Annotated in this window: 42 protein-coding genes and 1 tRNA gene; 17 read left to right on the top strand and 26 right to left on the bottom strand. The window is 65.9% G+C overall.

The genetic code is table 11. The annotated features are described in order from the left end of the window. A partial coding sequence (locus ACTJJK_RS04645) for a hypothetical protein (RefSeq protein ID WP_440729611.1) occupies positions 1-208 on the top strand: 208 nt, incomplete at its 5' end. Positions 209-633: 425 nt separating this feature from the next. Here ACTJJK_RS04645 and hisIE read toward each other — a convergent pair. From hisIE to ACTJJK_RS04600, 9 genes are all read right to left on the bottom strand, one after another. After that, complete coding sequence (hisIE, locus tag ACTJJK_RS04640; protein WP_440729619.1) at positions 634-1,272, bottom strand: bifunctional phosphoribosyl-AMP cyclohydrolase/phosphoribosyl-ATP diphosphatase HisIE; 639 nt, start codon at positions 1,270-1,272, stop codon at positions 634-636. A 25-nt stretch (positions 1,273-1,297) separates the two neighbouring features. After that, positions 1,298-2,083 carry an imidazole glycerol phosphate synthase subunit HisF gene (gene hisF / locus ACTJJK_RS04635; protein WP_031370484.1) on the bottom strand — a complete coding sequence of 262 codons (786 nt, stop codon included), beginning with the start codon at positions 2,081-2,083 and terminating at the stop codon, positions 1,298-1,300. Continuing rightward, the gene (hisA, locus tag ACTJJK_RS04630) at positions 2,077-2,826 is read right to left on the bottom strand and encodes a 1-(5-phosphoribosyl)-5-[(5-phosphoribosylamino)methylideneamino]imidazole-4-carboxamide isomerase (RefSeq protein WP_031370485.1); all 750 of its coding nucleotides are present in this window, start codon (positions 2,824-2,826) and stop codon (positions 2,077-2,079) included. Before hisA ends, hisF begins: the two co-directional genes overlap by 7 nt. Before the next feature lie 2 nt (positions 2,827-2,828). Continuing rightward, positions 2,829-3,440, bottom strand: coding sequence for an imidazole glycerol phosphate synthase subunit HisH (hisH, locus tag ACTJJK_RS04625; protein ID WP_031370486.1), 612 nt, complete (start codon positions 3,438-3,440; stop codon positions 2,829-2,831). Further along, a complete protein-coding gene (hisB, locus tag ACTJJK_RS04620) occupies positions 3,440-4,663 on the bottom strand; it encodes a histidinol-phosphatase (RefSeq protein WP_440729610.1) in 1,224 nt (407 codons plus the stop codon). Before hisB ends, hisH begins: the two co-directional genes overlap by 1 nt. Continuing rightward, complete coding sequence (gene hisC, locus ACTJJK_RS04615) at positions 4,660-5,766, bottom strand: histidinol-phosphate transaminase (RefSeq protein WP_440729618.1); 1,107 nt, start codon at positions 5,764-5,766, stop codon at positions 4,660-4,662. The genes hisB and hisC overlap by 4 nt, the downstream gene beginning before the upstream one ends. Before the next feature lie 23 nt (positions 5,767-5,789). Beyond that, positions 5,790-7,091, bottom strand: a complete 1,302-nt coding sequence (hisD, locus tag ACTJJK_RS04610; protein WP_440729617.1) for a histidinol dehydrogenase — start codon at positions 7,089-7,091, stop codon at positions 5,790-5,792. An 8-nt stretch (positions 7,092-7,099) separates the two neighbouring features. After that, on the bottom strand, positions 7,100-8,014 hold the full coding sequence (gene hisG / locus ACTJJK_RS04605; protein ID WP_031370490.1) for an ATP phosphoribosyltransferase: 915 nt from the start codon (positions 8,012-8,014) through the stop codon (positions 7,100-7,102). Between the two features lie 101 nt (positions 8,015-8,115). Further along, on the bottom strand, positions 8,116-8,427 hold the full coding sequence (locus ACTJJK_RS04600; protein WP_031370491.1) for a YerC/YecD family TrpR-related protein: 312 nt from the start codon (positions 8,425-8,427) through the stop codon (positions 8,116-8,118). 318 nt (positions 8,428-8,745) lie between these two features. Between ACTJJK_RS04600 and ACTJJK_RS04595 the strand changes: the two genes are divergently transcribed. Beyond that, on the top strand, positions 8,746-10,620 hold the full coding sequence (locus ACTJJK_RS04595) for a sensor domain-containing diguanylate cyclase (RefSeq protein ID WP_440729609.1): 1,875 nt from the start codon (positions 8,746-8,748) through the stop codon (positions 10,618-10,620). Positions 10,621-10,648: 28 nt separating this feature from the next. On the opposite strand, the gene ACTJJK_RS04590 is transcribed toward ACTJJK_RS04595, so the two are convergent. The 3 genes from ACTJJK_RS04590 to hisS all read right to left on the bottom strand — a co-directional run bounded on the left by ACTJJK_RS04590 (position 10,649) and on the right by hisS (position 14,901). Then, the gene (locus ACTJJK_RS04590) at positions 10,649-11,194 is read right to left on the bottom strand and encodes a prolyl hydroxylase family protein (RefSeq protein WP_440729608.1); all 546 of its coding nucleotides are present in this window, start codon (positions 11,192-11,194) and stop codon (positions 10,649-10,651) included. A 116-nt stretch (positions 11,195-11,310) separates the two neighbouring features. Continuing rightward, positions 11,311-13,209, bottom strand: coding sequence for an HAL/PAL/TAL family ammonia-lyase (locus tag ACTJJK_RS04585; protein ID WP_440729607.1), 1,899 nt, complete (start codon positions 13,207-13,209; stop codon positions 11,311-11,313). A gap of 306 nt (positions 13,210-13,515) precedes the next feature. Beyond that, positions 13,516-14,901 carry a histidine--tRNA ligase gene (hisS, locus tag ACTJJK_RS04580; RefSeq protein ID WP_440729606.1) on the bottom strand — a complete coding sequence of 462 codons (1,386 nt, stop codon included), beginning with the start codon at positions 14,899-14,901 and terminating at the stop codon, positions 13,516-13,518. Between the two features lie 151 nt (positions 14,902-15,052). On the opposite strand from hisS, the gene ACTJJK_RS04575 reads away from it, so the two are divergent. Further along, positions 15,053-15,129, top strand: a tRNA-Pro gene (locus ACTJJK_RS04575). A gap of 339 nt (positions 15,130-15,468) precedes the next feature. Here the strand turns inward: ACTJJK_RS04575 and ACTJJK_RS04570 are convergent. Together ACTJJK_RS04570 and ACTJJK_RS04565 are read right to left on the bottom strand one after the other, a co-directional pair. Beyond that, a complete protein-coding gene (locus ACTJJK_RS04570; protein ID WP_440729605.1) occupies positions 15,469-15,831 on the bottom strand; it encodes a VOC family protein in 363 nt (120 codons plus the stop codon). Positions 15,832-15,917: 86 nt separating this feature from the next. Further along, positions 15,918-16,412, bottom strand: coding sequence for a hypothetical protein (locus ACTJJK_RS04565; RefSeq protein WP_440729604.1), 495 nt, complete (start codon positions 16,410-16,412; stop codon positions 15,918-15,920). A gap of 241 nt (positions 16,413-16,653) precedes the next feature. Between ACTJJK_RS04565 and ACTJJK_RS04560 the strand changes: the two genes are divergently transcribed. Both ACTJJK_RS04560 and ACTJJK_RS04555 read left to right on the top strand, forming a co-directional pair. Further along, a complete protein-coding gene (locus ACTJJK_RS04560; protein WP_440729603.1) occupies positions 16,654-17,067 on the top strand; it encodes a hypothetical protein in 414 nt (137 codons plus the stop codon). A gap of 220 nt (positions 17,068-17,287) precedes the next feature. Continuing rightward, positions 17,288-17,686, top strand: coding sequence for a hypothetical protein (locus tag ACTJJK_RS04555; protein WP_440729602.1), 399 nt, complete (start codon positions 17,288-17,290; stop codon positions 17,684-17,686). A 61-nt stretch (positions 17,687-17,747) separates the two neighbouring features. On the opposite strand, the gene ACTJJK_RS04550 is transcribed toward ACTJJK_RS04555, so the two are convergent. Then, positions 17,748-18,437, bottom strand: coding sequence for a polysaccharide deacetylase family protein (locus tag ACTJJK_RS04550; protein ID WP_440729601.1), 690 nt, complete (start codon positions 18,435-18,437; stop codon positions 17,748-17,750). 14 nt (positions 18,438-18,451) lie between these two features. Then, entirely contained in the window at positions 18,452-19,642 is a 1,191-nt protein-coding gene (locus tag ACTJJK_RS04545) for a glycosyltransferase family 2 protein (protein WP_440729600.1), read from the bottom strand. Positions 19,643-20,075: 433 nt separating this feature from the next. On the opposite strand from ACTJJK_RS04545, the gene ACTJJK_RS04540 reads away from it, so the two are divergent. After that, on the top strand, positions 20,076-20,750 hold the full coding sequence (locus ACTJJK_RS04540) for a hypothetical protein (protein WP_440729599.1): 675 nt from the start codon (positions 20,076-20,078) through the stop codon (positions 20,748-20,750). Between the two features lie 34 nt (positions 20,751-20,784). Continuing rightward, entirely contained in the window at positions 20,785-22,113 is a 1,329-nt protein-coding gene (locus tag ACTJJK_RS04535; protein ID WP_440729598.1) for an MFS transporter, read from the top strand. A 21-nt stretch (positions 22,114-22,134) separates the two neighbouring features. On the opposite strand, the gene ACTJJK_RS04530 is transcribed toward ACTJJK_RS04535, so the two are convergent. Beyond that, on the bottom strand, positions 22,135-24,465 hold the full coding sequence (locus tag ACTJJK_RS04530; protein WP_440729597.1) for a hypothetical protein: 2,331 nt from the start codon (positions 24,463-24,465) through the stop codon (positions 22,135-22,137). A 436-nt stretch (positions 24,466-24,901) separates the two neighbouring features. Next, positions 24,902-28,378 carry a GH92 family glycosyl hydrolase gene (locus ACTJJK_RS04525; protein WP_440729596.1) on the bottom strand — a complete coding sequence of 1,159 codons (3,477 nt, stop codon included), beginning with the start codon at positions 28,376-28,378 and terminating at the stop codon, positions 24,902-24,904. Between the two features lie 415 nt (positions 28,379-28,793). On the opposite strand from ACTJJK_RS04525, the gene pgaA reads away from it, so the two are divergent. The 4 genes from pgaA to pgaD all read left to right on the top strand — a co-directional run bounded on the left by pgaA (position 28,794) and on the right by pgaD (position 35,177). Further along, the gene (gene pgaA, locus ACTJJK_RS04520; RefSeq protein WP_440729595.1) at positions 28,794-30,758 is read left to right on the top strand and encodes a poly-beta-1,6 N-acetyl-D-glucosamine export porin PgaA; all 1,965 of its coding nucleotides are present in this window, start codon (positions 28,794-28,796) and stop codon (positions 30,756-30,758) included. A 2-nt stretch (positions 30,759-30,760) separates the two neighbouring features. Then, positions 30,761-32,662, top strand: coding sequence for a poly-beta-1,6-N-acetyl-D-glucosamine N-deacetylase PgaB (gene pgaB, locus ACTJJK_RS04515; protein WP_440729594.1), 1,902 nt, complete (start codon positions 30,761-30,763; stop codon positions 32,660-32,662). Positions 32,663-32,733: 71 nt separating this feature from the next. Continuing rightward, positions 32,734-33,993: a poly-beta-1,6-N-acetyl-D-glucosamine synthase gene (pgaC, locus tag ACTJJK_RS04510; protein ID WP_440729593.1), complete on the top strand. Its 1,260-nt coding sequence runs from the start codon at positions 32,734-32,736 to the stop codon at positions 33,991-33,993. Next, a complete protein-coding gene (gene pgaD, locus ACTJJK_RS04505) occupies positions 33,990-35,177 on the top strand; it encodes a poly-beta-1,6-N-acetyl-D-glucosamine biosynthesis protein PgaD (RefSeq protein WP_440729592.1) in 1,188 nt (395 codons plus the stop codon). The genes pgaC and pgaD overlap by 4 nt, the downstream gene beginning before the upstream one ends. Positions 35,178-35,402: 225 nt before the next feature. Here the strand turns inward: pgaD and ACTJJK_RS04500 are convergent, their stop codons facing one another. Both ACTJJK_RS04500 and ACTJJK_RS04495 read right to left on the bottom strand, forming a co-directional pair. Then, entirely contained in the window at positions 35,403-35,687 is a 285-nt protein-coding gene (locus tag ACTJJK_RS04500) for a hypothetical protein (protein WP_440729591.1), read from the bottom strand. A 518-nt stretch (positions 35,688-36,205) separates the two neighbouring features. After that, on the bottom strand, positions 36,206-39,166 hold the full coding sequence (locus ACTJJK_RS04495) for a KAP family NTPase (protein WP_440729590.1): 2,961 nt from the start codon (positions 39,164-39,166) through the stop codon (positions 36,206-36,208). Between the two features lie 802 nt (positions 39,167-39,968). On the opposite strand from ACTJJK_RS04495, the gene ACTJJK_RS04490 reads away from it, so the two are divergent. From ACTJJK_RS04490 to ACTJJK_RS04475, 4 genes are all read left to right on the top strand, one after another. Next, positions 39,969-40,580, top strand: coding sequence for a hypothetical protein (locus ACTJJK_RS04490; RefSeq protein WP_440729589.1), 612 nt, complete (start codon positions 39,969-39,971; stop codon positions 40,578-40,580). A 132-nt stretch (positions 40,581-40,712) separates the two neighbouring features. Further along, a complete protein-coding gene (locus tag ACTJJK_RS04485) occupies positions 40,713-41,348 on the top strand; it encodes a hypothetical protein (protein WP_440729588.1) in 636 nt (211 codons plus the stop codon). Positions 41,349-41,489: 141 nt separating this feature from the next. Next, a complete protein-coding gene (locus ACTJJK_RS04480; protein ID WP_440729587.1) occupies positions 41,490-42,125 on the top strand; it encodes a hypothetical protein in 636 nt (211 codons plus the stop codon). Between the two features lie 6 nt (positions 42,126-42,131). After that, positions 42,132-43,511: an XVIPCD domain-containing protein gene (locus tag ACTJJK_RS04475; RefSeq protein ID WP_440729586.1), complete on the top strand. Its 1,380-nt coding sequence runs from the start codon at positions 42,132-42,134 to the stop codon at positions 43,509-43,511. A gap of 141 nt (positions 43,512-43,652) precedes the next feature. On the opposite strand, the gene ACTJJK_RS04470 is transcribed toward ACTJJK_RS04475, so the two are convergent. From ACTJJK_RS04470 to ACTJJK_RS04460, 3 genes are all read right to left on the bottom strand, one after another. Next, the gene (locus ACTJJK_RS04470; protein WP_440729585.1) at positions 43,653-44,450 is read right to left on the bottom strand and encodes an alpha/beta fold hydrolase; all 798 of its coding nucleotides are present in this window, start codon (positions 44,448-44,450) and stop codon (positions 43,653-43,655) included. Positions 44,451-44,698: 248 nt separating this feature from the next. Then, positions 44,699-45,481, bottom strand: a complete 783-nt coding sequence (locus tag ACTJJK_RS04465) for an SDR family oxidoreductase (RefSeq protein ID WP_440729584.1) — start codon at positions 45,479-45,481, stop codon at positions 44,699-44,701. After that, a complete protein-coding gene (locus ACTJJK_RS04460) occupies positions 45,478-45,807 on the bottom strand; it encodes a nuclear transport factor 2 family protein (protein WP_031370518.1) in 330 nt (109 codons plus the stop codon). Before ACTJJK_RS04460 ends, ACTJJK_RS04465 begins: the two co-directional genes overlap by 4 nt. A gap of 100 nt (positions 45,808-45,907) precedes the next feature. Between ACTJJK_RS04460 and ACTJJK_RS04455 the strand changes: the two genes are divergently transcribed. Then, positions 45,908-46,843, top strand: a complete 936-nt coding sequence (locus ACTJJK_RS04455) for a LysR family transcriptional regulator (protein ID WP_440729583.1) — start codon at positions 45,908-45,910, stop codon at positions 46,841-46,843. Positions 46,844-46,899: 56 nt separating this feature from the next. Here ACTJJK_RS04455 and ACTJJK_RS04450 read toward each other — a convergent pair whose 3' ends face one another. After that, complete coding sequence (locus ACTJJK_RS04450) at positions 46,900-47,901, bottom strand: NADP-dependent oxidoreductase (RefSeq protein WP_440729582.1); 1,002 nt, start codon at positions 47,899-47,901, stop codon at positions 46,900-46,902. Positions 47,902-48,030: 129 nt separating this feature from the next. Continuing rightward, entirely contained in the window at positions 48,031-48,819 is a 789-nt protein-coding gene (locus tag ACTJJK_RS04445; RefSeq protein ID WP_440729616.1) for an SDR family NAD(P)-dependent oxidoreductase, read from the bottom strand. A gap of 213 nt (positions 48,820-49,032) precedes the next feature. On the opposite strand from ACTJJK_RS04445, the gene ACTJJK_RS04440 reads away from it, so the two are divergent. Beyond that, on the top strand, positions 49,033-49,614 hold the full coding sequence (locus tag ACTJJK_RS04440; protein ID WP_031370522.1) for a TetR/AcrR family transcriptional regulator: 582 nt from the start codon (positions 49,033-49,035) through the stop codon (positions 49,612-49,614). 260 nt (positions 49,615-49,874) lie between these two features. Here ACTJJK_RS04440 and ACTJJK_RS04435 read toward each other — a convergent pair whose 3' ends face one another. Further along, a complete protein-coding gene (locus ACTJJK_RS04435) occupies positions 49,875-52,148 on the bottom strand; it encodes a CocE/NonD family hydrolase (protein WP_440729581.1) in 2,274 nt (757 codons plus the stop codon). Positions 52,149-52,290 lie beyond the last annotated feature (142 nt).

Genomic DNA, 52,290 nt, shown 5'->3' with positions numbered 1-52,290 from the left:
TAAAGCTTCCGCCACTAAAGCGGCGGGTAACTTTCTTTTGTCTAAAGCAACAAAAGAAAGTCACCAAAGAAAAGTGCTTTGTTTTGAATCACAGGCCCGCATGAGCGGTGCCTCCGCGGGGATTTTTCATACGGGACATCCCTGTCCCGATGAAAAACGGCCCGCATCCCTGCGGGCCGCCCTTCGGGTCTTCTGTGGCCTTCGCTAGTGCGAAGCGACGCACAGCAAAAACAGAACAACTGACAGCAACAGCCACAGTTGCTGTTGTTGCTGTTGTTGCCGTTGCCGTTGCCCCAGAGCTTGGCGTAGTACCGAACTCGCGAGAACACCTGGAGACCCGGAGGGCGGCGCACAGGACGTGCGCCGTTTTTCGATAAGACAGGGACGTCTTATCGAAAAATCCCGGCGTCGGCACCGCACTCGTGGCCTGTGCCCTTGCAAGGAGAGCCCTCCCTTTGGTTACCTTTCTTTTGGGCTTAGCAAAAGAAAGTAACCCGGCCGCGTCAGCGGACGGAAGCTTTAGATGTTGCTTCACCGCACTGCGGTAAGAAACGCAGTGACCGCCAGTTGCGTGGTCGCGGCTCGCGCCGCTCCTACCCCAGGAGCAGACCGCCCGAGGCCGAGACCAACCCCCTAATCGCCCTGCGAACCCCGATGCGGCTTGCCATGCCGCTCGCGCAACACCGCCACCGCGTCGCCCAGCGACAGCCCGCGCGCGCGCAGCAGCACCTGCAGGTGGAACAACAGATCGGCGGCTTCACCACAGAGCGCGGTGTCGTCCTGGGCGACCGCGGCCAGCGCGGTCTCGACGCCTTCTTCGCCGACTTTCTGCGCGATCGAGCGCACGCCCTTCTCGAACAGCTTGGTGGTGTAGCTGCCGGCGGGACGCTCGCGTTCGCGTTCGGCGATCAGTCCATCGAGCTCGCCAAGAAACGCCAGCTCGTCTCCCGGCGCGCTCGGGAAGCAGCTGTCGCGGCCGAGGTGGCAGGTCGGCCCATGCGGACGCGCGCGCACCAGCAAGGTGTCGCGGTCGCAATCGGTCTCGATCGAGACCAGGTCGAGGTAATGCCCCGAGCTTTCGCCCTTGGTCCACAAGCGCTGCTTGCTGCGGCTGAAGAAGGTGACATGGCCGCTGTCGAGGGTGAGCTGCAGGGCGGCACGGTCCATGTAGCCGAGCATCAGCACGCGCAGGTTGACCGCGTCCTGGATCACTGCCGGCAGCAGGCCGTCCTGCTTGTCCCAGGCCAGGGCGTCGATCTGCTCCGCGCTCAGCGTCGCGGACGCTGCGGTGGAGGAATTAGTGGAGCTGTCGGACTGGGACACCCTGCTCTCGCAATGCTGCTTTCAAGGCCGGAATGCGGATGCTGCCGGAATGGAACACGCTCGCGGCCAGGGCCGCGTCGACGTCGGCCTGCAGGAACACCGCACCGAAATGCTCGATCGCGCCGGCGCCGCCGGAGGCCACTAACGGCACCTCGCAGATCGCGCGTACCGCGGCCAGCTGTTCGAGATCGTAGCCGCTGCGCACGCCGTCGCTGCCCATGCAGTTCAGCACGATCTCGCCGGCGCCGCGCTGCTGCGCCTCGACCACCCAGTCCAGCGTACGCCGGGCCAGGGCCTGGGTGCGCGAAGGGTCGCCGGTGTACTGGCGCACGCGCCATTCGCCGTCGGGGTCGCGCAGGCTGTCGATGCCGACCACCACGCATTGCACGCCGAACTCCTCGGCGATCTCGCCGATCAGCTCGGGACGCTCCAGCGCCGGGGTGTTGATCGAGATCTTGTCGGCGCCGGCGTTGAGCACGCCGCGCGCGTCGGCGACCGAGCGGATGCCGCCGGCGACGCAGAACGGGATGTCGATGGCGCGCGAGACGCGTTCGACCCAGTCGCGGTCGACGCTGCGCCCCTGCGGGCTGGCGGTGATGTCGTAGAACACCAGTTCGTCGGCGCCCTCGTCGCGATAGCGCAGGGCCAGCTCGACGATGTCGCCCATGTCGACGTGGTCGCGGAAACGCACGCCCTTGACCACGCGCCCGTCGCGCACGTCCAGGCAGGGCACGATGCGCCGGCTCAGCCCGTTCAGCATCGGCGCACCTGGCGCAACGCGTCCGTCAGTTCGAAACGGCCTTCGATCAGGGCCTTGCCGAGCACCGCGCCGGCGCAACCGACGCCGTCGGCGGCGACGATGTCGGCGATGTCGCGGATGCCGCCCGAGGCCTGCAGCTGAACGTGCGGGGCGACCTCGTGGATGTGCCGGTACAGGTCCAGATTCGGCCCGGCCAGGGTGCCGTCGCGCGATACGTCGGTGCACAGCAGGTGGCGCAGGCCGGCCTGGGCGTAGCGTTCGAGCAAGGGTTCCAGGCGCATGCCGCTGTCCTCGGTCCAACCGGCCACCGGCAGCTCCCAGTCGCCTTCGCTGTTCTGGCGCACGTCCAGGGCGATGGTGATGCGGTCGGCGCCGAAGCGCTTGAGCCAGCCGATGACCAGATCGGGTTCCTTGATCGCCAGCGACCCGACCACGACGCGGTCGGCGCCGGCGTCGAGGATGGCCTCGACATCGGCCTCGCTGCGCACCCCGCCGCCGGTCTGCACGCGCATCCAGCTGGAGGTGGTGATCGCGCGCAGCAACGGCGCCAGGGTGTAGCCGCCGTAGCGCGCGGCGTCGAGGTCGATCAGGTGCAGCCATTTGGCGCCGGCCTCGGCGTAACGCGTGGCCAGGGCCAGGGGCTCGGTTTCGTAGCGGGTTTCCTGGGCGTAGTCGCCCTGGTGCAGGCGGACGACCCGACCGTCGCGAACGTCGATCGCGGGATAAAGCGTGCTGTTGCCCATGTTCACGCCTCCAGCGCCAGGAAGTTGGCGAGCAGGCGCGAGCCGACGGCCGCCGAGCGTTCCGGATGGAACTGGGCACCGTAGCAGCGCCCGCGCCCGGCGACCGCGGTGAAACTGCGGCCGTAACTGGTGCTGGCCAAGGTGTCCGAGGTCAGCGGCGCGGCGTAGCTGTGAACGAAATAGGCTTGGTCGCGCTCGCCGATGCCGGTCAACAATCCCGGGGCGCCGGTGGGCGTTTCGCATTTGTCGAGGAAATTCCAGCCCATATGAGGCACACGTACTCCTGGTCCTGGTTGCAGCCTGGTGATCCGGCCCGGAAGGAGTCCGAGGCACTCGACCTCGCCCTCCTCCGAGGACTCGTACAGCAGCTGCATGCCCAGGCAGATCCCGAGCAACGGCTGCTGCAAGCGGCGGATCGGATCGACCAGGCCCCGTTCCCGCAACCGCGCCATCGCGGGGGCTGCTGCGCCCACGCCCGGCAGGATCACGCGATCGGCGGAGGCGATCGTTGCGGGGTCGGCGCTCAGGATCGAACGCGCACCCAGCCGCTCCAATGCATAACGCACCGAGCCGATGTTCCCCCCACCCGAATCGACGACTACAACCCAAGACATCACAAGACCCCTTTGGTACTCGGCAATTCGCGACCTTCGCGGCGGATCGCCTGGCGCAGCGCGCGCGCCACGGATTTGAAGCAAGCCTCAACTTTGTGGTGATCGTTATCACCTTCCACGTTCAGATTCAGGTTCAGCCCGGCGGTTTCGCACAACGAACGGAAGAAATGCGCGACCAGTTCGGTCGGGAAATCGCCCACCCGCTCGCGCGCGAACGTGCCGGAGAAGACGAAATACGGGCGGCCGGAGAAATCCAGCGCCGCACGCGCCAGAGTTTCGTCCATCGGCAAGACGACGGTATGTCTGCCTAATGTGCTTTCTTGAAGTGTGCTTTCTCGAAGTGTGCTTTCTTGAAGTGTGCTTTTTTCGGGTACAGCTTCCTGAAGTGTGCTTTCTTCGACTGCGCTTTCGGTGCCATCCGCGGCCACCGCATCGAAGCCGTAGCGGCCGATGCCGCGCTTGTCGCCGAGCGCCTCGCGCAGGGCCTGCCCCAGCGCCAGCGCGCTGTCTTCGATGGTGTGGTGCTCGTCGATGTGCAGGTCACCTTCGCAACGCAGCTCCAGGGCGAAACCGCCGTGCTTGCCGATCTGTTCGAGCATGTGGTCGAAGAAGCCCAGGCCGGTGTGGACCTTCGGCTCGGCGACGCGGTCCAGGTCGACCGCGACTTCGATCCGGGTCTCGCGGGTGTTGCGCTGCACGCGCGCGGTGCGCGGGCAATCGGCCAGGGTGTGGGCGATGCCGGCCCAATCCCACTCGCCGCCGAACTGCTCGGTGCGCAACTGGAACGCGCGGATGCCGAGGTTGGCGGCGAAACCGTTGTCGGTCTCGCGGTCGCCGACCATCGCCGAGCGCGACCAGTCGATGCCGCGGTCTTTCAGCAAGGGCAGCGCCAGGCCGATGCCGGGCTTACGCGTGGGCAGGTTCTCGGCCGGAAAGCTGGTGTCGATGAGCACCTCGCGGAAGACGATGCCCTGGCTTTCGAACACCTGCATCATCAACTGGTGCGGGCCGTCGAAACTCCAGCGCGGATACGCCTCGGTGCCGAGGCCGTCCTGGTTGGTCACCATGACGAACTGATAGCCGGCGTCGCGCAGTTTCAGCATCGCCGGGATCACCCCGCGCACGAAACGCAGCTTGGCGTAGCTGTCGATCTGGAAATCGGCCGGCTCCTCGATCAGGGTGCCGTCGCGATCGACGAACAGGATCGGCGTCGAGGCGCTCATGCCGCCACTCCGCGCATCTGCGCATTACGCGTCAACACTTCGATCACCGCCGCGTTCTGCTCCGGCGTGCCCAGGCTGATGCGCAGGGCGTTGCCGAGCTGCGGCGCAGCGCGCATGTCGCGCACCACCACGCCGGCATCGAGCAGACCGTCGAACGCGGCCTGCGCGTCGTCGAAACGGGCGAGCAGGAAATTCGCTTGCGAGGGATAGACCTGCAGCACGCCGGGCAAGGCCTGCAACGCGGCGAACAAACGCTCGCGCTCGCCGATCGCGGTGACCACGCGCGCCTTGGTGGTGTTGTGCGGCACCTCGGTCAGCGCGCGCAGCGCCAGGTTCACGCAGGGCGTGGGCAACGGGTACGGCGCCTGGCAACGCTGCAACGCGGCGATCAGCTCGGCGTCGGCGATCACGCTGCCGATGCGCGCCGCGGCCAGTGCGTGCGCCTTCGACAAGGTCCGCAGCACCGCGATATTGCGACGGGTAGCGAGCAGGCTCACTGCCGAGGCGCCGTCGGCGAATTCGAGATAGGCCTCGTCGACCACGACCAGGGCGCGGCCGCGCAGACGCAGGGCCAGCGCATCGATCTCGGCCAACGGCAACAAGGTGCCGGAGGGGTTGCCCGGCGAACACAGGAACACCAGCTTGGCGTTCTCGCGCTCGACCGCCTGCGCGACCGCGGCGAAATCGCAGGCGAAACCGGCAGGCGTGTCGCGCAAGGCGACTTCGACCGTGCGAGTGCCGTGCAGGCGTGCGTTGACCGCGTACATGCCGAAGGTTGGCGGCGTGATCACGATGGCGTCGCCGCCGGGACGGCACAGCGCGCGCACCAGCAGATCGATCGCCTCGTCGCTGCCGCGGCCGGCCAGCAGTTGCTGCGGCTCGCAGCCGTACAGCCCGGCCAGCGTTTCGCGCAGGCGCTGCGGCTGCGGGTCCGGATAACGGCGCACCGAGCCTTCGCCGTCGGCCACGCTCGGCCAGGCCGCTTCGTTGGCGTTGAGCCAGACTCGGCCGCTGCGCTTCTCGCTGCGCGCCGAGCTGTAGCCGGCGAAATCGCGCAGGTCCTCGCGCAACAGGTTCAGGGGGTTGTCGTCGTTCATGTCGATCGGACTCGATTCGTTCTCAGCACTCATGCCGCTGCCGCCCGCAAACGCAAGGCCACCGCCTCGCGGTGCGCGTCCAGCCCTTCGGCCGTCGCCAGCTCGACCGCGCAGGGGCCGATCGCCAGCAAGCCGCGCGGCTGCACTTCCTGCACCGTGATCGCGACCTGGAAACTGGCCACGTTGACGCCGCTGGCGTAGCGCGCCGCGCCGCTGGTCGGCAGGACGTGATTGGTGCCGCTGCAGTAATCGCCCAGCGCTTCCGGCGCCCAATCGCCGAGGAACACCGAACCGGCCGCCTCGACTTCCGGCAGCCACTCGCGCGCATCGCGCAAGGCCAGGATCAGGTGCTCGGGCGCATAACGGTTGCTGACTTCGAGCGCGCGTTCGATCGAATCGACCCGGATCGAACGCGAGCACTGCAACGCCGCACGCGCGGTGTCGGCGCGCGACAGCCGGGCCAGCTGCGCTTCGAGTTCGACATCGACCGCGTCCAACAGAGCTTCGTCGTCGCTCAGCAACAGCACCTGCGAATCCGGGCCGTGCTCGGCCTGCGACAACAGATCGGCGGCGACGAAATCGGCGCGTGCGCCGGCATCGGCGATCACCAGCACTTCCGACGGCCCGGCCGGCAAATCGATCGCCGCCCCGCCCTCGAGCAGCGCGACCTGGCGCTTGGCTTCGGTGACGTAGGCATTGCCGGGCCCGAACAATTTGTCGCACTTGCCGATGCTCTCGGTACCGAAGGCCATCGCCGCGATCGCCTGGGCGCCGCCGACCTTGAACACCCGGGTCACCCCGCAGCGGCGCGCAGCGTAGAGCACCGCCGGGTCGGCGCTGCCGTCGCGGCGCGGCGGCGTGCACAAGGCGATCTCGCGGCAACCGGCCAGATCCGCCGGCACCGCCAACATCAGCGCGGTCGACGGCAATGGCGCCGAGCCGGCCGGCACGTACAGGCCGACCCGGCGGATCGGCCGCAGGATGCGTTCGCAGCGCACGCCGTCGGCGGTGTCGATCGCATACGGCTCGCTCATGCCGGCGTCGTGGAATACCGCGATGCGTTCGGCGGCCTCGTCGATCGCCGCGCGCAAGGCCGGCGTCAGCGAGGCTTCGGCGGCGTCGAACTCTGCGGCGTCGACAGCGAAGCGCTCGGGCGCGCCACCGTCGAAACGTTCGGCATACAGGCGCAATGCGGCATCGCCGTCGCGCCGCACCGCTTCGACGATCTCGGCGACCGCGGCCGCGGTCGAGGCCCGGGTCTGTTGCGCCGGACGGCGCAGCGCCTGTTCGCGCGCGCCTTCGTCGAGTGCGTTCCAGTCGAGGCGTTGCATCTTCGCGCTCATGCCAGCATGCCCTCGACCGGCACCACCATCAGTCCGCGCGCGCCGGCGCGCTTGAGTTCTTCCAGCCGCTGCCAGGTCACCGCGCCGTGGCACAGCGCCTGCAGGGCCACGCCGTCGCCGTTGTCCAGGCTCATCACCGTCGGCGGCTCGGCATCGGGCAGCAGCGGCAGCAATTCGTCGAGCAGGTTACGCGGCGCCTGGAACATCAGCAGCTTGCTGTTGCGCACGCGCAGCGCGCCGTCGAGACGGCGCAGCAGCAGGTCGGCCAGTTCGCCGCGCACGTCGTCGAAGCCGCCGGCCGGGCCGGCCAGCACCGCTTCGCTTTCGATCAGGGTCTGCACCGGCTTGAGCTGGTTGGCCGACAGGGTCGCACCGCTCGACACCAGGTCGCAGATCGCCTCGGCCTGGCCCAGGCGCGGGGCGATTTCGACCGAACCCGACAGCAACACGACCTGGGCGTCGACGCCCTCGCCGGCCAGCCATTGCGACAGCAACGCCGGATAGCTGGTGGCGATGCGCTTGCCGGCCAATTGCTGCGGGCCTTCCCAGTGCCAGGCCTCGGGCACGGCCAGCGCCAGGCGGCAGCCGCCGAAACCGAGCGCGCGCCATTCGCGGAATGCCGATTCGCGGCCGTTGCTGCGGCGGTCGCCGTCCTGTTCGAGCAGGACGTTGCGCCCGACCACGCCGAGGTCGCAGACGCCGTCGGCGATCAGGCCGGGGATGTCGTCGTCGCGCACCAGCAGCAGGTCGACCGGCAAGGTTTCGCCGTAGCAGAACAAACGGTCGCGGCTCTCGCGCCAGCTCAGGCCGCAGGCGGCCAACAGCGCACGCGCCGGCTCGGCGAGACGGCCGGATTTCTGGATCGCGATGCGCAAGCGGTCACGCGCGGCGGCGCTGGCGGGAGGGCTCATGAACGGGTCTCGGATGGGGGGCGGTCGATGCGGGGACGAGGCGGCAGTCCGATGACGGGGTGTGCCGAGAGAGGCGCGGACTTGCGCGGTCTTTCAGGAATTCAGCGGTGTCGCGCGGCGCGCCGGTGCAGGGCCGCGCCGTAACCGCCGGTGCCGCGTTCGAGCACGCGGGCGACGCGCCCGATCGTGGTCACGCTGACCTGGGTGCGGTCGTGGATTTCGCGATACGGCACGCCTTCGTTGAGCAGGGGCACGACGCGCCAGCGGTCGCTCATCGCCTCCAGTTCGGCCGGGGTGCACAAGTCTTCGAGAAAGGCCCGCACCTGTTCGGCGCTGCGCAGGCCGGCCAAGGCCACCGCCAGGTCGGCGATCGCATCTTCGGTCTGCTCGGTGTCGTTGGCGCGGCGCTTCATTGCGGAGAACTCATGTCGGCGTGGTAGCTAGGTCGCTGGATCGGTTGCCCCGCAGGGCAGGCGGGGTTCGACGCCCGGGAATCCAACGCCTGGGGATCGAACCCAGGCGCGGATCATCGAACGCGTTAATGTACTAACGCGTTAATACATTATCGATCGAGCCGGCCGCCGTCAAGCCGGCCTGTCGCAGTAAGGAATTGCGTTAAGACTCAGATGCGCCCGATCCCACGCCCCTGACCGGGGTCGAGGCGCCGCGACCGCTCCCCCGACGCCCCGCCACCGCGACGCAAAGGCCTGTGTCCGCCACCGCCACGGAAGATGAATACGAACCCTGCCCTCGCTGCCGTACCGAGTCGCCCCGCCTCGCCCCAGCGCCGCTGGGCCGGGTGGGCCCTGCTCTGCCTGCTCGCCGCGGCGTTGCTCGTACCGGCGTCCGCGCACACCGTGCTGAACCTCGAACGCAGCACCCGCGAGGTCGAACTCGCGCCGTTCACCGCCTACTACCACGACACCGGCGGCCGCCTCGATCTCGACGGCGCGCGGCGCGCGCTCGCTGAGAAGCGTTATCGGCCGCTGCCGAACGGCAACGGCTCGTTCGGCTTCCAGCCCGGCGCCTACTGGTTCCACATCGCCGCGGTGAACCGCAACGCCGAGGTGCCGCGCTGGCTGTTGGTGCAGCAGTTCGCGCTCAGCGACCGTCTCGATGTCTACACCCGCGCGCGCAACGGCGCTTCGACCCACCAGGTGGGCGGCGACAGCCAGTTGTTCGCCTCGCGCGCGATCCGCTACCGCCATCCGAATTTCTGGATCGACCTGCCGGCCGACCAACCCGTCGACATCTTCGTACGCGTGCGCAGCGACAGCTCGATGCAGGTGCCGCTGACCCTGTACACGCCGAGCGCCTTCACCGAACTCGCGCGCGACGCCCAGTTCGGCATCGGCATCTACTACGGCATCCTGGTCGCGTTGTTCTTCTACAACCTGGTGCTGTGGCTGAGCCTGCGCGACTCCAGCTACTTCTGGTACCTGTTCCATATCTGCGCGTTCGGCCTGGTGCTGCTGACCCTCAACGGCCTGGGTTTCGAGTACCTGTGGCCGCGTTCGCCCTGGCTCGCCGACCACTCGGTGCCCTTGTCGATCTGCCTGGCCCAGATCGGCATGCAGCAATTCGCGCGCAACTTCCTCAGCCTGCACCGGCGCTGGCGCCTGGGCGATTACGTCGGCCTGGGCATGATCGCGTTCTTCGTCCTGCTCGGCATCGCCGCGACCCAGCTGCCCTATCGCATCGCCACGCCGATCGCTTCGGCGGCGGTGTTCGTCAGCATCGCCTGGATCGCGGTCGAAGGCATCGTGGTGATGCGCCGCGGCTACAAGCCGGCGCGGCTGTTCCTGCTGGCATGGTCGGCGTTCCTGCTCGGCACCGGCATGTTCGCGGCGATCGCCTTCGACCTGCTGCCGAAGATGTTCATCACCGAGTACGGCGTGCAGATCGGCTCGGCTCTGGAGATGCTGCTGCTGTCGGTCGCCCTGGGCTATCGCTACGCCTCGCTGCGCAACGAAAACGAACGCATCGTGCGCGAGGCCAAGGAGCAACTCGAACACAAGGTCGAGCAGCGCACCACCGAGCTGCGCAGCACCCTGGCCCTGCTCGAGGATGCCCATGCGCGCCTGCGCGAAACCAGCCAACGCGACGGCCTGACCGGCCTGCACAACCGCAGTCATTTCCGCGAGGCCTTCGAGGCCTTGCTGCACCGCTCGCGGCGCCAGCACCGGCCGCTGGTGCTGATGATGATCGACCTGGATCACTTCAAGCAGATCAACGACCACCACGGCCATCTGGTCGGCGACGAGTGCCTGCGCTGGGCGGCGGGCCTGATCGCGCAGATCCTGATCCCGCAGCACGCCCTGCTGGCCCGTTTCGGCGGCGAAGAATTCGTCGCCGTGCTGCCCGACCACGACCTCGATGCCGGCGCCCGCGTCGCCGAGGCCTTGCGCCTGCGCCTGAGCTCGCAGCCCTGCCCCAGCCGCAGCCACGACATCCCGGTCACCGCCAGCATCGGCGTGTACGAGATCACCCCGGACTCGGACATGGGCGTGGAAGCGGCGCTGCAGTTCGCCGACCAGGCCCTGTACCTGGCCAAGGCCGAGGGCCGCGATTGCGTGCGGGTGTGGGGGGCGGCGGTGCAGGCTTGAACCACTGCGCGACTCGCGCAGCGCGGGCTCAGCCCGGCGCGTACATCACGTCAGACCGCAGGGCGTATTTGACGCCTTCGAGCACCGCGGCGCCTTCGTGCCAGGTGTCGTGCACGAACAGCAGGCCGGCGCCGGTCTTCGGCACCACCTTGAACTGGCGGAAGTCGGTGTCGCCGCCGACGAAATCGTCGTTGAGATAGACCAGCAGGGTCAGCCTGCTCGACCGGCCGTCCTCGCTCCAGGGGCCGTCCTTGTGCATGCGGAAACGCTGGCCCGGCGAATATTTGTAGAAGCGCAGCGCCCGCGGCAGGCCGACCGCGCTTTCGCCGTCGAGCATGGGCAGCTCAAGCGCAGACAGCCGCTGCCATAAGCGTTCGACCCAGGCCGGCGACTCGAACACCACGCGTTCGTTGTTGCGCACGTGCTGCAGGCTTTTCTGCTCGCCCGAGGGGGTGCGCACGCCGGCGGATTCGAAGCCGTGGTCTTCGGCGAGTGCGACCAGTTGCTGGCACTGCGACGCAGTGAGCAAGCCTTCGATGCTGAAGACGCGGTCGTTGTGGAAGATCGTCTGCATCCTGGGCTCCTGCCGGGGAAGAACGATGCGGCGAGTGATTCGGTGCTTGAGGCCGAGCGGCCCTCACCCCAACCCCTCTCCCGCTGGCGGGAGAGGGGCTTTGACGCACGTGCCGCTTAGCTTTGCACCGCAGCGCGCGCCGCGGCGATCAGGGTGCCTTCGTGGACCAGTTGCACGGCGGTGGCGACTTCGCCGTCGAGCGCGCGGTCGCGGTCGAGGAAGGCGATGGCTTCGCGCAGCTTGGCGTGCGCCGCGGCGACCGCCTTGCCCGGACGGAACTCCTCGGCGGCGGCCAATTCGGCGCGCAGGCCTTCGACCTCGGCGAGAAAGCCGGGGTGATCGGCACTGTCGCCGACCGGACCGCCGGAGACCTTGCTCGCGAGCGTCTTGGCGTCGGCGCGATCGGCCAGGTCGCGGGCGGCGTTGATCATGTCGCGTCGCAGGTCCAGCGCCTGGGCGGCGGTGTACAACTCCAACGCGAGCACCTTGCCGAGATCCTCGGTCATCGACAGCACGTGACGGGCTTCGTTGGCGCCCATCGAGACGTGGTCTTCGGCGTTGGCGCTGGTCGGGATCGAATACACCGAGGCCGGGTGCGCACGGCTGGCGAGATCGTTGACGATGGCCGCGGCGGTGTACTGCACGATCATGTGGCCGGATTCGGTCGCGTCTTCGTTGCCGATCAAAAAGCCCGGCAGGCCGTCGTTGGTGGCCGGGTCGACCAGCTTGTTGAGGCGACGCTCGGAAATGCTGGCGAGCACCGGGATCGCGGCCTTGACGTAGCTCATCACCAGGGCCAGCGGCATGCCGTGGAAATGGCCGGCCGAGATCACCTGCTGTTCGACGTGCTCGGCCTGCGCATCCGGGAACACGATCGGATTATCGGTCAGCGAATTGAGCTCGACTTCGAGCACGCGCGCGGCCTGGGCGATGGCGTCGCGCACCGCGCCGTGCACCTGCGGGATGCAGCGCAGCGAATAGCTGTCCTGCGGCTGGTGCTTCTTGCCGCCGCGGAACGGACGGAAGCGGGTGTAGAACTTCTCGCGGCCGTGGCGCTGGCTGAAAGGCACCCAATCCCAGCCAATGTCGAAGCTGAGCTGCTGCGCCTGTTCGGTGTCCCAGCTCTGCGGCAGCCAGGGACGGAAGCGCGGCACCAGGTGATAGGGAATATCGGCGAGGGTCGAGCCTTCGAGCAAGCGGCGCAGGTTGGCCGCGACCTCGACCTGGCCCGGGTGCGGACGCAGGTCGTGCACGGCCTCGGCGAAGGCGCCGAGACGGCCGGCGAAAGCGTCGATGGTCATCGCCGCGGCGAGGTCGGCGGTGTCGAGCAGGTCTTCGAGGCGGGCCAGCGCCAGCACGCCGCAGGCGAGCATCTGCGCGGTGCCGTTGTTGAGCGCCAGGCCTTCCTTGTAGGACAGCTTGACCGGGATCAGGCCGGCGAGCTGCAACGCTTCCGCGCCCGGCATGCGCCGGCCGTCGTAGAAGGCTTCGCCGCCGCCGAGCAACACGATGGCCAGGTGCGACAACGGCGCCAGGTCGCCGCTGGCGCCGACCGAGCCGAGCTGCGGCACCACCGGCACGATGCCGGCGTTGAGCATCGCCGCGAGCGCCTGCAGGGTCTGCACGCGGATGCCGGAGTGGCCGCGCATCAGGGTGTTGATGCGGATGCACAGCATCGCGCGCACGATCTCCGGCGCGAACGGATCGCCGACGCAGACCGCGTGGGTAACGATCAGGTTGCGCTGCAGTTCTTCGTGCAGGGTCTCTTGATTGCGCTTGGCGCCCGGCAACTGGTCGCGCAGGTGGTGCGCGCCGAGCAGACGGTCGGCGTTGCTGCCGAAACCGGTGGAAACGCCATAGATCGGTTCTTCGCGGCGCACCTGTTCGGCCAGGAAGTCGGCCGCGCGGGCCACCGCGGGCAACTGCGCCGCGGCCAGTTCGACCTGGGCGCCGTAGGCCACGGCCACGAGTTGCGAACGCGTCAGCGAACGGCCATCGAGTTGGATCTTGTTCAAGTTGTAACCTCGCCTCGCACCCTGGCGATCATCTGAACGGCCGCGCTTACGCCGCGAACGGCGCAGCCCGGCCGAGCGTACTCGGGAGTCGGTGCGTCAATGAAACGATGGGAACCGCGGCGGCGTCATTGCGCCGCGGCATGGAGTCGGCCCGCATCCGCGCCGGATCGCTATCCGGTGCGGGACGAACCAGAGAATCGGCCGCGCACGCGAACCCACGCGCCCGCCGCCGCAGACCCGCCGCACAGACGGCCGGCATGCGGATCGCGAGATCCGCCACGCCGGCACGGCCTGCGCGGGCCGGGATCACTTCATGACCCGCGACTGCTCCAGTTCGACCCGCAGCGTGCGCGCCAGCTCGGCGCGCGACACCTCGAACTGGTCTTCGCGGCGCAGGTCCTTGACCGTCGCCGTGCCCTTGGCGATTTCGTCCTCGCCCAGCACCACCACGAAACGGATGCCGGCGCGGTCGGCGTACTTGAACTGCTTGCCGAGCTTGGAAGTTTCCATCACCACTTCGGTGTTGAGGCCGCCATGGCGCAACTCGTTGGCCACCGCCAGGCAATGCGGCAGGTGCGCGTCGTCCATTTGCGTGACCAACACCTGCACGCTGCTGTCGGCGGTGCTGACCAGGCCGGCTTCCTGCAACTGCCAGAACAAACGGGTCAGGCCGATCGAAATGCCGACACCGGGCAGCTTGGACTTGGTGTAGTGGCTGGCCAGGTCCTCATAGCGCCCGCCCGAGCAGATCGAGCCGATCTGCGGGAAGTCGTCGAGCGTGGTCTCGTAGACGGTGCCGGTGTAGTAGTCCAGGCCGCGCGCGATCGAGAAGTTGAGGGCGTAGTTCTTTTCCGGCACGCCCAGCGCGCGGATCAGTTCCAGCACCTCGCGCAGCTCGGCCACGCCTTCGCGCAAGGCCTCGTTGCCCTCGCCCAGCGCGGCCAGCTTGGCCAGCGCGTCGGCGTGCGAGCTCGAACGCACCGCGACGAAGTCCAGGATGGTCGCGACCGCGTCCGCGACCAGGCCGAACTCGGGCCCGGTCAGGGTGTCGCGCACGTAATCGGGGCCGCGCTTGTCGAGCTTGTCGACCTCGCGCAGTACCAGCGCCTGCAGGCCGCCGTCGGCGACGCCCTGGGCCTCGAAGAAGCCGCGCAGCAGCTTGCGGTTGTTGAGCTGGATCGTGAACGGACCGATGTCGAGCTCGGAGAACACCGCGTAGATGGCCGCCGGCAGTTCGGCGTCGTAACGCACGCTGAGGCTGTCTTTGCCGATCACGTCGATATCGCACTGGTAGAACTCGCGGAAGCGGCCGCGCTGCTGGCGCTCGCCGCGGTACACGCGCTGCATCTGGTAGCGGCGGAACGGAAACGCCAACTCGTGCTCGTGCTCGGCCACATAGCGCGCCAGCGGCACGGTCAGGTCGAAGCGCAGCGCCATCTCCGGCACCCCGCGCTCGCCCGATTGCGCGCTTTTCTCCAGCGAGCCGGTGGACTGGGCGAAATAGACCTGGCGCTCGGTTTCGCCGCCGGATTTGGTCAGCAGCACCTCCGACAGCTCCATGACCGGGGTTTCCACGGGCAGGAAGCCGAAGCGCTCGAAATTGCGCCGGATCGTGTCCAGCATGCGCTGGAAGGCGATCTGGTCGCGGGGCAGCAGCTCCATGACTCCCGGCGGGGTACGAGGCTTGATCAAGCGGAACTCCAATACGTCGGCCGCGCCGACAACGAGCTGTGGGGGTTGGAAAGCGCCACAGTTTAACGGCCGCCCCCGCTCCCTGCTCGTCCGATCAACAGACCCCTTGCGCCGGCCGGGGGTGAGTCGCTAGAATTTGCGGCTCAGCAGTCGGGGTGTAGCTCAGTCTGGTAGAGCGCTACGTTCGGGACGTAGAGGTCGCAGGTTCGAATCCTGTCTCCCCGACCAATGCTGAGAGTGTTTCTGACTAAGCCGGCCTTGTGCCGGCTTTTTCGTGTCTGCGCGACACCCGCCCTCGCCCGCATGGCCTGACCCGGCCGGATCGAGGGCCGACAGACGACGCGATGCAGGTGCGGGCCTCGCACTTTCCGGAACAGAAACCCAGGCGTCTGCCCCGCCGTCGCAGGGGGAGCGGGACGACATCTTGGGTCAGCCCGATCTCTCCGGACCCCGCAATGTCGGCGACTCCAGCCTTACCCCGGCCTGGCTTGCGGGTTCGGCTTGCAGGGGTCGAGCCCAGCCCGGTGCCAGCCGCTTCGCGCGGCCTGGCTACCTCACCCCTCTTGGCTACAGTTCTTGTCCGAACATGATCCGATGACCGTCGATCGTGCGGACACCGAACTCGCGCATGCCCCAGGGCTTGTCCGACAGCGTTTGAGTGAACACCGCGCCCGCAGTCCGATACTCGGCGAACAAAGCGGCGGCGTCCGCCACCGTCACATAGCCGTACCAGGAGTGGTCGCCGAGCGCCGCGGGCGGAAGCGCGTCCGTACACTCGCCGAGCATCACCCGAAAACTTCCGCGAGACAGAAAGGTCCAGCCCGGCGCGGTGAAGTCGATGCTCAGGCCGAGAACGGAGGTGTAGTAATCCGTGGACTTGGCCAAGTCCGGGACGGCCAGCGTGTAGCGAACCTTGGTGAAATCGGACATTTCCGTCTCCTTGCCATGAACTGCGCCGCTGTCGCCCCACGCTGGAATCGACCGGGCCGCGCAGCGGCTTCGGTTCGAACGGATCGTCAGTCGTTGCCCGCGACACGGAAGCGAGCCAGCTCGCCTAGCGACCGACACACCAGGGTTACCTGTGAGCCCGACCCGAGCGGCTGATGGGCCACAGCGCCGTCCGGAAGCAGAACATATACGCCTTTGCCCTGGTCCGAAGCGATGGGGAGGTGCTTGGTGCCGTGGACCTTGCGATTTTCGCGGACATGCCGAGGGACGAGCGGGTAGAACCTGCCGATCTCCCAACGTTGGCCGGATGGAGCCACCAGAACGAACTCGAGCCGCTGCAGAAACGGCGCGGCGTCATAGAAGTCGCCGGCTTCGATCGGCAGCGCAAACCCCACGAGTCGTCCGGTGCCGTCCAGGTCGGGCCGCCTGAGCGCGGCCATGGAATCGCGGGTCATCCAAGGGGAGACGATCGAGTAGCGCAAAATGGCCCAAAGCATGAAAACCAGCGCGAACACGATAACTGCGCAAAGCGCATACCCCAGGAAACTCAGTACTACGTCCATGTAGCGCTCGCCCCCTGTAGATCGACGGTAAACCGATCTGGTGGCGGGGTTATACACCAGCCGCGCCGAGGCACGATAACCAGGCGAGCTATCGCTCAGGCCCTGAACCGTGCGCACCGTCCGCGGCAAGGCTTGGGCAGCCGAAGGCCGCGGTGCGCGGCAGGCGCGGCTGCGTGGCCGGTCCCGCGCGACGGGCTCGTTAGGCATTGGGTAAATCCTCAACCCAGCCGAGCACAGACTCATGACCGACATTGCCAACCTCTCGCCGGCCGCCAAGGCCGAGCTCCACGCCCACATCAAGACGATCACCGAGTCCGCCGAGCAGGCGCTCGCCTCGCTGCACCTGGTGTCCGGGGACGCCGCCAACCAAGTCGCGCAATCGGCCGCGGCCTATTTCGACGGCGTCACCAAGATCGCACTCGCCAGCCAAGGCGTCTTGATGAAACAGATGACCCAGGACCTGGCCGAGCAGTCGGTGCAACAGTCCGCGGAAGACGCCCTGGGCCTGTTGGCCACCGACGTGCTGATGGGCGCGGCCGCTGCGGTCGCCGCCGCGGCCGCTGGGATGGAAGCCAGGTCGGCGGCCTTTGCGATCGACCGTATCGACGAAAACATCGCCAAGTACTCGTCGATGATCCGAGACCGCATGCCCTGACTCCGACCGTCTGCATGCCGCTCGACCGGCGGCGATGCAACGGCCGCAGGCAGCAAGATGCCGCGCGAACCCGGCCTCCCTCGCGCCTCGGCGGCCGGCCCAAGCTGTGGCTATTCGAGGCCGGCCATATCGCGGTTCCGGCCGCCCGGAGCCTGCTCTATCCTGTCCACCGGCCGCGCACGATGCGCGACCCCATGCCAATGCAAGGAGCGACATGCCGATGGGCCGTTATCTCAAAATCTGGAACTGGATCGCGATCTTCGGGGTCCTCACCGCGCCGCTGTTCGGCGTACGTCTGTCGCCGGGCAGCCTGCTGATGGGTCTGGTCCCGTTCGTGTTCGCGCTGGTCTCGGCCTCGCTGGTGCAGGCGTCGTGGTTCGCCTTGCTGGTGCGCCTGGGCTCGGGGCTGCTGGCCTTGTTGGTCGCCGGCTTGTTGTTCCGCATCGGCATGGTCACGCCGGGCGTGGTGCGGCTGCTGTTGTTGTTTTCGGTCGTGCCGATGCTCAACGCGATCTACCTCGTCCCCTGCCCGCCCGAATTGCCGACCTTGCGTCCGCACCGCACGCCGCTGCCGCCGCGCCCCGCTCCGCAACAAGATCCGGATCGTCCCGCGCCCTGAGCGCAGAGGCGGCACGCGCACGCCGCCGGCCTTCGGTCCGGTCTGCGCCTCAAGCATGGCTTCAAGCTTCGACTCGCGCTTGCACCGCCTGCGCAGGCAGGAACTCGCCGACCCGCGCGAACCCATAGCCCTGCCCGCGCAAGGCCGGCACCAGGCGACGCACGATCTCGACGATGCCGTGACGGGCGCGGCCGAGCTCGTCGTCGCCGTCGTGCAACAGCACGATCGCGCCGGGATGGATGCGCGCCAGCACCGACTCGACCACGCAGGACACGTAGCCGGGCGCATCGGGTTCGAGCCAGTCGCGCGGGTCGACCGACCAGCCGACCACGGTATAGCCGAGGCGCCCGAGCGCATCGACCTGCCCTGGCGCGATTTCGCCGTAGGCCGGGCGGAACAGTCGCGGTATTTCGCTCAGCCCTGCGTCGCACAGGGCCGCCGCGGCGGGATGGATTTCGCGGTCGATCCAATCCTGCACGCCGAAACCGCGCGCATCGGCATGACTCAGCGAGTGGTTGCCGACCTCGTGGCCTTCGCGAAGGATGCGTTCGATCAAGGCGGGCTGCGCGCGCGCGGCCTCGCCGACGCAGAAGAAGGTCGCGGCCACTTCGAGTTCGGCCAGCAAGGACAACAAGGCCGGCGTGGCGCGGCCGGGGCCGTCGTCGAAGGTCAGCGCCAGACGGCGTTTATCCGGCGATCCGCGGCCGAGATAAGTGCGCGGACGGTCGGCGAGGAAGTCGTGATAGTCCATACCCTGCCCCGCCCTCAGCGCGTCAGCCAGGTCTTGCGATGGCCGCGCAGTTCGTCGATCAGGCCGATCACGTTGGCCGGCAGCAACAGCACGTCGATCACCGTGTTGCAGATCGACACCAGCACCAGGTCCAGCGGCCCGAGTTGCAGGCGCGTGCGCGCCTGCATCACCGCGATGAAATTGAGCAGGGCCATCAGCCACCAGTTCAGGGCGGCGATGCCGAGCAGGGTCGGGCTGCGATAGATCGAAGCACCGGCGATCAGCAACAACAGGGTCGGCACCAGCGCCGACTGCGCCCACAGCAGCCACCACGGCAGCATCTTCATGGTCCGCGGCCAGGAGATGCGCCAGGCGACGCGAAACGATTCCAGACGCCCGCGCGCCCAACGCCGGCGCTGGCGGAACAGGCCGAAAAAGGTCGAGGGACAGATGGTATAGGCGATCGCATCGGGTGCGTAGGCGATGGAATAACCGTGGGCCAAGGCGCGCCAGGTCCAGGCGATGTCCTCGACCAGCCATTCGCCCCAGCCGCCGAGTTCGCGGATCACCTCGGTGCGATGCAGCGAGAAGGCGCCGGCGACGACGTTGACCACGCCGATCTTGCTCTGCACGTAACGGATCGCGGCGAGCGCGCCGACATGTTCGTAGAACTGCAGACGGTGCAACCAGGAATTATGACGACCGGCCGGCACGATCAGGCCGCAGGCGGCGGCGTGGCGCGGCGAGCTGTACAAGGCCTCGACCGCCCGGCGCAGCGAGCACGGCATGATCACGGTGTCGCTGTCGATCACGGTGACGACGTCGGACTCGGCCGACAACTGCGGCAAGGCCGCATCGAGCGCCAAGCCCTTGGCGCCGCCGTTGCGTTCCAACGAGATCAACCGGTAGGTCTTGTCGCGCGGCTGCGCCAGCCAGGTCGCGACCGTGGCCGGCGTGGAATTGGTCGAACCGTCGTCGACCAACAACACCTCGATGCGGCCCGGATAGTCGGCGTGCTCGATCGCATCGAGGGTCATCAGGAACGACGCCTCGGGCTCGTTGTAGAACGGCACCAGGATCGACACGAACGGATAGTGGGCGAGCGTCGGCGCGGTCGGCCGGCGCACCGCCTTGAACAAGGCCCACCCGGCCAGGAACACCAGGCAGCACAACAGCACGAAAGTGGAGAAACCGACGAGGCCGGTGAGGACGAACTGGCTGAACATGAGGCGATGCATCCGGCAGCGCGATACGCCTCCGCGGCATCGTCGATGCGCAGTGCGTTCGCAGGGTCTGATTGGCAGACCGGACGCGTCGATACGGGTCGCCGCGCGTGTGCGCGGCCCCGCACGCCTGGTGCTTGTGGGGGAACTACTTTTGCAGAACTCAGCGGTAGAACGTGGTGGGGTTAATGGTTGCTTGCGAAACGGTGCCGCATCTATCCATCGATCGAAACGCAATGCGTTGTCGCGTTTTCTCAATAGAGAATGAAAGCAGCAAGCGTTTTATTCTGTGACGACGGCAAGCAGTTCGACGATCGTTGTAGTCGACGTCGCTCGACATGCGATCGATGATCGATGAAGAATCGAAACCGTTCTGTCTTATCCCTTGGTCATGATGAACAATCCCCCGACGATCGCCCCCACGCAGGCCGCCCCGATGTTCCGTCCGCGCTTCGATATCGGCGCCCAGCGCATCGATTGCGGCCGCGAGCCCGACGTCGCCACCCATGATGCGGCCGACCAGTTCGCCACCTGGCCGCTGCTCGACTATTCCGCCTGCGAACCGACCGAAGACCAGGCCGCGATCAACCGCTGGCTGGCCGCCGCCGACCTGCGCGAGCGCGACATCCTGCACGTCGGCACCGGCAACTCGTCGGTGGCGCGCCTGCTCGCCGGCAAGGTGCGCGGCATCGTCTCGGTGACGGTGGCCCACAACGAATGGCAGCACGGCAACGCGCTCGGGCTACCGCAGTACTCGGTGCATCTGCTCAACAAACACAGCGACGACTTCGCCCGCCAGTTCGAGCCGGCCAGTTTCGATTGCATCCTCGACAATAACCTCGCCAGCTTCGCCTGCTGCCAGCGCCACCTCGAACGCTATTTCGAGACTCTGGTGAGCCTGCTGCGGCCCGACGGGTTCATCCTGACCCACTGGCTCGGCATGCAGTGGACCCTGGACGTCGGTGTCGACGACGTCGAACCGGTCTGGCAGCTCGATGCCGGCAAGCTGCGCGCCATCGCCAGCGCTTACGGCCTGGCGGTCGAACGCCAGGACGAGTTGTTCTTCCTGCGCCGCGCCCGCACGCCGAACGCCGGCGCGACCAAGCCCTGAGCGGCGGCTCGCCGCGCCGTCGCCTGCGACCGCCGTGAGCGAGCGCCCCGCCCCGGTACCGCCTCGCCTGCGCAGCCGCTTCGCCACAGCGGCGCGGCTGTGGCGCATCGGCCGGCGCGAGCCGCGTTTCGGCTGGCTGCTGCTCGACAACCTGATCACCACCTTCGGCGCCAGCTTCACCCTGATCGCGCTGCCGTTTCTGGTGATGCGCCTCACCGGCAGCGCCTTCGATCTCGGCCTGACCGCCGCCATCGAAGCCTTGCCCAGCGTGTTGTTCCTGTTCTTCTTCGGCGGTTTCCTCGACCGCGCCAACCCGATCCGGGTGTTGTGGATCTGCCGCGCGCTCTACGTCGCGATCAACGCCAGCATGGGCCTGCTGACCTGGTTCGGCCTGATGACCATCGAGATCATCTACGCACTGGCCTTGTTCGGCGGCCTGGTCTGGGCGGTTGCGTATCCGGCCGGGCGCGCGAGTTTCGGCCTGTACATCCGCAAGGGCCTGCTGCCGGCCGGCAATGCCTTGTTCGCGGTGGCCTCCAGCCTGGCGATGATGCTGCTGCCGATGCTCGCCGGCAGTCTGATCCTGGCCTCCAGCGACAGTCACGGCCTGGCCATCGCGTTCTGGATCGACGCGCTCAGCGTCGCCGCCTCGCTGTGGCTGCTCGCGGCGGTGCGCCGGCGCGGGCCGGTGCGACGGCCGGCGCAAGAAAGCGCGGCCGACGCGCCCTCTAATGACATTGCAGGATCGCCGCCTGCATCGTCGCTCGCGATCATCCCGCGCAGCTATTACCTGTATCTGTTGGTCAGCACGGTGCTGGTGTTCGGGCCGGTGCAGATCCTGCTGCCGGTGTTGCTGGTCGAACACGGCGACACCCGCTACTTCCTGGTCTATGTCGCCCAGTTCGCCGGCATCACCGCGGCGGCGGCCTTCGCCGGCCGCGCCTCGAACGACTTGGCCGGAGTGATCGTCAAGTTGCTGGCGTGTTGGGCGGTCGCCGCGCTTGCCTACGGCCTGCTGGCCTGGAACGCCAGCCTGGCGACGGTGTTGGCTGCCTTCTGCCTGCTCGCCGGCGCCTCCAATTTCTACGGCATCCAGTCCTTGTCGTGGCTGCAACGCAGCGTCGCCGCGCAGCACATGGGCCGCGAGATGACCTGGTTTTCGGCCGCGACCATGGGCGCGATGCCGCTGGCGACCTTGTTGACCGGTCTCTTGCTCGAACGCCTGCGCTTCGCCGCAACGACGCAGTGGCTGATGGCGCTGATCGCGCTGTCCTTGCTGGCCGGTGTCGTGCACCTGCGTCTGCGGCTTGCGCGCGCACCGGTCTTGCAAACGCTCCGGGGGCCGACGGCCCCCGGAGCTTGACGCCTTTGTCGCTTTCGACGTTCAGTTCGTCTTCAAGCCGTACATGAAGGTCGCCGGCACGCCGTTGATCGCGCCTGCGGTGCCCGGGTTCGGGCTGGTGTTGCCGGCGCCGCCGATGCCGTCCCAATTGGTCTGGCCCAGCGAATACAGCCCCGCACCGACGATCGACAGCGCATTGAGCGCCGCGGTCTGGGTCGGCGCCGCACCGTAGTAGGTGACGAAGCTGCGCGCCGCGCCCGGTGCGAGCGAACCGAAGCGGAAGTCCATGTGCGCCCCGAGGTCGCCGGGGCCGTTATCGGTCATCGGCCCGGACAAGCCGGAGTTGGCCGCAAGCGGGTCGAGCGAGTTGAAGCCGTTGTTGTTCCAGGCCAGCAGGAACGGCGAGGCCCCGGCCAGGGTGATGTACTCCGAGAACGTGTTCGGCGGCACGTCGTAGTCGATGCCACGGGTGTAACGCAGATCCTTGACCGTGGTGCGGCCGATGTTTTCGATCTTGACGTCGACGCGGTACAGGAAGCTCGTCGCCGCGATCGGCGTGTACTGATGGGTCACCCGGAACGTGCTGCCCACCGTGACCACCGACGTCGCCATGCTCGTGGTCGGAGTGAAGCTGACCAACGTGACGTTGCTGGTGCCGGCGCAACGCGAGGTCCGGCCGGTCACCAGTGCGGCCGGATCGGCATTGGCCACGCCCCAGCCTTCGCAGGGCGCGCCCGGTGCCGAGGCTTCACCGTTGGTCGGCATGTAGCGCAGGCCGACCAGGCGGGTGCCGTAGCGGCCGCTCGACAGGTCGATGTTCGGGCACTCGATGTTGAGATAACCGGTCGGCGCCACGCCGAGCTGGATGATGCCGTTGTTGATCAGGCCCGGGCAGCCTTCCGGCGGATCGACCGCGCAGACGTAGCCCCAGTCCTTCGCCTCCACGCTCGGCGTGTCGACGCGCTGGAACTTGGGAATGCGTTCCAGGTGCGGCAGGAACTCCTTGTACGGCAGTTGCGGCCGGAACGCACCGGGGTCCCACAGATCGGCGCAACCGGTGTTGAGGCCGGGGTCGACCTGGACGAAGTAGAAGTCCTGGATATCGCCTACGCCCTGCCAGTCGCTGAAGGTGTTGCCGGCGAGGATGAAGCGGTCGCTCTTGCGGTCGATCGCGTACAGGCTTTCGCGGAACTTGTCGCCGAAGCGGCGCGGCGACAGGCCGCCGTAACGCAGCAGATCGCTGGTATTGGCCGCGAACAAAAAGCCCTGGGTGCCGGCGATGGTGCCGACCACCGCGACCGCGCCCTCGCGACCGTCGAGGCCGCGCGCTTCGACCACATCGAAGGCGGTGAAGCTGGCCTTATCGCGATCCACCCAGCTCGCCTGCACCAGCGGTCTGCAACTGTAACGCGCGTAACGAGCCAGATAGGCCTGCGAGGCGCTGCCCTCGTCGAGCCCGGTCGATGCGCCTACCGAGACCGTTTCGCCGGTGTAGTTCGCGTTCAACAGTGCGGTCAGGCCATGGAAGTCGCGATGGTCCTGGCCGTCGATCAACACGCTGCTGCACACCGGCCCGCCGTTGGCGTCGGTGCGGAACATCAGGCCGCCGCGTTTGGCATCGGTGGTCAGTGCGGTGCCGGCAACGACGATGTCGGTGAAGCCGCCGCTGCTGGCGAGGTTTTCGGTGACGGCGCGGAAGCGCAGTCCCGGCCAATCGCCGCTGCCGTCGTAGCGGTGATCCCACAACACGTTGCCGACCGCATCCAGGCGTGCGATGCGGCCGAGGGTGCGGCCGTCCTTGTCGTTTTCCTCGCCGACCACCACCAGGTCGCCCTGCGCCGGCGCCTTGCTCGGCATCACCGATCCGGTTTCGATCAGGTCGTAACCGGTCGCGCGGTGACTGGTAGCGACGTTGTCCAGCAACGTGGTCCAGATCTGCCGCCCGCGGCAGTCGATCTGCAGCACGTAGATGAAACTGCCTTCGCCGAGCTGCACCGCGCCGGTCACGGCGAAACCGCGTTCGCCGCTCAACTCGACGATGCCGTAAGCGTCGGAGCGTTTGCTGCCGGCGATCATGTAGGCCTGCTGCCAGGTGTTGATGCTGCTGTCGTCGGTGACGCCGAGGTCGTTGGCGCGGGTCACCAACACCTGGGTATTGCCGTCGCTGGAACGACGCGTGCCGACGGTGACCGAGCCGCGGCCCGGACAATAGTTCACCGCCTTGACGTCCTCGCCGCCGTCGCGCCAAGGTTGGTTGCCGTAGTGAGTTTCGAAGTTCTGGGCTTGCGCCCAGGGTGCTGCGAGCATCAAGCCCGTTGCCAGCACCGCGGCGTGATGCCGCAGCCTGGAGCCGGTACGTCCCATGAGTTCCATATGAGCCTCGTTGCGGAATCATTCCGCGTGGATGGGTCGATCGCACTGCATCGCCGAACTTAGCCCTCCTCGACGCGCGTTCCGAGGAAGAACACGGGGCGATATCGGGACATAACGGGAACGATTCGCGCGATCGGACCGCTGCGTTCGAGGCGAACGCATGAGGTTTCCGTTAAAGCGCACAGCGCGTCACAGCGCCAATGGGAGCGCCGACAGATTAACGTGGCGCGCGCCGACCGACGGTGCACGACGAAAACGGCCTGCACCGAGCGATGGCGCATGACGACTGCGGCGTAGCCGCACGCTTGCGCTGCGGCCTGAACTGTCTGAACGCGTTGTCGGAACGCGCTGTGGTATTACCGTCGCAGCGACCGCCGCACAACGTATTCGACGTTGTCGCGGCGCGGGCGCGCTGAAGCAGCCGGCAACGCCGGCCCTACTTCGCCTCGCCGAGCAACTCCACTTCGGCCAGCTCGATGCCGCCCTGCCCGGCGCCGTCGGCGAGCAGACGCAAGCGATAACGCGAGTACGCGGCGGCCTCGGCGATGGCGAACGCGCGCGTCTGCTTGCGCCAGGCGAAGACCTGCCCGCTGCGTTCGTCGAGCGTGGTCCATTGCGCGCCGTCGTTGGAACCCTGCAAGGCCCAGGCCTGCGGATCGCCGCGTCGCGCCGCCGAGGTCAGGGTGTACAAGCGTACCGTCGCCGGCGTCTTGAAGTTCCAGCTCAGCAGCGGCATCGGCCCGCTCAAGCGCGTCGAAGTGGTCGCGTCGTCGTCGAACAAAGCCGCTGCTTGCTTGGCCGCGACACCGGCGACCGTCGCATTGTCGCGCCGCCCCAGGTCGCGCAGCGGCTTGGGTGTCTCGCCGTCGGCGCTCAGCGATTCCGGCAAGGCCTGCGCGCTGCTCGCCCAGTTCGACGGCGACGGCCCCATGCGGAAATCCAGCACCGCGCCTTGCGCCAATAATTCATGCGGCAGGGTCAAGCGGTCCCAGGCTTCGCCGTTGACGCGCAGCGATTGCACGTAGCGATTGCGCGCGCTGACCTTCGGCGCGTTGATCTGCAGTTCGCGGCCGTTTTCCAGGCGGATGCTCATGCGCTCGAAGCGCGGCGCGCCGATCACGTACTCGGGCGAGCCCATGCGCAGCGGATAGAAACCGGCGGCGCTGAACAACCACCACGCCGACATTTCGCCGTTGTCCTCGTCGCCGGCATAGCCCTGGCCGATCTCGCCGCCGACGTAGAGGCGGTCGAGGATGTCGCGCACTTTCTCCTGGATACGCCAGGGTTGGCCGGCGGCGGCATACATATAGGGAATGTGGTGCGAAGGCTGGTTGCTGTGGCCGTACTGGCCCATGCGCACGTCGCGCGCTTCGAGCATTTCGTGGATGACGCCGCCGTAGCTGCCGACCTCGAAGGTGCCCGGCGTGGCGAAGAACAGATCGAGCTTGTTGCCCAAGGCGGTGCGTCCGCCGTGCAAGGCGGCCAGGCCGGCGCCGTCCTGCGGCGCGTGGAAGGCCATGTTCCAGGCATTGGTCTCGGTGTAGTCGCCGCCCCAGCGGGTCGGGTCGAACTCGGTCGCGGTGTAGCGCCAGCGGCCGTCGCGATGGCGGCCGACGAAGAAGCCCAGTTGCGGATGGAACAGGTTGGCGTAGCCGAGCGCGCGATTGCGGTAGTACGCGGCATCGTCGCGATAGCTGCCCTGGTAGGGATCGTCGGCGCCGGCCTGCTGCGCCAGCGCGCCGGCCAGGCGGCCGATGGCGAAATCGTTGATGTAGCCGTCCATCGACCACGACAGGCCTTCGCCGACCGTGGTGTCGGTGTAGCCGGTGAAGATCGCCCGCTCGATGCCCTTGCGGCCCGCGCCCGGCACGCTGCTGACGCTGGAGGCGTTGCGGAGCGCCGACTGATAGAACGAGCGCACGTCGAAATTGCGCACGCCCTTGAGCCAGGCATCGGCGAAGGCCACGTCGGAACTGGTGCCGACCATCAGGTCGGCATAGCCCGGCGAGGACCAGCGCGCGATCCAGCCGCCGTCGCGATACTGCTGGACGAAGCCGTCGATCATCTCGCCTGCATGCGTCGGCGTCAGCAATACATAGGCCGGCCAACTGGTGCGGTAGGTGTCCCAGAAGCCGTTGTTGACGTAGACCTTGCCGTCGACGACGGCCGCGCCGGTGGCGCCGGCGCTGGCCTTGCCGGTCGGTGCCGAGAACGGGCTCGCGTATTTGTACAACGGCCGCTCGGCGGTGCCGGTGTTCTCGTAGCCGCTGTTGGGGTAAAGAAACAAACGATAGAGATTGGAGTACAGCACCGCTTGCTCGTGCGCCGGCGCGCCCTCGGCGCGGACGATGCCGAGCTTGGCGTCCCAGGCGGCGCGGGCGCGTTCGCGCACCGCGTCGAAGCCTTCGTCGGCGCCGATTTCCAGCTCCAGGTTGCGCTGCGCCTGTTCGACGCTGATCAGCGAGGTGGCGATGCGCATCGTCACCTGGCGGGTGGGATCGCCGCTCAGGTCGAAGCCGTACCAGGCCGAGACGCGGTCGCGCCCGGCCTTGTCGCGGTCGAGCCGGGCGCCGTCGCGGATCGGGCGGTCGAACCGGGCGTAGAAGAACAGACGCGAGGCGCCGGTCGAGAGCTTGCTCATGCTCTCGCTCCAGCCGCTGAGCGCGCGGCCGTCGCGGTCCAGGCGGATGTCGCCGTGCTCGTCGCGGTGGTCGAACAGCAACTGCGCGCGGGTCTCGCCGGGCTCGGCCGGGAAGGTGAAGCGCATCACCGCGGCATGGTCGGTCGGGGTCATCTCGGCGACCAGGCCGTTGTCGAAGCGCACCCGGTAGTAATCGGCGCGCGCGGTTTCCTCGTCGTGGCCGAAACTCAGCGCGCGCTTGCTGCGGTCGAACTCGGGCCGGCCCTCGCCGATCGCCGGCATCACGTGGAAGGTCTGGCGGTCGCCCATCCACGGGCTCGGCTCGTGCGACAGCGCGAAGGCTTCGATGCGCGGGCGGTTGTCGTCGCCGTTGCGCTCCTGGTACTGGTAGATCCAGTGCGAACCGGCGTTCGTGGTCGGGGTCCAGAAGTTGAAGCCGTGCGGCAGCGCGACCGCGGGAAAGGTGTTGCCGCGCGAGAAGCGGCTGTTGGAATTGCTGCCGCGGCGCGTGTCGACGTAGTCGCTCGGGCGCAGCGCCGCGCGCTTGCCCTTGGCGAGCGCGGGCGCCGGGGCGATGCGCAGGTCGTCCAGATAGCCCTGGTACGGCAACGCCGTGTCGCCGTCGTGGACCAGCAGGATCTTGCGCACGCGGCGACCGGCCGCGACCTCGCCGATGCGGCTGCTGACCGCGTTCCACTGGTCGGGATAGAGCAACCGCGCCATGCCCTGCTCGCGCGCGGTCAAGGCATTGCCGTACAGATCGAGCGGCTTGCGTTGCGACAGACGGCTGCCGTCGTCGAACACCAGGTCGATGGCGACATAGGTCGAACCGTTGCGCAGCGCATCGAGTTTCGACGGTGCCGGCTGGCCGGCGATGTGCGCGCTCGACAGCGGGAACAGGCGATACGACAGCTGCGTGTCCTTGGCGACGGCGATGTCGACCTCGAAGGCCTGCACGCTTTGCGCGGCGCCGCTGCCCACGCCCTGGTAACGCAGCGAGCGCACACCGCTGAAGCCCATGCCGGGCTTGGCGGTCAGGGCGGCGGCCTCGGGCGGGCCGCCGTCGGCACTCAGGCGCGGCACCGCCCCGGTGGCCGCAGGTCCGCCCGTGGATTCGGCCGCGGCCGGCTCACCGGCCTCGAACGAGGTCCAGAAGCTGCGCGCGGGCCCGGCCATCGCCGTCGGCATCAGTGCCCCGGCCAAGGCCAGCGCCAAGGTGTGCTTCGCCGCTGCCCGTGCGCCATCGCGGCGCGCTCTCCACGTTGCCGACATTCCCGCTCCCATTGCCCGGACGGCGACTGCCTCCGATTCGCACTGTGCCGACCGGCACAGGCCCCTGCTTTCTCGATTTAAATCGATCTAAATCGAGCTTGTCAAACCGCGCCGCAGCATCCTCGGCAGCGTCTTGGGAGCAAAAAATCCAATCCAGACAAGCACTTCCAGCATCGTTCAAGCAGCGGACGGGGCCCCTTGGCACACCTTTTGCACCACCCTCCCTGTAAATGTGATTTGCATCACATTTTTATCTTGGAATAAATCGCATCTGCACCCCCCTGCCTTACGGACCCTGTCGCTCATGCCGACTCCGCACCGACTTGCTCTCTCAATCGCCTTGGCGACCGCGAGCGCAATCTGCCCCCTGACGTCAGTTTTTGCTGCGGAGCGTCAAACGACCGCAACGAATGCGATGCCGGAGATCGAGCGCCTGCGCGCCGACCGGCAATGGCTCGCTGCGCTGTCCCGCATCGAAAGTGCGCAAGCGGCAACGCCCGGCGACGACCGCCTGTATCGCCTGCAAGTACTGACCCTGGCCGACCTGGGCAGCGCGCATCGCGCCTGGACCTTGTACCAAGCCCGCCCCGACCTGTTCGATACCGCCGAACGCAAGCGCCTGGACTCCGGCCGCCTCGCTCGCCTTGCGGTCTGGGGCAGCCTCTACCCCGAAGACGAAGCCACCCGCCTCGATGAAATGCGCAGCGCGCGCGACGCCTTCGAGCAGTACCGCGCCACCCAGACGCCGGAGCAACGCCAGGCCGACCTACGCACGCGTTTCGACGAGTTGATGCTGCTCAACCATCTGGAACGCCACGCCGAGGTGGTCGAACGCTACCGCGCGTTGCAGGCCGAGGGCGTCGAGATACCGATGTATGCCTTGTCCAAGGTCGGCGCGTCCCTGCTGGCCGACAAACGCCCCGAAGAAGCCGCGACCGTGCTCGAACGCGTCGTGCGCGAATGGCCCGAGGACCACGACTCGCAGCTGCAGTTGGCCTACGCCTATTCGGAAGGCGAGCGTTTCGACGACGCCCTGGCCCAACTCGACAAGATCAAGGCCGCCGAACCGGCCTGGGTGCGCGTCAACGGCGCCAAGCAGAGCGTCGAAAACTGGCGCCATTACGACGCCGACAGCACCCAGACCATGATCCGCCTGTACGGCGAAGACACCGTCGGCGCGCAGCAGCGACTCGAAGCGATGGCGGCGATCGGGCCGGACAACCCCGGCGTGCAGACCAATCTCGGCGTCGCTTATCAAAAACGCGGCTGGACCGATCGCGCGCTGCAACGCTTCCAGATGGCGAGCACGCTGGAACCGACCGGCGTCGGCGCGCGCGTCGGCCAGGTCGGCGCCTATCTCGAGCACGCCCGCGTCGACCTGGCGCGGCCGATCCACGACGAATTGATCGCCAACCGCCCGCGCGACGTGCAAGTGCGGCAGATGAGCGAGTCCTGGGACAGCCGCCTGGGCTGGCAATGGTTGTTCAGCACCGCCAGCGGCCGCAGCGATGCGCGCGGCGGCGGCGCCACCGCCTCGCCGCTCGGCACCCGCGATGCCGTGCACCGCCTCGAGGTGCGCAGCCCGCTGATCAACGACCGCTGGCGCCTCACCGCGCACGCGCAGGATGCCTGGGCCGATTACCCCGGCGACCGCGTCCACGATCGCCGCGCCGGCATCGGCGCGCTGTATGCCTACGACCGCCTGAGCCTGGGCTTCGGCGTCGACCGCGCCAACGACCGCTGGCTCGATCGCGGCGACCGCACCGGTTATTACCTCGATGCCGGTTGGCGCCTCAACGATGCCTGGCGCGCCAATGCGTCCTGGTATCGGCAAACCCCGGACGCTTCGTTGCAGGCGCGCGGCGCCGGCATCGATGCCGATGCCTTGAGCCTGGGCCTGCGCTGGACGCCGAGCGAGCGCACTTCGCTCGGCGCGAGCGCGCAGCAACTGCGCTACAGCGACGACAACCGCCGCAGCGCCGTCGCGCTGAACCTGGATCAGCGCCTGTACACCAGCCCGCATCTCCAGGTCGCCGGCTTGGCCGATCTGTCGGCCAGCCGCGCCAGTCGCCGCGACGCCGAGGTGCCCTATTTCAACCCCAGCCGCGACGCTTCGCTGAATCTCGGCGTGCGCCTGGATCACATGACCTGGCGCCGTTACACCCGCCACTTCCTGCAGCGCCTCACCGCCACCGCCGGGCCGTACTGGCAGCAGGGCTACGGCAGCGCCTGGGTGCCGCAACTGCGTTACGAACACGAATGGCGGTTCGGCACCGGCCGCACTCTCAACTACGGCCTCAACTGGTCGCGTCCGGTCTACGACGGCGTGCGCGAAGACCGCGTCGCCTTCGATCTGAGCTTCCGCTGGGGTGAGGAATGAACATGCTGTATTTCGCTGCGCCGCTTGCTGCCCCCCTGCGCGGGTTGATCCACCGGGCGCTCGCGTTCGCCGTGCTGGCCGTGGCCGCGCTGGCCCCGCTCGCGGCCGGCGCCAACGAACTGTTGGTGCTGAGCTATCACGACGTGCGCGACGAAGTGGCGCGCAAAGGCGATCCCGATGCCTACGCCGTCAGCACGCAGAACTTCGCCGCGCACCTGGACTGGTTGTCCGGCCACGGCTACCACCCGGTCGCACTGAGCGAGGTCATCGCCGCCTCGCGCGGCGGCAAGCCGCTGCCGCCCAAGGCGGTGCTGCTGACCTTCGACGACGGCCTGCGCAGCATCTACACCCACGTCTTTCCGCTGCTGCGCGCCTACAACTACCCGGCGCTGATGGCGGTGGTCACCTCCTGGGTGGACCTGCCGCGCGATCAGAAAGTCGATTACGGCCCGCGCATGTTCACCCACGACGATTTCGTCACCTGGGAGCAATTGCGCGAGATGCAGGCCTCGGGCCTGATCGAAGTGGCCTCGCACAGCCATGCCCTGCACCGCGGCGTGACCTCCAACCCGCAGGGCAACAGCATGCCCGCGGCGATCACCCGCGCCTGGGACGAGAAGGCCCAGCGCTACGAAAGCGAAACCGAATACCTGGCGCGCATCCGCAAGGACCTGGGCGACAGCGCCGCCGAGATCAAGCGCGAACTCGGCGTCGGCCCGAAGTCGGTGATCTGGCCGTACGCGGCCTACAACAGCCAGACCAACGCGATCGCCGACGAACTCGGCATGGCGGTCACCTTCGACCTGGAAGGCCGCCATCAGAAGATCGGCGCCGACCTGCACGGGCTGGCGCGCCTGCTGGTGTTCAACAACCCCACCGTCAACGACCTGGCCTATGAGTTGCGCCACGACGAAGCACTCGACGGCCTGCGCGCGCTGCAGGTCGACCTGGATTACGTCTACGACGCCGACCCGGCGCAGCAGGCGCGCAACCTGGACAAGCTGATCGAACGGGTCAAGCAAGTCGGCCCGAGCCACGTCTTCCTGCAGGCCTTCGCCGACCCCGACGGCAACGGCTCGGCCGATGCGCTGTACTTCCCGAACCGGCATTTGCCGATGCGCGCCGACCTCTACAACCGCGTCGCCTGGCAGCTCAAAACCCGCGCGAACGTCAAAGTGTTCGCCTGGCTGCCGGTGCTCGGCTTCGAGCTGCCCGATGCGGCCTTGAACCAACGCCTGAAGATCCAGGCCAGCAACCCGAAAGAAACCTTCCGCCTCAACCCGTTCGAGCCGCAGACCCGACGCATCGTTGCCGATATCTACGAAGACCTCGCGGTGAGCGGCTACACCGAAGGTCTGCTGTTCCACGACGACGCGCTGCTGCGCGACGACGAGTTGCGCGGCCAGGCGCCGGCCGACCCGGCCGCGCGCACCCAGGCGCTGATCGACTTCACCCGCGAACTGGCGCGCGCCGCCGGCAAATGGCGTCCCAAGCTGATCACCGTGCGCAACCTGTTCGCCGCGCCGGTGCTGGAGCCGCGCAGCGAAGCCTGGTTCGCGCAGAACCTGGCCGCCTTCAACCAGGCCTACGACTACACCGCGGTGATGGCGATGCCGTGGATGGAAAAGAGCCGCGATCCGCAGGCGTGGATGGACCAACTGCTGGCCGACGTGAAACGTTCGCCGCGCGGCCTGTCGCACACGATCTTCGAGTTGCAGACCGTCGACTGGCGCAACCAGCGGCCGATCCCGGCCGCGCGCCTGAAGGCGATGGCCCACCGCTTGCAGGCCGGCGGCGCACGCCACCTGGCCTGGTACCCCGACAACTTCATCGACGACCAACCCTCGACCCGGGATGCACGCGAAATCATGTCCGCGCGCGGCTTCCCCTACATCGAGCGCTGAGCGCCGCCCCGACCGCCAATCGCCGCCTATCGACATCCGGCCAGCCTGTACGCGCTGCCATCGAGCCCAACATGAGCCAGGTCACTAATCCGCTGCTCACCGCGCTGTTCCAGTTCGCGTTCTTCTATCCGATCGTGATGTCGTTCTTCTGGATCTCCGGCGGGCTGTACTACTACTTCCGCCGCGAACGGAAAGCGCGAGTGCGCACCGATCCGCCGCCGCTGGAGAACGCGCCGTTCGCCTCGATCCTGATCCCCTGTCACAACGAAGGCGACCACGTCCACGAAACCATCGCCGCGGCCCTGGCCCAACGCTACCCGCAGTTCGAAGTGATCGCGATCAACGACGGCAGCCGCGACGACACCGGCGACAAGCTCAACCGCCTCGCTGCCGCGCACCCGCAATTGCGCGTGGTGCACCTGGACCGCAACCTGGGCAAGGCCAACGCCATGCGCATGGGCGCCCTGGCGGCGCGTTCGGACTACCTGGTCTGCATCGACGGCGACGCCCTGCTCGACGAATACGCGATGCACTGGATGATCTGGCACCTGTGCTCGGGCGCGCGCGTCGGCGCGGTCACCGGCAACCCGCGCATCCGCAACCGCTCGACCCTGCTCGGCCGCCTGCAGGTGGGCGAGTTCTCTTCGATCATCGGCATGATCAAGCGCGCCCAGCGCGTCTACGGCCGCATCTTCACCGTCTCGGGGGTGATCTGCGCCTTCAAGCGCAGCGCCCTGCATCGGATCGGCTACTGGTCCGACAGCATGGTCACCGAAGACATCGACATCAGCTGGCGTTTGCAGATGGACCACTGGGACATCCGCTACGAACCCAATGCGATGTGCTTCATCCTCATGCCCGAGACCCTCGGCGGCCTGTGGAAACAGCGCCTGCGCTGGGCCCAGGGCGGCGTGGAAGTGTTGATCCGGCATGGCCGCGACCTGCTCTCGTGGCGCCGCCGGCGGATGTGGGCGGTGCTCGGCGAGTACGTGTTGAGCCTGGCCTGGGCCCACATCATGGCCTTCATCATCGGCCTGTGGGCGCTGGGCCTGCTCGTCGATCTGCCCGAACAATTGCGCGTGACCACGCTGCTGCCGTCGTGGCACGGCGTCATCCTTGCCCTGATCTGCCTGCTGCAGTTCGCCGCCAGCATCGTCATCGACCGCCAGTACGAGACCGGGGTCGGGCGCAACTACTACTGGATGATCTGGTACCCGATGGCGTACTGGCTGCTCAGCTTCACCACCACCGTCGCCGCGCTGCCCAAGGCCTTGTCGAAACGCCGCGGCACGCGCGCCACCTGGGTCAGCCCGGACCGGGGGATTCGATGAACACCCACCTCTCTCCGGCGGCGCCGAAACACGCCGACTCGCATCGCACGGCACGCAAGCGCGCCGCGCACAAGCACGACTCGCGCCTGATCCAGAAACCCGGCGCCCAGGACGCCTGGCCGCGCACCTTGTGGGGCGTGGTCACCGGCGCCTTCTGGCTGGCCTATCTGTATCTGTGGATACCGGTGGCGACCTTGGTGATGTGGCTGCTCGGCATCCGCCGCACCGCCTCCGAACTGTATCTGCGCGAGCACGGCGTCGACCCGTTCCTGATGCTGGTGCTGCCAGCGACGGCGGCGGTCGTGGTGGCGATGCTGCTGATCTGGGCCGAATACAACCGCTGGCGTTTCGCCACGGCCAAGGGCGAACGCCGCGGTGCGCAGCCGACCGTCGGCCTGGACGAAATTGCCGACCACCTTGGCGCCAGCGCCGAAGTCGCACAGGCACTCAACCAAGGCCGCATCAGCGTCCTGCACATGGATCCGAACCACGCGGTGCCGTTGTCGCTGACCGCGGTGACCCCGCCGGCGATCAGCCAGCCGTTCCCACCGGTGGCGCCGATGCCGCGCTTCGCCCGCGACATGGCGCCGCAAGGCTCGTGGATTTTGATGATCGCGCTGGCGATCTCGGTGGCGATCGTGGTCGGCGTGTTGGCCGTGGTCTCGTTCGGCTATCGACAAATCCAGAGCGTGGCGCCGAAACGCACGATCGAAGGCACACCGGGATTGGACCGCCCGGCCTACCTGCCCAAAGAGCCTGAGCCCGCGCTCGACCCGGTCGCGATCGGCAAGCACACCGCGGCCGGCATCGAATCGGCGGTGCGCGATGCACGGCAACTGCAAGCTGCCGAGGCGATGCGTCCCGCCCCCGCGCGCCCGCGCGGCAACACCGGCGCCCTGGCGCCCAACGCCAAACCGCGTCCCTTGCCCGGCCGCAGCCCGAAACCGCCTTACCCCATCGACGCACTGCGCCGCGGCGAAGGCGGCCTGGTGACCCTGCGCGTGCAAGTCTCGGCCGATGGGCGCCCACTCAAAGTCGACGTCAGCAAACGCAGCAGCAACCGCGAACTCGACCGCGCCGCCGTCCGCACCGTGCGCACCTGGCGCTTCGCCCCCGCGGTGCGCAAAGGCAAAGCAGTGGCCGCGGTGGTGATCGTGCCGGTGGAGTTCAAGCCGGATCGTTGAGCGGCCGCTTCTCCCGCTTGCGGAGATGGCTCTTGCCTTCTCTCGCTGGCGGGAGACTGGCGCCTCCCTTCTCCCCCGAGCGGGAGCCAGCTCAACCGCAACAGGAAATACAAACCTAGAAATACCCACCCCAGCCCTCCCCCCTTTGAAAAAGGGGGGCCGGGGGGGATTTGCCTTTGCCTTCGCCTTAGCCGTTTCCTTAACCATAGACCCGGCCAACCCACCTCAGTGCAGACTCCCCGCCGACGCCGCCCCGACGCCCCCCTCCCCCGCGGCCGCCGAAACACAAGCCGCCATCACCGGGTCCAACCGCCGCGCCAGCGCCTGAAACACCTCCCGCAACAACCGGTGATTCTGCCCAGCGGGGTAACCAATCTCGACCAACACCTCAGGCTGCAGAGTCCGCACGATCCCGTGCAACTCCTGCTGAAAAGCGGAAAGCGCTTCGAACGCATCAACGGGCATGACCACCCCTTCCTGCGGGGGCGTGAGCTCGGGCTTGCGGGGCATACGCGGTACTCCTGTCCTTGGCGAGGAACCCGCGCGGTGCAGCATGCAACCGGCGGGATGTCGGGAGGTTCGAAACCGCACACAGACGGCGGGCGTATTCCCCTTGCGGGTGTTGTATTAGCCGCCCTCCCGACGCAGGCAACGCGTCGGCATGCCCAAACGGCAGGCATGAAAAACCCACCATTAACGAAGGCGGGCACCGCTGTGTGTTTGGGAGTTTCGACGCTCCTTGGCTGGGACTTTGCAGAGCCCGCTACCGGTTGTCAATCAGACATGTCTGTGTTTATCGCCAGACCACATATATGTTCCGAAGGCGTTTTTACGCAGAGGAATATGGCGGCAATGCCTGTTTCCGACCCAAAGCCTACATCCAACAGATGTCTGACGCTGGCGCTCGCCGAAAATCCAGACAATCAACGAGCTGACTGTCTTACGCCACATACCGAGTGGATAGGCCATTCGCAAGCAAACGGCGTAGTGATCAAATCAAAGTGGAGAAGTCGAAACAACATGACGCACTAGGCCGGCTCCTCGGGCTGCGTCTCTTCCGCAATTGCTTCGTCGGCCAATGCATCGAGCACGGTGAAGACCCCAGCCAGATCGTCGCGATATGAGGCGGTGTAATTCCCCGTCACTACATACCGATTATCTCCGCGCAAGACCTTCTGACGGATAAGCTCTCGATACTTGACCCAGTACAGCCCTATATCCCTGGCGTCAAAACCCCCGATAATTCCAGTCTTGGATGCAAAATAGCCATCCTCATTACTCCCCGAAAAAAAGGGGTTAGTCAAGTGCGACAAGCAGTGATCAAGAAAATGAAAGATATTGCCCTCTTCAACAGCCGGATTAAAGCAGACACCAAACGCGTATTCATTCATTAGCCTTGCTATGCCGGCGCCATCGGCATCCCCCGATTCATCGTAATACCCGCAGCCAACGCCTGAACCATCTGGAGGCAGCGAATTGCTTAGTTGGTAGATCACGAAGGATTTAACAATAGATCGTGCTGAGGAAGTCATTTGGAAAAGCGAAGGAGAATCCGGCTCGGACAGACTCTGTCTTGAAATATGCGAAGCGATCTGAGGTAACGCTTCGCCGAGGAGCGCTTCATCCGGGACAACATCTACTTCGGAAAAAAAATTTCGCTGCGGGTCAATATAGATACGCTTGAAGAGCGCGAAGATATCCTGAGACAGCCTTCTCATCCCGATCAAAGCGAGCCTACTAACCAAGCCGGTTGTAGGTGCGCTTACATCCTGATGGCGGATGAGGGCCGAATGCAAATTGTGCAATTGCCCCTGGCGATCTGCGGAGCACTGTAGCCTAAACAGCATTAGATCGTTCCAGCCTAAAACACCTCGATCACTGGCGGTGAGGCATTGAAGTAAACCCTTGCTCTGGTAGGGGCCTTCACCGAAGATTCGCCATGCGATCTCTAAGATATTATCTCCGGAATTTGAAAGGAGCCGACCAGATGTACTTCCTGATCCGACGCGGTCCAGGAGTCGCAGCAGGGAGTAGATCGACCTCGGCCGCAACCCCCGGTCCTCAACCTCGATCGATGAGTATCGCGGCAAGTAGTTGACAAGTGTATTGATAGCATCCTCCACACCACTGCGAGTGAGGTCATGAGATTGACTGACAAGCACTCTCCAGAACTGATCGTGTGCGCGCTCACCCAACCTTAACTGAAAGTCGGGCGCCGATAGAATTGAGGCAACTGATTCCCCTTTCCGAACCTTGCCGACGGCCTCTTGGTACAAAACAAATGTCTCCCGAGGCTCAGGCCTGGCGAATCGCACAATTAGCTTGAGGTAGCCTTCGAGATTTCTAAAGGAGCGCTGATTGAAACACGCTCTAGACGCCAGGACCTTCTCATCCACGCCACTAAAATCGCCGAGCCCCAAAGCCTTCACGTCGAAAAGCTGTGTCAGCAGAAATCCGGCGACCCCTTGACACTCAGTAATTAGCTTTGAGAACTGATCGTTATTTTTGTACTTACTAGAGTGGTACTCGCGACGCACCGAGAAAGTTCCACTCCGCCCCTCCGTCTCTTCGTCGTAGATGCGTCTGAACAGCCCAGGGTAGTTCAGATGCAGGAGTATTAGATTGATGAGGTCGCGCTTGTTGAAGTCCGTCCGGCCTAGGTCGCTTCTCTCAAGTTGCATAAGCAACATCGCATTGACGAACCTCTTTACTTTGCGCAGGTCACCGATAAGGGGCAGGTACTTCGCCGCCAAATCCCCGTCGAGAATATTGGCCAGTTCGTTGAGTATGGCGCCGAGCTTCAACATCGTGTCCGACGGGATCGAGCCAAGCTTGTTCTCTTCGCGTTGCCAATCCCGTCGTAGGAAGTCCCGAATTCCGGAGCTATCGACGAACAAGCTCAGCTTGACAGTCACAAACTTCTCAAGAAACCCTCTCGCTCTTGAGTCTTCCTCTTTGCTCCCTACAAGCATCTCGGTGTCATAGCAAAGAACGTAGGTTGCCTGAGAAAGCTTGAATGTCCGCCGCGTAGCGAACAAAACACTGTTGATGGTTCTTGCATCCAATCGATCCAAATCGTCTATGACGATGATCACACGGCGGCGAATCCTCTTGAGCACCTCATCAATGTCATCAAGAAGATCATCGACGGTCTCTTGCCCGGGCTCCAGAGAGAGCTTGAAGCCGAGGAACGACACATCAGCCTTCCCCTTTACCAAGCGAGAATACCGTGACGCTGCCGGCCGAAATTCGGGGGCAAAGGCCTTTCGTTGGATCGCGGCAGACAAATCCCGAATCATGCGCTCCGCGAGGTCAGACTCGGACGCATACCGTAGAGGTTCGAATCGACAAACAATGACCCTGTCTTCTGCGATTTCCCAGTGGCGTTCAGCGAGATTGATAAAGCTTGTCTTACCGACACCCCAAGGACCATCGATTCCAAATATAAGCCCGGAATGGGCACCGCTTTCAAGGACAGTTTCCGCGAATGCCTTAGCTTGCGCCTCGCTCGCAAGCAAATCATCTCTCTTGTCTCCGACCTCTTCATCTGCAATGAAGTAAAGCTGCGGGGCGTCCTTTGTGGACCTCGACAAATACCGCTGGACCAGCGCCGACATCAAAATTGCGCAAAGTAAAACCAGAACTAATGGCGCCCAATGAGGGCCCGCGCTCTTCAGTGCTGTGTGAGCCTTACCCAACAAAGGGGAAGTAAGCTCGTTTACCCAAATGCCAACGCCGACTGCAACCAGCAGGTCGACACGCAGGCTACGGACCATTCGCGCGGCGACAACAAATGCACCTCGTTTGATGGCATAGGTTGAACATAGAACCGCCACCGCGAGCACCACTCCGGCCTTTGCCCCGACGGACACCTCTGACAACGTCGGAGCGTAGCTCGCGCCGAGGTAGTAGGATGCCCGCCAGACCTCCGCCATCAGGAATCCTGTGGCGATCGACCGCGCGAAAATCGGCAGCTCAGGCATCTTCATTACAGGTTTCGTAGCCGTCAAAGCCCCCTCCCGACACATCGTCCGCTAAAACTAGTTACGCCTCTTACGTCGAGCCAACATCTTCACCCTCGCCTTGTAGCGCGTCGCAGCGGCTCCGTCGGCCCGGCCATCGCTTTTGCGCCGCGCTCCCGGTTTAACGACTTAACGGAATCTCTAGATAACTGCGGCCATACCATCACACCGCCACCGGCCTGCCGGCATCGGCCATACCCCCACCGCCTTGCCGCTGCCGTAGTTGCCCCCCCTGCTTCGGGTTACGCAACACGCTCGCTACCGCTACTTTCCGGCTGCCTGGTTGCATGCGCTTGCTGGTGGCGCGACCGGCTTCGAAGCTCAGCACGGTGAGGCAGTCGGCTTGCAGTAGCTGCCGCGGCTGACGTAGCTGAGGCGCGATTGGTATCGCGAAAGTTCAATATAGCGCGGTCGGGCAGTTGTTCGTAGAACGAAATGTTGAAGTCAAAGTTGCGCATCTTCGTCTCGACTTCTAGCTGGCCACAGAACAGGCTGCCCCCCTACATCATCGAAGGGTTTGCTGACGAAGACTAGCTCGTCGACGGTGGCGAGTTCGCGCCCGACGATTCCATCGTCGAACACGATGCGATACCCATAGTTGCGGTCATGCAGTTTGAGAGCCCATTCAGCGCAAGCACGCCTGAGATACGGGTCATATCTCGGTATCGTCGGTACCGCATCTGCTTGACCCATGGCGTTCGCTCTTCCAGGATTAGCCGCGAGTGCTCCGACAGTTCGGACGCCGACCGCGGCATACATGGAGACGTAAATGCCGAAGCTCGACTCTCATCTCTTAGCGGCGAAACTAGCGTCACTAGTCTGCGTGTTCGCTATCTGTGCGTGTGCCGCCAAAACCGCGGGCCTTACTTCAGCTCAAGGCAAAGCCGCCATCAACGACTCGCTTAGCGCGCAACAACTCCATGACAGAATCCGGGCCTGGATTCTGAGCGTGAACGACGCCCGCGACCTGTCCGAGCGGAACATCGAGAAGCGCACTGGCCTTGATCTCGGGCCTGACTCGGAAAGCCAAAACGGTTTCCGCGGCGTCGGGGCTCTGCCCGAAGGGTGGCGCTACTCCTTATCGTCAGTAAAGACTGTGCCCGGACCGAGCCCTCACTCCGTTCTGTTCCACATGGGACGCATCAGCGAGAGCTACGCCGATATGACGCCTGTGTGTGTCGAGTTGGAGCATTACCGGTCCGCCCTCATCGCCGCCGGATTCAAACCGTCGCAGCGCCCGCAGCGGCTGGGCACGGAATACAGGTTCTTCCGTACTAAAAAGGTCTCTGTACGCGTCGAAACTCACGGGAAGACAAAGCGCTACGACGAGCAACGATGTGTTTCTAGATTGTTCGTCTCTGCCGCGCCCCCTCCAGGATGATCAAGCATGGCAATACTTCAGGAAGAATTGGAAGCAAGGCAAAAGCTCGACGCCTTGACCCTTGACGGCCACTCTTCCAGGATCAGGCCACGAGTGCGCCGGACGCTAACCGCGGCACACATGGAGACGTAAATGCCCAAGCTCGATTCTCACCTCCTGGCAACGAGACTGGCCCCGCTGGTCTGCGTGCTCGCTGCCTGTGCGTGCGCCACCACGACCGCGGGCCCCACTTCGGTTCAGGAGAAGGCCGCCATGACGGAATCGGCATCGCCCGCCCTCAACGACTCCCTTAGCGCACAACAACTCCACGACAGGCTCCTGGCCTGGATCTTGAGTGTGAACGACGCCCGTGACTTATCCGGGCCGAACATCGAGAAGCGCATTGGTCTCGACCTGGGGCTTGCCCCCGAGACTCCCAACAATTTCCACGCTGTCGGAACACTGTCTGAAGGTTGGCGGTACTCGCTGTCTTCGGTTAAAACCACGCCCGGACAGGAACCCCATGCCGTCCTGCTCAATATGAGGCGCACCGGCGACGGCTACGCCGATATGACTCGCATATGCGTTGGTCTGGAGCACTACCAATCCCCCCTCATTGCCGCGGGATTCGAAGCGTCTGAGCGCCCTCGGCGGGGAGGTACGGAATACAGGATCTTCAGAACGAAGAAGGTCCATGTACGTATTGAGCTCCACGGGAAGACAACACCTCTCGACGAGAAGCTGTGTGTTTCCAGAGTATTCGTCGCGGCTGCGCCCCCTCAAGGATGACCGTGCATGGCAACACTTCAAGATGAATTAGCTGCAAAGCAGAAGCTCGATGCCTTGACCCCTGGCAGCCCGTCTTCCAGGATAAGCCCGCGAGTGCGCTGGCAGTTCGGACACGGAACAGCGGCACACATGGAGACGTAAATGCCCAAGCTCGACTCTCACCTCCTAGCCACGAGACTGACCCCACTGGCCTGGATGCTCGCTGCCTGTGCGTGCGCCACCACGACCGCGGGTCCCGCTTCGGTTCCGGAGAAGGCCGCCATGACGAACTCGGCATCGCCCGCCATCAACGATTCGCTAAGCGCGCAGCAGCTCAACGACAGGATCCTGGCTTGGATTCTGAGTGTGAAGGACGCCCGAGACATGTCCGGGCCGAACGTTGAGAAGCACACCGGTCTTCATCTGGGGCTTAACCCGGAAACTCCCAATATTTTTCGTGGCGTCGGGGCGCTGTCCGAAGGTTGGCGCTACTCGCTGTCTTCGGTTAACAACACGCCTGAGAAAAGACTCCGCGCTGTCCTGCTCAATATGCGGAATGCCGGCGAAGGCTACGATGATATGACTCCTGTTTGTGTTGGCCTGGAGCATTACCAATCCCCGCTCATCGCCGCCGGATTCAAAATGACCGATATGCCTCGACGAGGGGGTACGGAGTACCGGATCTTCAGAAATGAGATGGTCTATGTGCGCGTTGAGCTTCACGGAAAGACAACACCCATCGACGAGAAGCTATGTGTTTACAGGGTGTTCGTCACGGCTGCGGCCCCTCAAGGATGATCGGAAATGGCCACACTTCAGGACGAATTAGAGGCAAGGAAAAAGCTCGATGCGATGCTGGTCGAATTCGAGCGGCAAGGCAAAACAGACGATCTGAACCCAGGCAATATTTTTCGCAGCGTACTCGACAACACTCCGGGACTTAAGGCGCAATTCCTCCTCGCCGTCGAGAAAGGACACTTGGTCGCGATAGAAGCCGAACCCGACCCGAGATTCAACGGCAGTTACAACCACCTTGACCGGACCATGCGCCTGTCGGCCAAGCAGTTAAGCGACGCCGATCCGAGTAAGCATCCTGACGAATTCCCGGAAGGCGTCAACTTCGTCCGCTTCACCGCCGGCCACGAGATCGACCACGCATTGTCCCGTAACGAAATTTTGCAGTTGGGGCAGCGATTCCAGGAACAGGTTGCGGCGATCGCGAATGGTCCATCGCCGCATGACTTTACCGCTCCGGTAAAGGCATACAACGAGGGAACACGCACAAGAGAGGCGCGAGCTGAAATCGCCGGATTCAACACGATTGCAGCACAGGTGAGGCATGAGAACCCTAAAGCGACACTCGCCGACGTGTATGAAGCCGACGGCAGCGCCTCCAACTACATGGATGAAATCGACGGAGATTCTTCGCGCTACGTCGCCCAATCGGGCTTACATATCAAACCCGATCTACAGATGGACGAGGCCAAGAGCCTCGCGACGATGGAGAGGGAGTTTTACGACCGTAACCCAGGCTACCCCGCCCGCAACATCGACTGGGCCTTCAGCGAAATCTACCGCCAGGAAGCCATCGCCCAGGCCGCGCATCCCGGGCGCGACTTTCCTGAGATGAGGATCAATGCCCAGGCGCTCGGCGCGCAGGTGACCGTGCCTCCGGACTTCATCGACAGCAGCCGCACGCCGGACAAGCCGGCGCCGCCTGCGGAGCGCCCTGCTACGCCCAACGCCAACGACCCCAGCCACCCGGATCACCCGCTGTTGGAGAAGATCCGGGGCAGCGTGCGAAGCCTTGAGCATAGTATCGGCAAGCCCTGGGACGAGCAGAGCGAGCGCATGAGCGCCAGCGCGCTTTCGCTGGCGGTCGCCAACCGGTTCGGCCCTGGCGACGACGTCAAGGTCACGCTGAACCGCCCCACCGCGCAGAACGCGGCGGGCGAAGTGCTGTTCGTGTACCGGGACGGCCGCGGCGCCTCTCCGGATCCTGCGGCCAATTATGCGCACATGCCGGTCGCTCAGGCCCTCTCCCTGCCCTCGCCCGAGCGCTACGAACAGGCGCATGCCATGCGCGAGACTCAGGTGGCCGAGCAACGCTCGCTGCGGGAGAGTGCGCAGCAGGCGCAAGGGATGGACGGGCAGTCTCAGGGTGGGCCGCGGATGCAGCATTAGCCGACGCAGCGGTGCAAGCGGTGTCCACTTCCGGCCCGAAGCGGACATCCGGACGATGTCCGCCTCTAGTGCTCAGCGCACGTCCGGCCGATCTGCCGGCCGCGACGCGGTGTGTCGGCGCGGGGCATGTTGCGGTGGCGCTTACTTGGTCGAGCGCGCCGTTTCCTTGGCCGCGCTGTCGATCGTGTCAGCGACCACTTTGGGCTGGGTCATGAACACCGCATGGCTGGCGGCGACCTTGGTGATGCGCGCTTCGATGCGCTCGGCCATATGGATGAGCATGGCCTGGTCGAACGCCTTGTCGTCGGTGGCAATCACGGCCCAGCTGGGCTTCGTGCGCCAGGCGGCCTGCGTCAGCTTGGTCCCGAACACCGACATGTTGATCGGCACCTGCGAGTCGCGCAGAAACGCTGCGTCGGCATCGCTGGTGTCGTGGGCGAAACCTGCCTTGAACTTGGCGGGGCTGATGAAGCCGTAACCGTCGCTGCCGGTTTCGATGACGAACTCCGGCGTGGGTGCGAAACCGGCGTATTGCTGCGCGGTGGTTTCGCCGGCATCCGGCGCGAGCGCGGAGACATAGACCAAGCCCGCCACCTTGTCGTGGACGCCGGCTTCGGTGATGACCGTGCCGCCCCAGGAATGCCCGACGAGAATGGCGGGGCCGTCCTGGCGGTCGAGCACGCGTTGTGTGGCCTTCACGTCATCGGCAAGCGAGGTCAACGGGTTCTGCACGATCGACACGCGATAGCCGCGCGCGGTCAGCTCGTCGTAGACCGGGCGCCAGCCTGAGCCATCGGCGAAGGCGCCGTGCACCAGAACGACATTCTTCACCTGCGCCCCATCGTGGGCTGCGGGGGCTGCGGCATCGTGGGCTTGGGCAACGGGGGAGATGGTGGCCGCCAGAGCGGCGGCGAGCACTGCGGGGATGAGCTTGAGCATGGACGTGGCCTCGGGCGGTGGGTGGTGGTCGGTGGGTGGTGGTAGTTCGATCTGCGGCATTGGCCGGCAGGGCTACTTTGCGGGGCGAGCCCGGACCATCGGTGACCGAACGTCCTGATAACTTGACCGAACGTATTTATCAGCCGCGAACGGGAACCTGCCCGGATCGAGGGGCGAGTCAGCGGGAAGGCGTGCTCTCGCGAAACAACCGGGCCCCGGGACGTTACCGATGCGGCCGGCCCGGGCCGTTACACCGTCGGCACGGTTCCGCCGTCGATCGTGTATTCCGTCCCCGAGATCGACGCGGCCCGGGGAGAGACCAGGAACGCGATAAGGTCGGCCACTTCACCCGGCCTGGCCGGGCGTCCCAGCGGAATCCCGCCCAGTTCCTTCATGACCAACTGCTTGCCGCCTTCGTAGTCCGTGCCCGCATGGGCCGCGACGCGCTCGACCAACGCGACCGAAGCCTCCGTCTCGATCCAGCCCGGCGAGACACGAACCACGCGCACGCCCTTCGGCGTGACTTCCTTGGACAGTGCCTTGCTGTAGGTCGACAACGCTGCCTTGGCAGCGGCATACGCGGTCGTGGCGTCCGGCAGCGGCAGCGTGCGCTGGATCGAGGTGACATGCACGATCACACCCGAGCCTTGCGCGATCATCGAGGGCAGCAAGGCGCGATCCAGTCGCACGGCCGACATCAGATTCAGATCGAGCGCCTTCGCCCACTCCGCATCGTCCAGCGCGGCGAACCCGCCCGCCGGCGCCGACGATCCCCCTACCACGTTGATCAGGGCATCCACGCCGCCGAGATGGCGCAGCGCCGCCTCCGCCGATTGGCGAGCGCCTTCGGCCGTGGCCAGGTCGGCCGCCATATAGTGCACATCGTCGATGGGCCGGTCCGGCTGCGAGCGCGCAGTCGCCACGGTCTGTGCGCCGAGCTGGGACAACCGTTCGACGACGGCAGCGCCCACACCGCGCGAGCCGCCTGTCACCAGGACGCGCTTGCCGGCCAACTGCAGGTCGAAGCTCACGGCGCGATCTCCAGCGTGGCGATCTTGCCGCGCTCCAGGGTGAAGCCATAGCGCAGGTCCACCGGACTGCCGGGGAAGTTGCCGGCGACGCGCGCCGTCACGATGTAGGTGCGCTCCTGCTTCTCCAGCGTGTGGGGCTTGGCGGTGTAGGTGTACTTGGCGGACGAGTCGGTTTTCCACGCTGCGATCGCAGCGAGGCCCGAGTGGGTCTTGCCCTCGTCCCGCACCAGCCCGTCTGTGGTGAAGCAGCGGGCGACCGCTTGCGCGTCCTGGGTGTCGGCATGGAAGTAGGCCGCGATCGGCTCGGGCAGGTTCAGATCGTTCATTGCAATGCTCCGGTTGGGTCCACGGAGCAAAGGTTGAGCCGTTCTCATAGATAAGAGAATCACCTACTATCTGATCAGGCTATGTAGAGATCAGTGCACAATGCGCGGCTCTGAATTCGCGGAACTCAAGGCCTTCGTGGCCGTCGTCGACCGGGCCAGCTTCGCGCGGGCCGCCGATCACCTGGGACTGTCCCGATCCGCCCTCAGCCAGATCGTCCGCCAGTTGGAATCGCGCTTGGGGGTTCGCCTGCTGAACCGGACGACGCGCAGCGTCTCGCCGACCGAGCCGGGCCGCCGATTGCATGAGCGCATCGCCCCGATGCTCCGCGACATGGACGAGGCCGTTGCGCAGGCCGTGGGTACGAGTGCGCGTGCCGCGGGGACCCTGCGGATCAACACCCTCAGCATGGCAGCGAAGAAGGTGATCGCGCCGCGACTGGGTCGTTTCGCCAAGGCGCATCCCGATGTAGCGCTCGACATCGTGATCGACGATGGCTTGAGCGATATCGCGGGCGAAGGATTCGATGCAGGCATCCGCGTGGGCGGCCGCCTGCAGAAGGACATGATCGCGGTCCGACTTACCCCGGACATCGAACTGCTGGCCGTGGCTTCGCCCGACTATCTCGCCAGATGCGGCGAGCCCAAGACACCCGCCGACCTGAGCCATCACGCCTGCATCAACTGGCGTTTCCCGGGCAGCGGCAAGGTGGCAGGGTGGGAGTTCAAGAAGAAGGGGAAAGGGGTCGAATTTTTCGGTGAAGGCACCGTGACTTCCAACCATCAGGACATCGTCGTGCCCGCCGCGCTTCAGGGCCTGGGCATCCTCTATGCCTACAACGACGACGGCATTGCGCAGGCGCTGCAGGACGGGCGCTTGAAGCGCGTGCTTAGCGACTGGTCGCCGACGGTCCCCGGCTTGTACCTCTACTACTCCAGCAGACGTTACCTTCTTCCCGCGCTCCGCGCGTTCATCGACTGCCTGCTCGATCGCGATCTCGGCAGCGAGGGCCCTTCGACGTCACGAACCAGCCCCTGACCGATCCGGCGGCAGTGCCGACACTACCGAGGCCTGCGCATCGATCTGCGCGCCAGCTACCTGATTTTCACCAGCACCTTGCCCTTGGCGCGCCCGCCGTCTGCGTAGGCCAAAGCCTCGTGCGTATCCTCGAACGTAAATACCCTGTCGACGACGGGGTGGATCGCGCCTGATTCGACGAGATGCACGATCTCAGCCAATTGCGCCCCGTCGGCGCGCATGAAAATGAAGGTGTACTCGACATTCTTCCGCTTGGCCTTGTTGCGGATGCCACGGCTCAACAGGCGCGACACCAGCTTGATCGGCCAGGCCAGTCCTCGCGCGGCGGCGAACGCCGGCGTGGGCGGCCCGGAAATGGAAATGAGATGCCCGCCGGGCTTGAGAACCTGCAGGGATTTGTTCAGTTCGTCGTTGCCCAGACTGTTCAGCACCACGTCGTAGTCATGCAGCACGGTGGCGAAATCCTGCTGCTTGTAATCTATTACGACGTCCGCGCCCAAGGCCTTCACCCAGGCGATGTTGGCCGTACTCGTGGTGGTGGCGACGAAAGCGCCCAGGTGCTTGGCGAGTTGGATGGCAATGCTGCCGACGCCGCCGGAACCGGCGTGAATCAGCACCTTCTGCCCTCTTTTCAGCTTGGCGGTTTCGACCAGCACCTGCCAGGACGTCAGGGCCACCAGCGGAAGGGAGGCGGCCTCGACCATGCTGAGGTTGGCGGGCTTGAGCGCCAGCGATGAGGCCTTGACGGCGATGAACTCGGCGAAGCCGCCGATGCGATCATCGTCGGGGCGTGCGTAAACTTCGTCGCCCGGTTTGAACTGGTGCACGCGCGCGCCAACGCGCACGACCGTACCGGCGACTTCGTTGCCGAGAATCAGCGGGAAGCGATAGGGAAGAATCAGCTTGAACTCGCCGCTCCTGATCTTGGAGTCCAACGGGTTGACGCCTGCGGCGTGGACCTGGATCAGGACATCATCGTCGCGCAGGTCCGGCTCGGGCATGTCGCCGATGCGGCCGGTTTCTTGCTTGCTGTACCGGTCGATGATGAAGGCTTTCATGTCGTGTCTCTGGGTGAGGTGTCCGGCCAGGCCGCCGACGTCGATCGACCCGTTGAGGTCGTGCCCGACGCCGGGCGTGTGTCGAGCCTGGCCGGGTCACACAAGGGTGCGGTTTGCCGTACGACCGCCTCAGACGGCGGTGCGGTAGCGCTCCGCGGCCTGTGCCTGCCGGATGTCCGTGAGCAGGGCCTGACGCGTGGCATCCAGGGTGTCCCAGCGTGCGGCAACATGCAGTGGCGGAATGGTGACGGCCTCGCGGCGATCGAAGCCGACCAGGGCCGCATCGACCAGTTCGCCCGTGTCCATCACCTCGGGCAGCGTGTTGATGTCGATGCCGGCGCGCTCCCATATCTCGGTGCGCGTGGCGGCAGGCAGAACCGCTTGCACGTAGACGCCCTTGGGCGCGAGCTCCAGGCTCATTCCTTGGGACAGGAACAGCACGAAGGCCTTGGTCGCGCCGTAGACGGCCATGCCGAGCTCCGGCGCCAGGCCGACTACCGAGCCGATGTTCACGATCGCGCCCTCGCCTGCAGCGACCATTCGGGCGGAGGCGGCGACGGCCAGGCGGGTCAGCGCGGTCGTGTTCAACGTCACCAGTCGTTCGATGCTGTCGGCCGATTGAGCGATGAAACCGCCGGACTGGGCGATGCCCGCGTTGTTGATGAGGATGCCGATGCGGGCGTCGTCGCGCAGGCGCGCTTCGACGGTCGCCAGTTCATCGTGCTGGGTGAGATCGGCCGGCAGTACATCGACCGCGACGGCGGTTTCCTGGCGCAGGCGAGCTGCCAGCGCTTCCAGTCGTGCCTTGTCGCGTGCGACCAGCACGAGGTCGTGGCCGCGCCGTGCGAAGCGCTCGGCATAGACGGCGCCGATGCCGCTGGAGGCACCGGTGATGAGGACGGCAGGGCGTGTGGTCATGGTGCGTTTCTCTGGAATTTTGATGGGGGCATGGGGGGTGCGGCGTATCGGGCCAGTGAGCCGGGAATGACGTTCGTTTCCCGGTCCCTGCCTGGTGACGGCCACAATGATGATGACCGTAATCTTTAATGTCAATAGTTTGATGATGAACGTCATCTATATGGTAAAATGCGCCGCTGCCGTTGCCAGGCAGGACATCCAGAGACATCGGCAATGAAGGTCACCAAGGCACAAGCGCAGGCAAACCGGGCGCGCATCGTCGAAACCGCGTCCACCCTGTTCAGGGAGCGGGGTTACGACGGCGTGGGCGTAGCGGACCTGATGGCGGCCGCCGGCTTTACCCACGGCGGCTTCTACAAGCATTTCGGCTCCAAGACGGATCTGATGGCGGAAGCGGCAAGCTGCGGTTTAGCGCAGTCCGCGGACGTCGCGGCGGGCGTCGATCTGAAGGACTTCGTCGAGCTTTACCTCTCCCGAGAGCATCGCGACAAGCCGGGCGACGGCTGCACGCTGGCCGCGCTATGTGCGGATGCCGCGCGTCAGCCGGAATCGGTCAAGGCGGCCTTTGCCGCCGGTATCGAGCGCCAGCTGGCGGCTCCGGCCCGCCAAACAGGGCGGCCGGTCGACGACGCGAACAGCGAGACGCGCGCGCGCCGAATCGCCCTGATGGCGCAGACCATCGGCGCGGTGGTGTTGTCGAGGTCCTGCCCCGACGATGCGCCGCTGGCGGACGAAATCCTGGAGGTCTGTCGGGCGCGCCTCTTTGCGCAGCTGTCGGACGAAGGGCTTATCTAGACAGCCCTTCCGGGATCGTTAGAGGTTCACCGCGAGCTCGCATGCATCGCCAAGCGGTTTGACGGCTTAGACAGGTCGAACAGACCGCCCATGCGTCTTATGCCTCCCTGCCCTGTGCCTTGGCAGGTGTCTGCTCATCACCGAAAGCAGACGCATGCCGTCGCATCGGCCGGAACTATCTGCGGCGAGTTGCGGCGAGCGAAGCGCCTGCCGCTAACTCCAGCTCGCGCGACACCGGGCTGCTGTCTTGTGCGCCGGCTTCAACGGCTCAGCGGAATCTCCAGATAGCTGCCTCCATACCAGCGCACCCGCACCGGTTCGCCGGCATCGGCGATGCTCTCCCCTGCCACCGCCTTGCCGCTGCCGTAGTTGATCTCCTGCTGCGGGTTGCGCAGCACGCTCACCACTGCTATCAGGCGGCTACCGGGCTGCATGCGCTTGCTGGTGGCGCGGCCGGCTTCGAAGTCGAGCACGGTGCGATGGTCGGGTTGCAACAGTTGCCGGCGGCTGACGTCGCCGACGTAGCTGGCGCGCGATTGGTAGCGCGAGAGTTCGAAATAGCGCTGGTCGGGCAGTTGTTCGTACAGGGAGATGTTGAAGTCGAAGTCGCGCTTGTTGGTTTCGACTTCCAGCCGGCCGGAGAACAGGCCGCTGAATTCCTCGGCATCTTTGAAGGGTTCGCTGACGAACACCAAGCTATCGGCGGTGTCGAGTTCGCGGTCGACGATGCCGCCACCGGGGACGATGCGGTCGGCGTCGCTGCGGTCGCGCAGGTCGATGGTCTGTTCGGCGTAGCTGCCGCTCGCGGCCGGCTGCGCAGCGAAGGCGTGGTGGCCGTCGCTACCGGCGGCGCCGAGGTAGAAGCGTTGGCGCCGCTGCGCCATCGCCGCCAGCGAGGGCGCGTGCTTCCACTCGTTGGCGCCCATCACCTGGTAGTTGATGCGGTCGGCCAGCAGCGCGGGCTTGGGCGCGCCTTTGAACACGTAATCGAACCATTGGTAGCGCAGCTCGCCCAGGTCGATCTGCGCTTGCGGGTCGAGCGTGTAGCCGCGCAGTTCGGTGCCGGTGGCGACGGTGCCGCGCTGGCCGCTGACGTGGTTGTAGGGGCCGATCACCAGGTAGTGCTCGGCCTGCGGACGGTAGCGATGGTGCTGGCGCAGGTAGTACAGCGCGCCGATCTGGGCGCCGTCGTAGTAACCGGTGGTGGTCAGCACCTTCAGATCCAGCGCGGCGAATTCGTCGCGATAGGGGATCATCGATTGCCAGTAGGCGTCGTAGTCCGGGTGCGACAGCCAGCGCAGGTAGAGCGGATTGGGCGTGCCGTCGATCTGCGGCAGTTCGCGGTAAGGGCGCCCGCTGAGGTACCACTGGCGATACATGCGATTCCAGCGCGGGTAATCCTGCAAGGGCGCGTTGTCCACCTGACGGTTGTTGGTGATGTAGAACGGCCAGTAGTACTGGAAGCCATAGAAAATGCCGCCTTCCATCGGCACGTCGAGGCCGGGCGCGCCGGTCACCGAGGGCATCAGCGCTTTCAGGGCCTTGGGGCGGCGCTTGGCCGTGGCCCATTGAGTGAAGCCCTCGTAGCTGCCGCCGTACATGCCGACGCGGCCGTCGCTCCACGGTTGCGCGGCGATCCAGTCGATCAGCGCCGCTGCATCGTCGCCGTCGTGTTCGTAGGGCGTCGGGCGGTCGGGGCTACAGCCTTTGCCGCGGCTGTTTCCGATCACGCCGGCATAGCCGTGCGAGGCCGAGCGGCGCGCTTCGTTGAAGGTGGGGACCGGGTCGGCGTAGATGGTGAAGTTCAGCAGGGTCGGCAGGCGCTCGGGCGCGTTGCGCTGGCGCACGATCAGCGCGCAGACGGTGGCGCCGTCGGGCGTGGTCACCGCGACATCGCGTTGGATCAGGTAGCGGCGCGCGTCGTCCGCGGCGATCAGCGCCGGCAAGTGCGGCGCCAACGCCGCGTAGCTGCGTTCGACCTGGTAGCTGCGCAGCAAGGCCAGCGCGGCGTTGCGGTCCAGCCTGGGCTGTTTGCGCAGCGGCGCCAAGGCATCGGCCAGCGCGCGCTGCTGCCGCGGCTGCTCTGCGGTCTCGAAGTTGAGCACGCGCATGGCCACGGCGGCGCTGCGGTCGTCCATCGTCGCGATCGATTCGGCGAAGGCGCGCGGCAGGGCCTGCTCGAAGCTCAACCCCTGCCCCGCCTGCAGCGCCTTGGCGCGGGCGTACAACCGGTATTGGGCGAGGTTGAGCCGCACCGGCACCGGGCCCTGGGTGGCGGTGGCGGCGAGTTCGTCGAGGCTGCGTTCGGCCGCAGCGTAGTCGCCGGCCACCAGTTGCAGGCGGAAGCGTTGGTTGAGGTCGCGGCTGCGGTCGGGGTCGCGATAGTCGGCGAGCAGTTGCCGGGCCAGCGACGGCATGGCGGCGTCCAGGCGCTTCGCATCGTCGGCGACGATGGCGGGCAGCGCGTAGGACGCGGCGGTTTCGGCTGCGCGGGCAACGGAACCGCACAGGCCGACGGCAGCGATGGCCGACATAAGGATGATCGATCGCAGCATTTGCCCTCCCAGGCGTGCATGTATCCCTGACTGGATGGCGCCAGCGGCGGAATCGTCGCATAACCGACACCGCCGCGAACGAATACACGATTACGCCGGCTTGCTTGTTGTAGGAGCGGCG

It is taken from the genome of Lysobacter sp. 22409, from assembly GCF_052045105.1.
GTDB classification, from domain to species: domain Bacteria; phylum Pseudomonadota; class Gammaproteobacteria; order Xanthomonadales; family Xanthomonadaceae; genus Lysobacter; species Lysobacter antibioticus_B.
This window is presented reverse-complemented; position numbering and strand designations above follow the sequence as displayed.

Bases quoted from the DNA above. Each gene is read 5' to 3' on its own strand.
- hisF (WP_031370484.1), bottom strand. From the start codon at position 2,083: ATGCTGAACGGGCTGAGCCGGCGCATCGTGCCCTGCCTGGACGTGCGC.
- hisA (WP_031370485.1), bottom strand. From the start codon at position 2,826: ATGGGCAACAGCACGCTTTATCCCGCGATCGACGTTCGCGACGGTCGG.
- hisH (WP_031370486.1), bottom strand. From the start codon at position 3,440: ATGTCTTGGGTTGTAGTCGTCGATTCGGGTGGGGGGAACATCGGCTCG.
- hisB (WP_440729610.1), bottom strand. From the start codon at position 4,663: ATGAGCGCCTCGACGCCGATCCTGTTCGTCGATCGCGACGGCACCCTG.
- hisD (WP_440729617.1), bottom strand. From the start codon at position 7,091: ATGCAACGCCTCGACTGGAACGCACTCGACGAAGGCGCGCGCGAACAG.
- hisG (WP_031370490.1), bottom strand. From the start codon at position 8,014: ATGAGCCCTCCCGCCAGCGCCGCCGCGCGTGACCGCTTGCGCATCGCG.
- ACTJJK_RS04600 (WP_031370491.1), bottom strand. From the start codon at position 8,427: ATGAAGCGCCGCGCCAACGACACCGAGCAGACCGAAGATGCGATCGCC.
- ACTJJK_RS04595 (WP_440729609.1), top strand. From the start codon at position 8,746: ATGAATACGAACCCTGCCCTCGCTGCCGTACCGAGTCGCCCCGCCTCG.
- ACTJJK_RS04590 (WP_440729608.1), bottom strand. From the start codon at position 11,194: ATGCAGACGATCTTCCACAACGACCGCGTCTTCAGCATCGAAGGCTTG.
- ACTJJK_RS04570 (WP_440729605.1), bottom strand. From the start codon at position 15,831: ATGTCCGATTTCACCAAGGTTCGCTACACGCTGGCCGTCCCGGACTTG.
- ACTJJK_RS04565 (WP_440729604.1), bottom strand. From the start codon at position 16,412: ATGGACGTAGTACTGAGTTTCCTGGGGTATGCGCTTTGCGCAGTTATC.
- ACTJJK_RS04560 (WP_440729603.1), top strand. From the start codon at position 16,654: ATGACCGACATTGCCAACCTCTCGCCGGCCGCCAAGGCCGAGCTCCAC.
- ACTJJK_RS04555 (WP_440729602.1), top strand. From the start codon at position 17,288: ATGGGCCGTTATCTCAAAATCTGGAACTGGATCGCGATCTTCGGGGTC.
- ACTJJK_RS04550 (WP_440729601.1), bottom strand. From the start codon at position 18,437: ATGGACTATCACGACTTCCTCGCCGACCGTCCGCGCACTTATCTCGGC.
- ACTJJK_RS04545 (WP_440729600.1), bottom strand. From the start codon at position 19,642: ATGTTCAGCCAGTTCGTCCTCACCGGCCTCGTCGGTTTCTCCACTTTC.
- ACTJJK_RS04540 (WP_440729599.1), top strand. From the start codon at position 20,076: ATGTTCCGTCCGCGCTTCGATATCGGCGCCCAGCGCATCGATTGCGGC.
- ACTJJK_RS04530 (WP_440729597.1), bottom strand. From the start codon at position 24,465: ATGGAACTCATGGGACGTACCGGCTCCAGGCTGCGGCATCACGCCGCG.
- ACTJJK_RS04525 (WP_440729596.1), bottom strand. From the start codon at position 28,378: ATGTCGGCAACGTGGAGAGCGCGCCGCGATGGCGCACGGGCAGCGGCG.
- pgaA (WP_440729595.1), top strand. From the start codon at position 28,794: ATGCCGGAGATCGAGCGCCTGCGCGCCGACCGGCAATGGCTCGCTGCG.
- pgaB (WP_440729594.1), top strand. From the start codon at position 30,761: ATGCTGTATTTCGCTGCGCCGCTTGCTGCCCCCCTGCGCGGGTTGATC.
- pgaC (WP_440729593.1), top strand. From the start codon at position 32,734: ATGAGCCAGGTCACTAATCCGCTGCTCACCGCGCTGTTCCAGTTCGCG.
- pgaD (WP_440729592.1), top strand. From the start codon at position 33,990: ATGAACACCCACCTCTCTCCGGCGGCGCCGAAACACGCCGACTCGCAT.
- ACTJJK_RS04500 (WP_440729591.1), bottom strand. From the start codon at position 35,687: ATGCCCCGCAAGCCCGAGCTCACGCCCCCGCAGGAAGGGGTGGTCATG.
- ACTJJK_RS04495 (WP_440729590.1), bottom strand. From the start codon at position 39,166: ATGAAGATGCCTGAGCTGCCGATTTTCGCGCGGTCGATCGCCACAGGA.
- ACTJJK_RS04490 (WP_440729589.1), top strand. From the start codon at position 39,969: ATGCCGAAGCTCGACTCTCATCTCTTAGCGGCGAAACTAGCGTCACTA.
- ACTJJK_RS04485 (WP_440729588.1), top strand. From the start codon at position 40,713: ATGCCCAAGCTCGATTCTCACCTCCTGGCAACGAGACTGGCCCCGCTG.
- ACTJJK_RS04480 (WP_440729587.1), top strand. From the start codon at position 41,490: ATGCCCAAGCTCGACTCTCACCTCCTAGCCACGAGACTGACCCCACTG.
- ACTJJK_RS04475 (WP_440729586.1), top strand. From the start codon at position 42,132: ATGGCCACACTTCAGGACGAATTAGAGGCAAGGAAAAAGCTCGATGCG.
- ACTJJK_RS04470 (WP_440729585.1), bottom strand. From the start codon at position 44,450: ATGCTCAAGCTCATCCCCGCAGTGCTCGCCGCCGCTCTGGCGGCCACC.
- ACTJJK_RS04460 (WP_031370518.1), bottom strand. From the start codon at position 45,807: ATGAACGATCTGAACCTGCCCGAGCCGATCGCGGCCTACTTCCATGCC.
- ACTJJK_RS04455 (WP_440729583.1), top strand. From the start codon at position 45,908: ATGCGCGGCTCTGAATTCGCGGAACTCAAGGCCTTCGTGGCCGTCGTC.
- ACTJJK_RS04450 (WP_440729582.1), bottom strand. From the start codon at position 47,901: ATGAAAGCCTTCATCATCGACCGGTACAGCAAGCAAGAAACCGGCCGC.
- ACTJJK_RS04445 (WP_440729616.1), bottom strand. From the start codon at position 48,819: ATGACCACACGCCCTGCCGTCCTCATCACCGGTGCCTCCAGCGGCATC.
- ACTJJK_RS04440 (WP_031370522.1), top strand. From the start codon at position 49,033: ATGAAGGTCACCAAGGCACAAGCGCAGGCAAACCGGGCGCGCATCGTC.
- ACTJJK_RS04435 (WP_440729581.1), bottom strand. From the start codon at position 52,148: ATGTCGGCCATCGCTGCCGTCGGCCTGTGCGGTTCCGTTGCCCGCGCA.